Source organism: Halosimplex halobium (assembly GCF_051414055.1).
Classification (GTDB): Archaea; Halobacteriota; Halobacteria; order Halobacteriales; family Haloarculaceae; genus Halosimplex; species Halosimplex halobium.
Window position 1 is genome coordinate 107,348 of record NZ_JBLKNX010000014.1, and the last position, 55,455, is coordinate 162,802.

Here is a 55,455-nt window from a genome sequence, read left to right on the forward strand (position 1 = left end):
AGCCCTGACGTAATAGTCGCATTAGGGAAGATGGCTTTCCGAGAAACTATCAAAGTACTAGATTATGATATTCGTATAACTGGGGCATTCAAAAATATAATTTCACCCGAAGAATCTGATGTTTTCGAGAGCTATGGCAAGTTACTACCGGTGATTCCATCTTATCATTTCCGTACCGTGTATCGTAGCTATTCTCAAGTCGGTGATTTCGATAGTCGTTATGAGTATTGGGAAGAATTAGCTCAAAAAGTGAGAGTTGTTCAAGAGAGTCATTCAAACTGAGGGCACAACAGATAGACCGTATAGACCTACACGATTCGTTCACAGTGGTTGATGTGTGTAGAAAGTCGTCACAGAACAAGATGCAGAGGGGCGCTATTGGAGACTACAAGGAGTAATCTGAGGCTGTTCTCAACTCTTTCCCCCAGATGGACGAGGCAAACACGAAGAACGCAGTGAGATTTTATCACACCCCCGGAGTATCATAGGGGTATGGCGACTGGTGAAGAGTTGACAGACCGATTTCGGGAACTCCGGACCTCGCTCGAAGCCCTACCGGAGGTGACGGAACCGCCGAAACCGATGCTCCGGATACTCGGTTCCGCAAGGGCCGAACAGAAGTGGAATACATTGCTAGCGTACTTTCTCGACCCGTCCCAGCCACACGGGTTCGGTGCTGACCTGCTCAAAGCATTCCTCGACAAAGCGGGACAGATGACGGATGACGAGATTAAATACTACCACCGCGACATTGAGCGGGTTTCGGTCGAAACGGAAGTCACCTCACCACAGAGTAACCGACTCGATATTCTGATTCGCGCTCCTGATGAGTGGTTTGTCTGTATCGAATCGAAGGTAGACGCTTCCGAAGGTGACCAGCAAACACAGCGATACGTTGAAGATACGCACATCGGCAACGAGGAGAAAGACGAGTACCCTAAGGACGGGCGATACTACCTGTTCCTCTCAAAAGAATATGCGCCTGACTCGTCTGCCTGTGGATTTGAGGACCTTCCGTGGCGAGATGTGGTTGAGGCGTTCCAGAGTGAACTGAATCTTTCTCATGGCCGATATCCCGAACGAAGCGTCAGCCAGCTCGAAGATTTTCTGTCCACGATAATCACGGTGACCAATATGGAAGAAGACGACTTCGAACAGATACAGAAAGAGAAGGTCCAGCTTCTCAACGAGTACAGAGATGACATCGACGAGTTGTACAACGCCGCAGAAGCACTCCGTCAGCGGGCGGTTGAGGACTGGCCCGAGCTGTTCATAGCTCACATAGATGGTGATGTGTGGACAGACGAGTGGACGCTCCGAGATAATCCCAAGCGGTTCGGTTGCATTTTCAAACACGGCTGGTATCTGGATAGCGAGAATCTCGAACCGACAACCAACGCCCAGGAAACACAGGGCAGTACAGGCCTTCGTCTCCATTTCAATCACCTCATACGCAACGAGGAGTCATTCGCCCGGGGACAACTGACCTACAGACTTCGGTCCCCGACGAGCGTCGAACTACGGGAAGAGTTCCACCGCCTCTACAACGGGAAATACCAAGAGAAGCTGGAACCGGTCTTAGATGAGCGTGGGATAACCAACGTTGGAAACAAGCGCGATTATATGCGGAAAACATACGACGTAGACCAGGCGAATCTTCCCGAGAGCTATTTCGAGACCCTTGCTGTTGCGTTCGAGGAGCACCTTCCAGTCGCTGAAGTCGTAGGTGAGATACTCGATGAAGCGGTGGCGAACGTCAAAGACGAACGTATTGATTCTTAGAACAGGCTACCGATGCTTATCAGTCTTACAGACCCAACTGTAGAGCCCGCACTCTTAGCTAACGTGATTGTCGCAGTTTTGGCAGCATATCTTCTCATCATAGTGTTTCTAAAGCTCTTTGAGTCTCTGTCTGGTTTTGGGAAACGGACGACGATAACAGGGACTGTCCTTTTCAGCGGTGTCATGCTATCTATTGGTGTCACCCCACTCGGAGCGCTAGCTACAGAGTTAGCGCGAGGCTTCGAACAGATTCCTTCGGCATATCGAACTTTTATCAAAACATTGCTGACCGTGGAAACGGCTTTCAGCTTACTATTCGCTCTCAAAAAAGCGGTAGATACTAACGAGCCGTTAGCAGTTATTTCGTATCTCTCTGCTCTTTTTGGAGGACTATTATTGCCAGTTCAACCAACAATAGGAATCGGAGCGACTATCGTTGCATGGTTGTCAATGGAACTGGCCGCAGTGAACCTCTGGTAAATCGGAGCAAAACTGTTTGTTAGAACCATTCAGCCATATTAAGTTAACCTCACAAAGGTACTGTCCTCCAGCAAAGCGTTGTCTGACCTTCTATGAGGGGATTATTGAGGGTAAACTATGAACCGAAATCACAACCCGTAGAGTTCGCCTCGCTCTTCGATGGCCCGTCGAATCGTTGCTCGGGATGAGTTGAGTTCGTCGGCTGCTTTTCGCTTGCTCATCTCCTCTTTAGCGACCATATCCAATACTGCGCACGCTCGGTCGTAGTCGTCGCCCTCATAGAGTTTCCCGTCTTCCTTTGAGAATCCCAGTGGGGCAGGCCCGTGTGAGTATTCGTCTGACTTCATCCTAGCTGCGAGACCTTCCCGGGTATTCTGCTGTCGGATGTTTGCCTCGAATTCTGCAACAGCGCCCAATAGCTGCATCATCAGACGCTGCATGGCATCATCTTCTGCCTCACCTCGGAACTGCATTCCCTCATCGATGAAGTGAACTTCTGCCCCATCCTCTGTAATTTGGTCAACCGTGGACTCAAGGTCCTGAAGAGACCGAGCAAGACGAGAGAAGTCTTTACAGACTACGTAGTCCACGTGTCCAGCTTCCACGTCGTCGAGGAGGTTTCGGTAGGCTCCTCGGTCCGTGTTGGTCCCGGTGGACTTGTCTCTGTAGAACTGGAGGTCGGCCAGGTCAATCCCGAGCCGATTCCGAGCGTAGTCTTCGGTTGCATCTACTTGCCGTTCAAGAGATTGTTCCTCTGTGCTAACTCGGCAGTAAAGTGCAGCGTTTTCGGCCATACTAATGACCACGCCGGGTCACTTTTAAAGTATTGGGGTAATGACCAGCCTGGTCAAGAACGTTCGTTTTCGCCCGGCATCATACTCCTGACCCGCTCAAAGAGTTGATGACTACTCCTTGAGACGGTTAAATACTAAGAGGAGCAGGTATGTTTGTCGTATAGTAGCTCATTCTACGACAATCTCAACTCCGCTTCTGTCTACACAAACCTGAAATAAAAATAGTATCCATATTGAGATTTTTTGAGAACACAGATAGGGTATCAAGAAACAAATCATTTTTTGGATTATCAGTATAGCCACCAGAAATGCCTAAAGGCAAGCGATTAATGCCTTCCAATGGATTAATGAGATATTCTGGTAAGTTGATTTGAGCCTGCTGTTGTAATTTTTCTAATCGGTGGTAAAACGGATTATCGACCACCATAATATCTGGTGCGTCAGGATGAGAACTAATATTGACTACCTCAGGATTATTGAGGTACTGAGAGTCTCCAGATATTGTTAGCAATTGTAGTCCTCGACGCTGTTCATAGACATTTGGCTGTCTACCGAGCTCAGCAAAGAATGATTGATATCCACTTCCATCAAAAGGAATGTCTGTAAAGACGAATCCACATTTAGTCCTTGAAAATTGGTCACCTTGCCATTCAGTTTCAAGCCAAAAAATTCCGGGGGGACAACTTGCATAGGCCACTGCTATAGGACGAGAATCGTCGGATATCTCCCTTGAAATTGGATTTTCGTTTTGAGACTCTTCTAATAATTCAATAGTAGAATCAATTTTTTCCAAGTCCTCAATGAACCATCTATCCCCGCGACCTACAACTTGACAGTCACCTAGTTTAATTGTATAACCTAATCTTGAGGGGAATAAGTCTGTTCCAGTACAATTCTCAAGTAGGTCCAGAACCTCAGATATCTCTTCAGCTGATGATGCATGAATTTGCTCTTCTACGTGATAGAGGACTGATTTCCCAAAATCATGAGCGAAACCCGGGTCTCCGAAAACAAACATCGAGGGCCCTTCAGAGGTTGTTAGTAGCCAATTCTCTGGAGACTCAATAGAAGGTACGTCTTCTTGAGAGCCAACATCAATTTCCACATCGACGCGATGTTCAATTTCAGAGGAGAACAAACTGTATTCCTCCCGTTCACGGGATTGAAAAAAGGATAACAGCTGGTCATTGCTCATCTTATCTATACCATCCCCGACACGTATCCAAGGAACAAAGTCACCGTCTTCCTTGTACTGAACTGGTTTTTCATTGGCCTCATCTACGTCAATTCGAAGCAAACGTTTTCCTGAATATTCGATGAAGTTTGTCTCTAAGAAATCAATAATAGGTGGTGTGGTGTATTCAAGAGCGACATGTGTGATATGTTGGATTACCTCAGATTCAACCGGGAACCCTTGAATTAGGAGGCTATCGTTGGATTCTTTCCGGACTCCTATTATCACGGTCCCTCCATTTTGGTTTGCCATCGCAGAAAGAACCTTTACAAGCTTTTTACGCCCCTCAGTACTTTCAACTATTTCCTTTGATTTACAATCAAATTCTTCCGACTCAACCCCTGGTTGGGAAGCGAATTGTTCAATCAACTTTTCAGTCTCTTGCTGTAGACGCATTACCTGACCCTGAAACGCTCCGTTCTTAACAACTTACCTCACCAAGAGGGTTCCCACCAACGAAGAACTCAGAATCCGTATAGAGCGCAGGTTTCGAGAGGAATTGCAGGTCTCCTCATCGATTATGTACGACTGATTAGATGCAGTCCAAAACGCCAGAATTGAACAGACAATAGCGCAGGAATGGACTGGAAAACTGAATAGCGATTCGTCGATACTACTTTCAGTACGGTCCCCCGAATATTAACCCCAACAGCGTTCTACCTCTATCTATGCCGCTTTGCCCCAAATGCAGAAACGATTCGGACTCATCAGTGGCTCAGAAGGAGAAACAAAAATGCAGCCGTTGTGGAAGAACATTCTAACTATGCCACTTTGTCCAGAGTGCGAAGAGATGGCAGAATCATCAATCACGGCCAGAATGCCGGATTCGTACGGCGACTCCGGAAAATGTAGTCGATGTGGGAAGGTGTTCAACTGATGCCGCTCTGTGCTAAATGCATTAAAGAAGCTGATACAGTGTCCCTTTCAGGTGGGAAGAGTACTAAGGAAAGTTCTTCCAAGAAGTGTAGCCGATGTGGACGGAACCTTAGCTAATGGCGCTCTGCAAGGACTGTATTCAGGAGGCTGAATCAACATGGGCAGCTCTTGCTGAAGACCCTAATCCGAACGAATGTAGCCGATGTGGGGAGCAAATTAGCTGATGCCTCTTTGTTCCCAGTGTCGAGAAAAAGCGGAGTTTAGCGTGAGAGCAAATCATGACCAAAAGGAGTCTGACAAAACCTGTAGTCGGTGTGGGAGAGCAATCGGATAGATGTCCGATAAAAGTAAGACGGCTGAAGTGGAGACGAACGAGAGTGAGTCAGAGGTCAACGAAGAAGCTGAATCTGAACAGGAGGATGATGAACGTGATATCGTCAATCCAGAAGACTTCTCAACGCTGAAGCTGACGTTAGAGGAAGCTCGAAGACAGTACGACGATGAAGAACGGCGTCGGACCGCTGTTGAAAACAAAATTGGTATCGTTGTCACCGTAGACACACTCCTAATTTCATTTGCTGCACTCTTCAGCCAAGACCTCCATCTAATTCTCCTTGTCACAGTGATGGTTCCAGCCCTTGCCTCTGCTGGATTAGGACTCTATGCAATACGCTCGCGTGACTATGAACGTCCTGGAAAAGATATCTGGGACTTTCATGATTACTCAGGGTTCGATGACGAGGACACCCAACGCGAGCAGCTCCTCTTAGATTATGAGACAACCACAGGAGGGAATCAGGAGAAGAACGACCCCAAATTCACGTATTTCAACTGGTGCATCGCCCTTACATTCACATCGCTCGTACTTGTCCTCTTGACACCCATTGCTCAGCATTTCGGAATTGATGTTTGGCTCATAGAGCAAGGGAAGAACGTTGCGAGCTATTTGCCTGTTTGAATTTTAGCTTCTCAGAAACGTCGCCTTCGCAGAGGTGAGCGAGTACCTGGATTTTTACGACTGACTGCCTCATAAATACTTTTTCAGGCAAACAAGGGTATCAAACCGTTCCAGCTATTCACAGACAACATTTTCGCTCACGGATTTTCCTTCAACTCTTCCGAATTTCTCGATGTTGCAAGATATTGTGATACAATTTTGTAGGCGTTTCTGACCACACTTCAAATTATGGCTGGAAACATCGTTTGAATGGGAGAAAGCTTAAATATACTAATTAAAGACATACACCCATGGGAAAATCAAATAAAGAATCCTATCTCATTGAGGAAGTTGTATCGACGGCAAAGAGGTTTGAAAATATAGACTCTAAAGACGAACTAGAGCCAGTAGACGTACAGTTTGTTGTTGGACTCAATGGCACGGTGAATGAAGTAATCGCGGTTACCCATTGTGGTGGTCCACGTATTGAAGCGAATTTAACAACGGGTAATATACACGGCTATGGTTTTTCTGAGCGTCATAGTACTCATTTTGAGAGAACCGATACTGTAGACCGCATTGAGGAATTCTATCGCAATCTCTTCCAAAGTACTGCCGTTTAATAAGCTCACAAGCGGATTCCTTGTTCTTAGAGATTCCAGAATTGAATCTCAATAGCCTATTCCCCAGTGTAATCCCAGTACTTCTGAGTAGGGCTTTTTCCTTTCAGAACTAAAACTGCATACATACCCCAAATGAAGGTGAGGACACCGACACCCCACCAATAGTACTGTAACTTGCCGAGAAGAGAGAGTCCTCCGTAAAGCAACAATATTGCATAAAAGAATCCGAAGACACGGGGCCACCAGACCTCTACAGTTGTATGCTTGATATAGACATTCGGCTCGTTCCCTTGTTTGAGACGGTCCCACTCCATTTGGAATGGGTCATACGGAAGGTCTTCCGCTATCTGCCAGAGAACTCGGTACTTCCCGCTGTTCAGTTGTTTGTACGAGAGAATGTGAAAAGTCCAGAGGACGCAGAACGGTAAACCGATTGCACCAATAAAGAGTATCCCAATCGGTGTAATGAACCCAAGTTTACCCCCGATTCCAGCGATTCCAAGTAGAGCGATGAGGAGACGCAAGTAGAAACGATTGTTCTTGAGACGGCGGTTACTCACTTGATGGGTGGATTGCCCATAGAATTTCCATTGTTCGAGAGCAGAATTTTGACCAGCATTTGGTTCAGGTGTCTCGATATTCTTATCCGCGTCCTCACTACTCATGGAGACAAATCACGGATACCTTCGACAACAGAGTCGGTATTCCACCCCACCATACGGTCTGCGTGCCGTTCAACGTAGTTGGAGGTGTTGTCACTTCCCCAAGGTTCAACGCCTAGTATGGGTTTCTCTTCGTCCTCAGCAATCCGAATTTCTCGACCAATCCAGTCGCTATAAGACGAGTACAGGCCAGCAAGGGCGATAACGACGGACGCAGGTTTAATCTGCCCTTCACGGAGTTCCTCCTCTAACTCCTCGTCAGTATCTGCATCTATCTCCTCTTCTTCGGGAACACTATAATTTCTATATTCGAAACGATTTGCCTCATCAAGGAGGTCAATCAAGTTCTCATACTCACTGCTGTAATCCCAAGAGTGTGAGACGAAAATTCTGTATTCTGTTCGTCTTTCCTCGTCGCTAAGTGTGATGGTTTCTACGTTCAACGAATCTCTCGGCATAATCCGTAAAAGATAGTCCACTGGTATAGTAGCTTTCCCCAAGGTCTGAGACGGCGAATGATATCACGTGTCCACGGCTGACACTCAAGGTGCTAGGTCACGAATCCCGTCTACAATCGAATCCGTATTCCAGCTAACCATCTCATCAGCATGCTGTTCTACGTAGTTCGAGGTCCGGTCATTCCCCCACGGTTCCACACCGAGAATCGGTTTCCCTTCTTCCTCAGCGATACGAACTTCTTTTCCAATCCAGTCGCTATGCGTCGAATATAACCCTGCAAGAACGACCACTACTGAGGAAGGCTTGATTTGTTTCTCGCGGAGAACCCGTTCGAGCTCTTCGTCGGTCTCGGTATCGAACTGTTCTTCTTGAGGGACACTATAGTCCCGGAAATCGAAGCGATTAGCCTCTTCCAACAATCGAACTAATCGTGCGTACTCTTGGTCGTAGTCCCAAGAGTGTGAGATAAATACTGCATAGTCTTGTCTCCTATCGAGCGAGGCTTGCTTACCTCCCTCACTATCATCTCCCGGTTTCCGCGTTCCCTCTGTGGGATAACTGCCGCCCTCTTCAGTACTCCGTGGTTTATGCTTATTACCCATTCTCTTTCACCTTTGTTGAATTGTATGAGTTGAGTATTGCTTGACCAGACCCAAGGTCCTGCTCGACATTTACCTTCCAATTCTTGTGTCTCTTCGAATTATGTCTGTTCTCCTCAAGACCGGACTTACGTCTCCAGCGCCCGCCAGCAGCTGCAACGATTTCTGGTGGCGCTTGAGAAAGGAAACGAGTAGATTGTTTGCCGATAATCAGGATTCCAGAGGGGTGTAGCACCGAAATCAGGGCCTCCAAGTCCCTTTTTAGTTCCTCGACTCGTGCTTTGTACCCCGTTGCGTAGAACACGAGAAAATCTGTTCCTAAACGCTCCATCGTTGGTCGGCACAATTCAAAATGCCACGGCAACCATCCCTTAGCTTGCACTAAGACGGCGGTCGAGTGATTCTCTAATCGCTTGTCGAACCATTCGGTTCCGTCCATACAGTCGGATATCGCATTTTCCTGTACTTCTGGCGACATCGGCGACTGATAGACTGAATACTCCGTGGGGATATGATAGTCAGGCCCAAATCTACGTACTATATCCAACTCATCAAGCCAGCCCAACTCTTTGAGAGTATCATCGTGTACCGTAGTCGTCGTAATTACAGTTTGGTCCTCTCGGAAATACGTGTTTGCGGTTTCACGGTGTATGTCTACCAGCTTTCGAGCGGACTCAATTGACAACATTACAGTGTCAATTGATGGGTCGTTCACCACTGCCCTTCGCTCGTTTATATCCGGGACCTTTACTCGGTTCACTATACCAGATACTGGATAGTCTCCTGTCGGTCCCGAGTTATGCTGGCCCTCTGGCTTACTGGCGGTGCTACAGGTATCTCCTGATGGGTCTCGAAAACTCATTCATCTCCTCCGGTCTCCGCGTATTTTTCATGGGAGACATATCCATATCAGATATCCAGGCAAATAAAATTTATTGAGAACCTGGATATCTCAGCGGCAATTTGTATTTGGGAGACAATCCGATTATCGTTTCCCCAAACCGGCCGCAGCTAATTTTATACTTCTCAGAAGAATTTATGGTCACGTGAATTAACACCTCCTGACAAAAGTAGTGCCCTGATTTCTACCAAAGGTTTCTGCTGAAATAGATTTAGCAGTTTCCTTGGTAACAAGTATGAAGTGGGTTGGGCGGACAGAATGGTGTATCCATGAGTACCATCTCGGAGATTCCCTCCCTCTTTGAAACGTGTACCCCGCACGATGACGTTCTCGAAGGAACGCTCTCAGAAAATAAGTTCGCAGCAAAACTCTCTGAAGTAGTTTTCAACCCCGAAGCAGCACCCGATATCTATTCCGACCCAGATTCATTCTTCGAAAAAACCTACCCGACAGAGGGGCTCCAAGACCTTCTGACTATACTTGCAAAACGGTACGTCGGGCAGTACAAAGGGGAATTCAGCGGAGAAGACGGATTGCTTTCATTGGACACTGTCTTTGGAGGGGGAAAGACACATTCGCAGATAGCGGCATACCACTTCTCACAGCACCCGGACTCGGTTGAAGACCTCGGGAAGTATGTCACTGACGACGATATACGGGCAGAATTCGAAGAAATAAAAGATAACATCTCAGTCCGAACTGCTGTCTTCGAGGGCGGTTACGTTAGTGGAAAAAGTGCGAAATGCAACAAAGAGGATGACAACGCGCCCGACACACAGACGATGTGGGGCGAATTGGCCTACCAATTAGCGGGGGCAGAAGGCTACGCTCAGTTCAGCGATTACGATAATGACCTCTCGGCCCCTGGAGAAGCTGAAATCGCTACGCTCTTCGAATCTCTTGACCAACCAGGTCTCGTTCTTATCGACGAGGTAGCGCAATACTTCGAGCAGGCTGCTGCTATCGGTGTTGAGGGCTCAACTTTGGCCAAACAGACGAACTCATTTCTCTGGTCACTCATGCGAGCGTCCCAGAATTCGGATGCAGTGACAGTCGTTCTCAGCGTTTCGTCCACAGCGTTTGAGGAACGGGCAGAAGAAGTTCAGGACCTCATCGATGACCTCGATGATATATCTGAACGAACCGACCACGACGTTACGCCAACAACTGACGATGAAGTGGCTGCTGTCCTCCGAAATCGGCTCTTCAAATCTGTAGATGACGGTTCTGCCAGAAAAACTGCCGAAGCGTACCAAAGCTTCTACCGGGAGATAGAGGGTGACCTTCCGGATAGAGTTACAAAAGCAGACTATCGAGACCGTCTCGAACGTACTTATCCCTTCCATCCCACACTTATTGACTTACTTAGCAAGGAAATCGACACGTTACCAAACTTCCAGCGTACACGTGGTGCGCTGAAGTTAGTTTCCCGTGCAGTCTATCGAATCTGGAATGACCAAGACACCAATGCGGGGAGGAATTACGTGCGTGCCTTCGATATGCATCCCTCTGATAGCTATGTCTGGTCCACATTGCTCGACCTCTTTGAACACATCGAACAAGACTTGCGTGCCGCTTCGAAGTCTGACATCCACAGTGACGACGGCAAAGCGGCGTGTGAGTACGAGGACGAGACTTGGACACCGATGGGGCATCCTCCGATAGCGACCCAGCTCGGGACAAGTATTCTCTGGAAGAGTATTGTCTCTGGCGGGAATCGAGGGCGTGGAGTGACACGCCGGAAACTCTGGGAGATGATTTTAGAACCTGGTACTGAGCTTGACCACTACCGAGATGCACTTAAGAGCCTCAATGAAACCGGGTCGAATCCTGATACAGAGGCCTTCTTCCTCTACGAAACAGAGAACGGTCTCCTTCGATTCAAGGGCGAACCAAAGATTTCCCAGCTCATCACTAACGAGGCCAGTCAAATCGAAACCGGTGTTGCCCGAAATCGTCTCGAACAGACGATTCAGGGTGCGCTGGGAGGCGGAGTATTCGAAACCATATACGACGCTCAAGCCCCATACGAAATTCCCGATGACTACGATACAGTTCGCCTATGCGTGATGGGATTCGATGCAGTGACAGTTACGAACGACGCGGAGGGGGCTCCAGACCTGATACAAACCCTAGCAAACAAGACGGGAAATTCACCCGGCTCTGAAAAGAAACGAGTCTACCGAAACAACGTCGTGTTCCTCGTGGCTGGAGAACAGGAGATTAGTGGCGCTCTCGACCATGCTCGGCGGGTGAAAGCAATGGAACGCGTCTTGAACGGAGAGGCATGGGAAGACGAACTCAATAGTGCCCAGCGTGACGACCTTGACGAGCGACTTCAGCAAGAGTCTGCTTTACTCGGTGAGTCAGTGCGTCAGTCCTACAGGCATCTATATTACCCAGATTCTGAAGAGTTAGCGCACGAGACTCTCGATTCTGTCAACGACAGTAACGACCTTCATGATATTGTTTTCGAGAGTCTCGAAAGTATAGATAAACTCATCACACAGGACGAAGGGGCACTCGGAACGACTTGGTTCCGAGACCGTATCTGGGAGTCGGAACCGGACTCGATGACAACGCTGGAAATTAGAAAACTCGTCGCGAAGCGCACTGATATCGATATCCTCCTTGACCCCAAGCCGCTCCGTGCGACTATACGTGAGATTGTGGTTACTGCTGACGAAGAAACCATCACCAAGTCCACCTTCGTGTTCTGGGATGACACTACGGGCGAAGGGTATTGCTCCGAGACTCTGACTGTAACTACACCAGACGGGGAGAAGACACTATCTGAAGCCGAGGAGATGTCTACGGATTTCCCGATGTCAAGCGTAGTGATTAGCGATGACCATCACGTCTACGGAGATGGTGAGAAACTCCTCGAAGGACGAGACGTTACATTCCCCGAGCCAACCGAAGAGGAGGATGAAGACGAAGAGGACGATGAAAAGACTACGAAGACGACGATTGTTAACCCGCCAGGAGAGACCGACAGCGGACCCTCGGAAATCTCATTCAATGTCGGGACAGATACTCCCAGAGCTATCCAGGGTGCGTTCTCGGACGTGAACTCGGCTATCGACCAGAAGAAAATGCGCCTGCGAGATAACTATGATGTCTCCAGTAACGATATTGAGGTCGTCATTGGTAGCATTGAAATCGAACTGGAAGGCGACCAAGTTTGGGAGCGGGCGTGGTTCATCTCGAACAAGCTCAAAGATTTAGATGGGATTGGGCAAGCAACGTCTATCGTGTTCGAATTCGTTGCGGAAGGTACTGACAGGTCGAGCAGTGTCTTTGAGGCTGGTTTCGAGGGGTCAGCAGCCGAGTTTGCGAACCACTTTGGGACGAATCATATCCCAGAGAGCTTCATCAGTGCTGGCGGGGACTCAGAAGGGGAAGCCGTTCTGACGATAGACTCGGGGTCCATGGAGGATGACAGCCGCGAGGCCACGCTGGATGTGCTACAGGAGGCTCTCGAAAACCTCGGTGGGATTAACAACGTCGAACTTGACGTCTCCGGTATCGTGAAAGAAGCGTCGGAGCAGAGTGAAGAGGTGTCCGCATGAGTATCGAGACGGAATCATTCGCCTATGGGAGTAGCATGTATGGCGGTCGGCCGACGTTCGCCCTGACGCGCCGACTGGGCGATGATGCTGGTCTCACTCTGTACGAGCTAGTCCCCGAAGACCTTGCTGATGGACGCCAGAAGCGCTTCAAAAAGGCGAACAGCGACCGTACACTCTCGCGGGTATCAGTCTCGGCCGCTGTGCCAGACGTATCGGAAGACCCCAACGGCAGTCTCGACTTTTCTAAAGTTGGAGCTTCGTCCACCCGCAAACTAAAAGATTGGCGTTGGAACAATTGGTGTGCCCTGAAAATTGCCGCCCTCTCGAACAGTCGTCAGCAGGCGATTCAAAGACTCGTTCGTGATGTCTTGGATGACTGTGGGATTGACTCCGACTTCGTAACCCGCGGTGAGGGGTCAGCGGTACTGTCTGAGGGTGCGGGAATTCGGCTGACTATTGCATTTCTAGCGATGAAACGACTTCAGAAGTATGAGAAATTAACCACCGTTGCTGATAGCATATCACGGATGAGTTTAGAAGAGTGCTATTATTGGCATGCAAAGTGTCGGTCCCCAACCAATCCGAATGGAGTGAAAGCACTTCGAATGCTCCTTGCAGGACACATTCAATAGAGTATACAAATGTCTAACAATAATAACACATCATCGGAAGGGCGGTCATTAAAAATCGAAGAGCTACTACCTGTTACAGCGGTGGGTATTGAAAGTTTGAAAGAAGCCAATCCAGAGGTAATGTCTCCTCATAGAAAAATCTATAAATGGTTTGCTCGTCGCCCCACAGCAGCTACCCGGCTTGCTATTCTTGCATCCATTCTCCCAGATGATGTTTCAGACGACCAACTCCTTCGCTGGATGTGTATCGGGCCGAAAGAGGGAGTTGATGGGGCTATTGAAGATTATGTAGTTAACAAACAGGCGACAAAGGACAATAATAATCAGCCTGTTACATCTCACTTCGGATATGATTATCCTCTACAAAATATTCCTCCAAAGAATGAAATGCAGGAATTCCACGAAATAGTGAGAGAGCATTGGGATGGGTCACTACCTACGGTACTAGACCCAACGGCTGGGGGTGGAACAATTCCACTAGAATCTCTTCGATATGGGTTACCAACTATCTCAAATGAGTTGAATCCTGTAGCTTGGTTACTCAACAAGGTTATGTTAGACTACGCGCCCTCTCAAGGTTCGTTAGATGGGGACATTAGACCGTGGATGGATGAAATTTTAGAATTTGCAGATGCCGAACTTGAGGAATATTTCCCCCGACGAGACGGTGTTGCCCCATCCCATTACTTCCGTGCATACAGTATTGAATGTCCTTCCTGTGGGCAAATACTCCCGCTAACTAACCGCTGGTGGTTCAATCGTCGGCTCAACATGGCGGTCCGACCACTTTTCGAAGGAGATGCCCTCAGATATGAGTGCATCAATACAGAGGAGACAAACATCGATTTTGACCCTAATGAGGGAACAGTAAGTGGTGGAGATGCAGAGTGCCCGCACTGTGGTGTTGTTACAGAACGGGATGAACTCGTTGAGATGTTCCAGTCAGAGGACTTCAAATACGAAGTGCTCGCAGTTAGGTATGAAGAGAAAATATCAGGAAGCAAGTATCATTCTCCATTGGAACAGGATTACGAGGCAATTCAAAAAGCACGAGAAAAGGTCAAGAATGACTTACATTTGGCGACGCTCCTTGCGTCAGAACGTTTCGAGGGACACTGGGACCGGGCATACCCCTATGGAGTGACTCAATGGAGGGATGTATATAGCCCTCGTCAGTTACTCAGTCACGCAAAATTGCTTGAGGGATTCAAGAAGGTTGAAGAAGAAATCCGTGAGGAGTATAATCCTGAGCGTGCGGAGAGCATCCTTGTACTTCTATCGTTGATGAGTACAAAGCTGATTGAGCGGAATTCACGTCTTGAACCGATTGATGTGACCTATGGTTCGCCTGCAAATATGTTGGGGAATAACAACTTTTCGTTCCAATGGAGTTTCGGCGAGAGCAACCTGACAACAGGTACATATAGCCTGAAAACCGCAGCGGATAATGTTCTAGATAACTATGAAAACGTGGTACAATTTCTATCCCACGTAGATGGAGGTAGTGTTACAGTAAATCAGGGAGATGCGGCAAACTTGCCACTGGAGGATGACTCGGTAGATGCTGCGGTAATGGACCCGCCGTATGGAGATAATGTGATATACTCTGAAGTAGCAGATGCTTTCTACGTGTGGCTGAAAGAATATCTCGGGGATATTTTCCCCCAGACATTCAGTGGTTCTGCGACAAATAAGGAAGACGAGGCGGTGGAAAATCCAGCGATGGTCTCGGATGCGGAAGAGGCTACCGCTCGTGAACAATATGAGAACAAGATGAGTGACATCTTTTCCGAGGTCTACCGCGTTTTAGATTCCAAAGGTGCTCTCACAGTATATTTCACTGACAAAGAGGCCTCAGCTTGGGACTCACTCACAATGGGACTCATTAATTCTGGCTTTTCTGTAACCGCAACTCACACTATTACGAGCGAGATGCCTCAACGGGTTGGAGTTCAAGGGAGTGCGTCTGCAGATAGCACTTTACTCCTCACTTGTAGAAAACCTGGAACTAGTGAGGAAATACGAAATCGGCAGCCAACACTGTGGAGTGATATACGGGAAAAAACCAGGGAAGCAGCCAGGAATAAAGCCAATGAGCTTCTGGATTCAGATTTGAATTTAACTAAGACAGATACCATAATCAGTGCATTTGGACCGACACTCAGAGTCTTTACTGAAAACTATCCAGTAGTTGATAACCATGATGAGGTCGTAAGACCCAAACAAGCACTGGAAGAAGCTAGGACAGCAGTTGTAGAAGTTCTCGTTGATAGGGAGCTTGAAGATAGTCTCGATGATGTCGATAACCTCAGTACATGGTATATTTTATCCTGGCTTGTTTATGGTCGAGAAACAATCCCGTATGACGATGCGCGACAACTGGGGCTCGGCGTAGGTGTTGATGTAGCTGACATTAAGTCAGATACTAAGATATGGAGTAAGAGTGGAGATAAGCTAACACTCAAAGGACAGTCGTATCGAGTGAGAGATTATACCGCACTTGAGGCGGGTGAGAAGCGGAGAAAGAGAGCATATCCGATTGACCCACGTGAGGACTCATTCAACTACGCGATTGATGCTGTCCATGCAGCTCTGAATGTACTCGAAACCAAAGGGTCTGACTTCACATGGAATTGGTTGAATGACCGTGGACTTGCAGACCAGTCTCAGTTCCGGCGAACAATTAAGAGCCTAATTCAGGTACTTCCAGAATCGCATGAGGACTATGACTCTATAGTAAACCTCGTATCTGGAGAGACTGGAGAGCTACTCGACATCGAAATAAGTTCAATAAATCGTAATAACGGAGATGATGACCAAAGCCGAGCGACATTAAGTGACTTCTGATAATGGGATTCCCCAAAAGGTCGTGGAGGCGTATATACGAAAGTAACTTCCGTGGGGACGAAACCCTCGTTAGTTCATTCTATCAGCCGATGCTTTCAGAGGCGATTCAATACGACCGCTTAGCTGGCTATCTGAGTCTCCAGAATCTTGCCGACGCATTGCAAGGAATAGAATCTGCATTCGAATCTGATGGCGAAATTCGCATCATCGCCTCAAAACGTCTGAGCCGAGAGAACAAGCCAGTCCTGACCGACGACGCACCGCTCTCTGAGGAAGGCGAATCACGTCTTGCCCTCATTGCCCAGATGATGGAGGAAGGACGCCTTCAGCTCAAAATCGGTGAGCCTCGAAACAATTCCGACTCGGGCATCTTCCATCCCAAACTTGGCATCGCAACTGATGCCGACGAGAACAGAATCACGTTCGAGGGGAGCATTAACGAGACCTACAACGCGTGGTATCGTAACTACGAGCGATTCAAAGTCCACCGTTCATGGGATGAAGTCGAGAACGAGTACGTCGAGGAGGACGTGAAGACCTTCGAGCGGCTCTGGAACGAGGAACATCAGGATGTCGAAGTCACAGCTATTGACGAGGCCATCGAGCAAGATATTCTCGACTGGCAGCCCGAATCTGAGGAGGAGGTCGAGGAGCACGTAGAACGGCTGAAGCAATCGAGTGAACCCCCTGCTTCCGAAGCGACAGTCAGCCGCATCGCAAACGAACATGAACTCCTTCCTGGCGCGGTTCACATCGCCGAGGATATCAGTTCGATTGAACCGTGGCCACACCAGCGTGTCATCGCTGACACGGCCACGAGCATCTATCCAGAGAGTCTCCTGTTCTGCGATGAGGTCGGACTGGGTAAGACCATCGAAGCTGGGCTCACTATCTCTCGACTCCTCACGATTGGAGAAGTGAGCGATGCTCTTCTGCTAGTTCCGGCTACGGTCCAGCCACAGTGGCAAGAAGAACTTCTGGAGAAATTCAACGTCAACGCTTACTCCTACGAGTACAGCGGTGCTCAGCGAGTCCTGCGTGACGCATACGGTATCGAACACTCACTCTCCGACTACGAGACCCTCGACAGATGGGAAGACTCACACATCGGTGAATTCGTCTCCGACCGTGACGAACCGACGGTCGTCCTCGCCTCATGGCATACGGCTCGGCGGACCCAGAATATGGGGATGTTCTCCCCGACAACTCACTGGGAGAAGGAACATCCAAGAGATGCACCTGACGACCGCTTCGAATGGGACCTCACGCTCGTTGACGAAGCGCATCACGGTCGTGAGGGGACGAACCTATACAACCTGCTCACCGACCTCCAGGATGACACCGCCTGCACGTACGTCCTGACAGCGACACCGATGCAGCTCGAAATCACCGAGCTGTTCGATTTGCTACGGCTGTGTGACCTGCCCGATGGGTGGAACGACAGAGAGGCATTTGATACCTACTTCGAGGTCCAGCAGAAGCTCACCGAGACACTCGATGAAATCGAGGCTGACGAGTCAAGAACTGTCGAGGAGGTTCTCCCTGATATCGCCTCGAAGTGGAGTTATGAAGACTATGAAGGAATGACCCATCTCCGAACCTGGGCGGGGATGATACAGTCCTTCGTTCAAACGCACGAGGATGTCGCAAAGCGGGTCGAAGAACAGGTGGATGACAGTGATTTCTCTCTCGGTGAGCGTCGTCGGCTCAACCGTGTGCTCGGGACTGGACGACTCGGAACCCGCGACTGGGAGGACAAGTTCTCGAATCTCTCGGTGGAGAGCCTTCGGTTCCTCCTCGACCTCGGTGAAGAGACGACTCCCGTGAAGTCCCGCGTATTTCGGAATACCCGACAAACGTTGCGAATGTGCCAACAGGCGAATCTCCTCAACGAGAACATCCCACGACGGGACATCGAAACTCGGTCTGTCGAACTTGGGGACGCTCGCCCGCTTTACGACCGCGTAGAAACGTACATCAGTAACGTCTACGACCAGTCCAAGAAGCTCTTGGAAGGCAAGGAGAAGACAGCTATCGGGTTCGTGATGACGACGTATCGACAGCGACTGACCTCCAGCCTCCACGCTGTCGAACAATCGTTGCAGCGTCGTCGTCAGAATCTGAGTTCTGACCTTCGAGATGTATCCGATGTTTCCGATAGCGACCTGACGACCGGAGCGATTGCCGACCGCGAGGAAGTGCTCCAGCGTGAGTACGGCATGACCGTTGACGAAATTGGTGCGAGCGGTTCTGCTGGTGAACGTGTCCGTAAGTACGAACTCAACGAGCTAGAGAATTTTATCGCTCAACTCTACGACGTTCCGGAGGACCCGAAACTGGAACAACTGATGCAAGACCTCAACGAGCTCAGCGCACGAGCTCGGGATACAGTCATCATCTTCACGCAGTATTCGGATACGCTCGATGCCATCAAAGAGAAGGTCTCCCTCAGCCACCATGACGTTGGGACTTACTCTGGACGAGGTGGAGAAATCTATGACTCGGGCAAGGGCGAGTGGAACGGTGTGAGCAAGGAGCGAGTCAAACGGGAGTTCACCGACCCTGACGGTGACCTTTCTATTCTCGTCTGCACGGATTCGGCTAGTGAAGGGCTGAACCTCCAGACGTGTGATGCTCTGATTAACTACGACCTCCCGTGGAACCCGATGAAAGTAGAACAGCGGATTGGCCGCATCGACCGCATCGGTCAGAAGAATGAGGAAGTGCTCGTCTGGAACTACGTTTATGACGAAACCGTTGAGGAGGACATCTACGAACGTCTGGGTGAGCGAATCAACCTCTTTGAACAGGCAGTAGGTCCACTCAGGCCGATTCTGGAGGGACTAGAGGGCGACGTACAGAACGTAGCGATGGGCGAATCAACGAGGTCGGGAGAGGACATTGCCGAAGTTGCGGAAGCTGAGTCAGCACAGGCGGAAGAAAAATCGAAGCAAGTTGGTTTAGCACAGAATCTCGACGAGGTTCAGCCCGCGGATATCATTGAGAAAGCAAAGCTCGATGGGTGGACAGCTTCACATCCAGACATTGGTAGTATCGGATACCCCGACCGTCCGTTCGAACCACTGGTTAATCCTGACGTGGTGAAGCGGCTATTTACGCAGAGTCAGGTGCTTCGAAACAAGGGGTGGAAATTTGAGATGCTTGACCGTCAACTGACTGAGGATGAGGACGCCCCATACCAGAAACTCTACCGACTGAGTTTCCCTGAGGAATCAAATGTACCTGTCGCAACCAATCCTCCAGTAGACACCGTTCAGGCGTTATATACCGACGATGACGAAGTGCTAGTCTCATTTGACCCCGAAGTACTCGAATGGTACCCTTCAGTTGTGATACCACTCCCGCACCAAGAGTTGTTCGAATATTTGGTGGAGGAACTTACCACGGAGTTAGAAGGAGTTTCCGAAGAGGACATTGTTCGTGTTATTGGGGCCTACGATGGAAATAGACCAATAGTACAGGCGGGACTGGAAATCACAAACGACCCGCTCGTCGCTACCTATGCAACAACTGAGGCACGTAGACTTACACTGGACTCTCCAATCCCAAGGCTGGACGAAGCAAAGAAAGAGATTCGTGAGTGGGTAACCGAATACTCTAAATCTTAGCAGAACTTTCATGCTGCCTTTTACATAGAGTGTACACATGGCTATCGTTCGTTGTCAAGACCATCCTCCGCGAACCCACAACTATGAAATCGCTGTAAAACCGGTCGGTTACCCAGATACTGCCCTCATCTGTGGGAGAGATGAGAAATCGCATGACGAAATTGGGTGGGTATACCTCCTTTCAGAGGAATACGAAGAGTATCAGGAGGGTAAGCGAGTGTTCGGTCTGTGGGGCCCTGAATCGTCATCAGGTGCTGCAAAAGTAAGAGTTAGCGACGAACTGGTTGAGGGGCTGGGTAAATGGGCAGAAACTGAGCAAGATGCTACCTCACAGCTCCAATCACAATCAAGCATAGACCGCTACTGAATCAGCGACAAACATTTCTATTTTATGAACTATCATACCAAACACCGTATAGTCGTAACTTGGTTAATCCTATCGGGACTCCAAGTCTTCGAGACGGTCTTCAAGGTCTGAAATACGACTATCTACTTCGTATTCAAGGTCATCAATTTTATCCCGGAGTTCGTCCGCGAGTGTTCGGTTCAAGAGTTCTGTCTCAAGTTTACTGACGCGTTGACTCAAATCTCTCAAATCAGCCGGGACAGCGAGGTCATCAATGTGGTTGTGGATAAAATCTTCACCGCTGTCTGTCAGCCCATAATAATCAATAGTCCCACCATCGAATGTCTGACTTCTGCTGGTGATTTCAACGAATCCTGCAGCGTCTGGTCCCAGATAGCTTTCAATTCTATCTATCACTTCCCCTTGGCTTTCTGCACCAACTGGTCCGACAGAATCTTCTAAACTGGTTTCTCCTCTAATAGCGAAATGGACTAGGAGGCGTTGGGACAGCTCATCAATTTTGAATTCTCCTCCATCCGAGGTCACATAGATGATGACGGCCATTGGAACTACTCATCTAAAATAAGCCCAGATACTAACTAATATCGATGGTACTCGTGCTCATGGAGAAACGCTTGGTCACCGTCTTCCTCTATCTCATCTAGAAAAGTTGCAGCTAACGTGGTATTGAAGCCAAACTCATCATTAATTCCCCTGGCGGTCTGAACCATCTCTTCGTAATGTGCTTCTGCAATCCAGTCCGATATCCAGAATATGTAGCGAAGCGTTCTCATTTCGTCAAAATCGACCATTTCTGCTGCGGTATGTTGTCTAACCATCTCCTCTGGAATGAGGCAAGTGGGTTGTCCGTAGTCACGTAGTCATCACCCTCGTAGTCCATTGCAGGGATATACACATCAACAATTGAGGCAATAATCTCAGACATCTCGTCTTGCTCAGTCGCCTAGACTAAATCAATGAAATTTTCGTAGCTGAACCAAACTTCGATGTCCTCCCGAGAAGCGAGTCGCTCAAATTCCACACGCTTCTTTGGGTTCTCTGTCAGAGCTATCCAATAGCAGGTATCTAATATCACCCGCTGCACTATTCCTTTTTTTACGAACATCTTATAATGGAATTTCGAGTGTACGTGAATTCCTCACAAGGCGGGCAATCTGTTCTATAATGGCCATCCACATCAAATCGTATTTTTTGTTTGATAGATGGTTATGCGAATTGCACCGTGCCAATCGGAAATGAGAGAGATTGAGAGTAAATGACTAATTCGAATTTGCTCAATTCTAGTCGATATTCGGCTTTATAGAGAACCCATATCTTGAGAATATCTGCATAAAATAAGACATTGTAAATCTATACAGGTTACTATTATGAAGATGCAGAAAAAATAATGATGCGTATGTCAGACGATGAAACCGAGGAAGACAGCAAGCAAGAACTGCTCAATATATACGACCGGCAGTATAGTTCCAACCAACATGAGGGTACTGTAGCCTCCCATATCAACCTCTATTTTCCATTTGATGGTGTAACAGGCCATCACTTCCAGTTCTCCAGAGGTGCATTCAATGCTGTAAACTTGAATGGTGAACGGAAAGCAGCATTCCAGCAAATCATTGACTCAGAAGGCTTGAAGTTTGAGACTGAAGGTCCGAGCTGGATGACAGCCAGAGACCCCGACTGGTCGCCGGGTACAGCGGTCAGAATGACTGAGAAAATTCTTGAACAGGTCTACGATATTAACCTCGAAGATGTGACAAAAATTGAAGCAGTAAATTCATAGATGGACAGTGTTTGGCTGACCTGACGCTCTCCCTTGTTGGCTCCTGTCTGCAGCTCTCCACTGTTCTTACATTTCACTCTTCGACCTCGCCATTTAATGCAGCGACAGAAACCGAAAGGGGTAGCTCAGTCCCAATACTGACAATGTGGACGATTCTTCGATTCGTCCTGCCACTCTGTCGTCTGAGAGCGCTCTCTTGGCGGCTACGCCTTGAAATTAAACCACTTTCACTCCGGTTAGCGGACCTTTTAGCCACTACGGGACACATTCACATGCAGAGAGTCTGACCGACTCTCAACGCTACACACGCCCCAGGACAACCCCGAATATCACCCATGTCCACAACCACCAACGACTCGCCGACGCTCGGACAGTGTCCGGACTGCGGGACCGAAATCGCCACTTACAGCGTACTTATCGAGTACGAGACCGCCGATGGGCGACCTGCCCTCTGGGCTGAGTGCCCCGAATGTCAAGAGGTCGTGCATCCTGAGTAGTTCGTACACTCTCACAAGAAATTCATCTCTGGGTGACGAGAGAGATTGCTCTCATGGCTCGGAAAATACCATTCGGTACGGACGGCCTCGTCCATATCTGGGGTTCAGTACCAGAAGATTTCCCTGAACTCTACCAGTACAAGTACACCTGCGGAGTGGTTTCCGTCCATCTGTAACAAATTGCTGAACTGATGAAGTCGTACCAGGTGACTAAGAATGGCTGAGAATGACCCTAACTATTTGTCCGAAATCATCTTTCAGCGCTCTCTAAAGCAACAACTCCGGTTTGAATTTGGATTCGCTCCACTGCTTACGACATTAGTCATCTTGACGGCACCTGGAGGGACTCGGGGTGCAGTCATCATCGTCGCGGTCGTGAGCCTTGTCATTATGGCGTTTCTCCGATGGCTCACATTCACAGGACGTTTTGCGGATGAGAACCGCTTTCTACAGCAGACTGTCCGCCCCGTCGAGCTCTGCGCAATCATCGGTGTGATACAAATTGTTCAGTATGGCGCTACGAAACTCTCGCCGTTAGTCTCGCTCACAGTTGTGAACATAACGACTCTGCTGGCGGTGATTGGGACACTAGCGTTCATCGTCTTTGTGGAATTTGTCTTCCATACCTATCAACTCGGCTGGGGCTCATTGTTCTATCTTCGCTACCGAAAAGCAGTAGAAGAGACGGGAGAGCTAAATTCGATTGAAGATGTAATTGGACAGTTTGAATCTGTGGGCGCACTATTCCGACTACTCGGAATTACGATTCTGGGTCGAATGTACATGGAGGTCGGCTACTACGTCCTGCAAGGTGCGATTCCAGATAGACAAGACAAATACATTGAGGAACTGGCCGAGTTTGTCCAGGAGGTACAAGAGCTGAAGAGTGGTACCCGGAACTGGGGTATCACTGGGACGCTCGTTCTTTCGTTGGTCGTCGTGCTACCCGTTTTCGTAGGCATAGCATGGGGGTTATCACTGGTTTTGGGTACATTTGGGTCACTAGTATTGGCACTCATCACAATGCGTGTCGTAAAGCATATCGTCGGATTCAGCTACATTGCATTCGGAACGCTACGGTTCGACCAATTCATCACGACGAACAAACGCTCCATCGCACTATTGACTGGTTATACTGCGATTGTATATCTCATGTTCTTCGCTCCTCTCTCAACATAATCATGGGCATCAGGGGTGAAAAGGACAAAATTTCAGGGGTATAACGTAACACTTAGCCCATCACCATAATTCCACTTCTCTATACTATGCGGTTTCAAACAAGGTTCTAAAGCCAAGACTCCAGCGGAATTTTCATCAATACGTTCGAAATATAGCTGAGATTTGAGTGAATATAATTTTCCAACTCTAAAATTCGGAATTTTTAATACACGCCAAAAATAACAGAAATATGGAGGTTAAAATGAATAAACTATTGAGCGCTGACTTGATAGGTGAAATAGCAGAGATAGAGAACCAATCACACGGCAGTCTCCGAGGTGAACATCATGAATTCCAGTAAATCAGATAGCAGGAACTTCGAGAAATTGCGGTCGGGCTTGCAGGTAGTGACACAACTTGAAGACCGCGTGGATGATGATGATGACCTCCAACCGCAATTACGCGCTGCCCGCTCCTATCTCGCAGAGGCGAGCCGACAAGTCGAGACCGCCGGGTTAGAAAGAGAGTTTTCGAAAGCGATGGGGTATGCAGCTAGTGTAGCTCTCAATTCGGAACATGACGACCTCGCCGAAGACGCTCTTGACCTCGGTGGTGTAAAAGCCGAGAGCATTGTCGAGACGTAGGTTGTTGGTAGTCGTCTGACCATCAGCTTAGCCCTGGTGGGCTTGTCCGGGTTCGATTCCCGGTTTGAGCATCTGGTGAATCTATGAAACAGCCATCCGATATCGAGAAGACGTGTGAGTCATTGCACAAAATCAACAAGCACGCGAAGAAGTACGCAGAATTAGCAGATGAGAATTATCGACGAGGGAAAAAAGCTACTGCTCGTTTAAATAGTATAAAAAAGAAAGCGCTCTATTCACTCAAGACGAAGGTCCTCAAACGGCTCTATGACTTTGAATATCACGACCGAATCGAGCTACATGATATCAATGGCCGAGAGTACTACTGCTTCAACATAGAGCAGTGGTCGTTCCATGCGCCTGTCGATGACTGGTCTGGGAGCCACCCTGCGAAGAGAGAGATTTCCTGTTCAAAGTCGATAGAGAATTTCTCGAAAGGGACAGAGAGCCACACAGATATGTCACTCAAAGCTGCGTTACTCTACCTCAACAACGAATTTGGATTCAACCCAAATGAGTATCTAGAGGAGGAGAACGTGAGCTACGGCCATCGCTCGTACTTTGCGGGATGGGATTATCTGAACTGAAGAATATAAATTATGACTGAATCAAAAAATATTGAACGCACGTGTGAGGCGCTATCTAGAGTGAATGACTACGCTAAGAACTACGATGCGAAAGCAGAAGACGCCTATCATCGCCAAGAAACAAAAACAGTGAGAGAGAACAAATGGAAAAAAGACCTGTTGTATTCTCTCAAACGAGACGTACTCAAACAACTGTATACTCTTGGCCATTATGACAGAATTGAGTGCCACAATATAGAAGGAATCCAGCACTATTGTTTCTATATTGGTAGCTGGTCGTTCCATGTTCCAATAAATCAGTGGGATGGAGAACAACTCCCAGAAACCGAAATCAAGAGCGGAGAGGCGATTGGCGAATACGGAGGGAGCTCCAAACACCAACCAGATATCTCGTTGGAGAGCGCGATATTACACCTTTGCCGAGAGTTCGAATATGAGCTGAGCGAATTCGTTGGGTTGTGTTCTTCGACCGGAAACTGAGGAGGGATTCTCTATCACTGGTTTCTCTCACGGACCACGCGCATAAGACACTGGAAGCGAAGAAATATTCCATGATATTAACCAATTTTAAATCATCATATTAAAACAGAAAAGAATTTAAATATACATATACCCATGTGATAATTGCAATGAAGGAAATAAGTGAAAAAACTAGAGTTGAAGAGATAATTGAACAGTTACAGCAGAGATTTGAGAATATTGCTGAGATTCACATCCATCACTTCTCAACCGCGACCAATGCGTCAGACTTGCTAATAAAAGTACATACCGGAGATGCTGAATCGTTCGAGCAGTATCTCGACGAGTTTGCGGACGGGAAGAAAGCAATAGTCGATGTCGGTAGGGAGGACCCACTCACACTACCGGTTTCGGTGATGGCGACGTACGATGGACCAGGAAACATGCAGTCCTCAGAAGGAACCACTATCTATATGAGCGAGAATGTCATCGGTGCTGAGCCACGGTCTACTGATGACGGACTGCGGCGTCTCAAAGAAAAGCTGAGTGGAACCTGCCCGTGTTGTCGTGAGTCCGTTGAGAGTTTCAGTGAACACTATCGAGAGAGTCGAGAGTGTTGGGAAGACGAACAGCTGTAAAGGGACTGTTCGCTCCCACACCCAGAGTAGTATCGTCTGTCTTGGACTGGATTCTCTCAACATCGGTCGCGAAATCTGCTCGTCCCTCGGTGGGTTCTACTGGGTTCGATTCCCGGACGGGTACTTAAAGTGAGATATTATGATGAATCATGACTACTTCCGACAGTTGAGCGCAGTAGAGCGAGTGACAACCGCACTCTTTCATTTCGACGGTGAATTCACAAAATGCGTTCTCGCTGAATTCGCTGGAATCAGTGAACATGAAGCTGCCAAAACGCTTCATGCTTTGGAGCACTTGGGCGTCGTCGTCGAAACTGGTGGCACTCGATACTCTAAGTATCGATGTGCAGACCAGGTGTCGGAATCCACAGACATCAACGGGTGTGTCTGGTGTGGGACTATGGATGACAACGTGCTCGTGGAGTCGGGAACTCCAGCTGGGGAGTATCTGGGACTCGTTGATGACGAGACAGTTGAGTTGTGTGATGATTGCTTGTACGAGGTCTCTGAGACCATCGTCGGAACTACAGATGGACCCACTTCAGAAGAAAGGGTGGGGGTAGTTCCCATCCACCCAGTCTGTCAAGCGGACGGATGTGAGTATCTCGCCGCACGAGGAATTGCAAGCAAGCGAGGCCATCCACACGATGAATGGAAGCTCTGCTCAGAACACTACAACGAGGTCAAGGGCCAAGACCCGTGGTATCCGCTAGGGCATCACTGGAATCTCCAAAAACTCCACTATAGATGCCCTGAAACCGGCAGTATCTCTCACAATATCATACTTCGAGAGCAAGACGATGGTGGATATCTTTGCTCCTGTGAGTACAAGCACGTCCCCGTCGGTCGAGATGATGAGGAGTTCTCTGTTTGAGCAGAGATTCAGAATTGAACTAACAGGACTTGATGCTAACCACATAGGAGCGGTTGCAACCGGGGCAATCCGCGATGTAGTCAATAGCGGTCTCAACCATCTCACCACATTCGCACTCTACGATGACCTTCCGGTCAAGTCCCATCTCCATCACCAGAATCATCTGAATATAGTTTTTGTATCAGATTTTTATGTGCCTCTCTTCGGGTCTCACCACTTGCTGCTATGATTCTATTTTTCTCTATGGCTGACCAAGAGAACCCGATATGCAGTAGCTCAATATCATACTTTTCACCCATATCCTAACATATTATACCAAATATTAAATATTTTTTCCGCGCTAGAACGGGTACCCGCATGCGGGTTTGTCGGCAAGCCCCATCTCCCCCACTTCCCCCTACTGGTTTCCCACTGAAAATCAGTGCCACTTCAAGTGGGTGGAACCGGGGTAAGTCCTTTAGTGTTAATATTATTATATTTAACCATGGGTGTGACAAAGAAAAGGAAGAAAGAATTCCTCGAAGCAATCGTCCGGAATGGAGACCGAGCCAACGTCACAGAGATTCGTTTAGAAACTGGATTCTCACGCAATCAGATAGACTACTGGTTTCCACGGTTAGCGAAAGATGGACTTATTGAAAAGCGGTATGACGGGAGAAACCGGCGAGTAGCAGTACTCACAGATTCTGGGAGAACAGCAATTGAGCAAGGAGAGTTTGGAAAAGAACTTCTGGAAACTGAGGACCAGGGGAACGATGAAATCATTCTCTCCAAATCAGAGTTCCAGAATCTCACTGAAAGAATCGAGACACTAGAAAATAAATACCAAGCTCAAAGAGAGCAACTCCGAAACCTCCGGCAGAAACAAAATCATCTCTTGGAAATTGTTGGACTACTACGAATGTGGATAAAAGTTTTCCAACAAATTCTCGCAGACCACTTCAATGTATTAGAGATAATGGAGACTGTAGAACGGGAAGCGATGGACAAAGACGACCTCGACGCCAGTTTTGCAGTATACAAAAACGAGCGGTACGAGAATTAATCTATAAATCCTTCAAATATCGTCGATACTCATATTCTCATATACAGTATACGCTAGACTGTACTCTTCATCAGGGAGGTCTGCTACTTCAATCACTTCAGAAATCGCTCTTGCTGGCGGGCTTGTATCCTCTGAGACAAGACTATATTTGTCTCGTGCAAGGAGACAAAGCTCCAAGAATTCTCTATCAGAGAGGTCGGGGAGATTGTGCGTTTTCTCATCTCCAACAACATCACATGCAGTACTACCACTACCAAACTCTTCTACAGCAAGGAGTTCAAGACCGTGACCTCCTGTATCACAACGGAAACAATACCAATCAGTATCAGCATGGAAATTCTTCTTGTCCTTCCCAGAAGAACTTGAGTCGTGTACTGGATGACCTCCCCAAATTTCTCCGTTCTTCTCCCTATCTGACTTCACAGACGGGAATGAACCACAGCGTAGAACATCTCTAGCTGAAATCTGCCAATATACACTGTAGTCTCCAGATGAACTGGTTTTGACTTTCTTATGTTTTTCATCTAGGATTGAACCAGAAGAACGAGTATCCTGATGTTCATCATCACCGTACTCTTCGAGTATCCAATCTATGTTTTCTTGTCCATCAGCAACACGGTTTGGACACCCGTCAACGAGGTCTGCCACCATTGCTATCACGTGTGAGTGGTCGTATATCTCAATTTTAGGTAGTTCATCTCCTACCCATATTTCATCATCAATTTCCTTCTTAAATTCTCCCAGATGGTCTGGCAGCGACCCTTCTACTATGATGTGTATTCCTTCTCCACTTTGGGACAATTCCGCGTAGCTGTTACAGCGTTCTAATACTTCCAGTGCTACAGGATGTACTTCACCAGTTTCCGATTTTCGAACGTCGTCAAGGTCAATAAGTGATAGTTGTTCACGCCCGTTTGGAATTCCATCTTCATCGTTCAGAATAAAACACAAACCCAGACGGTCTACATCACTACCCAGTGCCTGGAAAGTTGTCTTGTCCTTATCAGCCCATGATTTGGCTTCATTGAACGTAGACCATAGTTCCACATCACCCCATGTTGCATTGTATTCCAAGCTTCTCCAGGGCGCTAACGGTACCTTATCATCCCATGTTCGACACAGCCAATTCTCACGTTCCTTTAGCTCATCTGGATAGACAACACGAGACGATTCCACAACTTCGGACAGCTCACCAACGACTTCTTCACCACTGTCAGAGTCAGCTTTATCCTCGTCAGTTGCGTTCTGCTGCACTTCTATCGCAGTAGGATTGAAACTATACCCATCGTCTTTTTTCCGTAATATAGTACCTTCAGCGCTTTCTATGTAGCCGCCAGCAAGCCCTACGTCATCGTGTGTATCTTCCAGCGCTGTGGCTAGCTCCTCGTAAGAGAGAGGAGACAGAACATCTTCAGTGATTTCTTTTGCTCTGTCACGGACAGATACCCAATCAATTTCGCTCATTGTCCATCACCCGCTAAGAGCGGTTTTCTATGCTCACTAGCAAGATGTGCTGGTAGGTATGAATCAAGGAAATCAAACGCATCTCTTACTATAACCAGATTCTCACTTGCACGAGTGAGTGCTACATACCATGTCCGAGCTTCATTTTGTCGCATCTCGTAATCTCGTGAAATTGATTCTTGAATTCGTGACGTAATTCCATCGTACAGAATCACGTTATCTGCTTCATATCCCTTGCTTCCGTGGATTGTGAGGAGTTGAGTTTTAATCTCATCAATATCTATCGTTTCACAGTTGTTTTTCCGAAGTGCTGCACGAATCACATCCTTGTATTGACTCTGAATACCAGTCAGAGAATCAACTGCACGGCCAGCGTTTGGAAATATCTTGAACCACTCGTCAGTAACAAATCCAGCAAAATGTTCTAAATCAATATTCTGTTCCTCAGTCCGAATCCATGATTGTATGTCTTCCTTGTCTTCTCGTGAGTCGAACTGTGTATATTCAATTTTAGTGGCTTCAAGTAAACGACGAGCTTCACCTGGAGAGAGAGTAACGTTATCTGGACTTTCGTCTCTGTCAGCCCATGAATTCCAAGAGAGGACATTCTCATTCCAACCCCGTTCTTCTATTTTAACCCCATTAATTTTACAAATTGAATTATATAGGTCCACACGCTTGTCTGACTGATTCCAACCACCAGCCCCTTGCTGAGATTTGAAGAAGATACCAGCCTTCTGTAGCGACCGGCCAAGTGCTGTTGCTTGGTCTCGTGTCCTAGTCAGGATTAGATTTGTCCCTTCGTCAAATTGGTTTATCAGAGTGTCTACTGAGGCCTTCTTCTCTACTGGAGCATCCCAATCACCGCTAAAACTGTCTTTTGAATACGTAGGTGAACAAACTTCAAACACATAACCATCTGACTCTGATTCAATTGTAACATCAGATGGGGGAACGTGCTGTTTTGATAGAACTGAGGTTGCCAGATTCCAATGTGTCTGAGGGACTCTATACGTCGTATTCAGTGGAACGTGCTGGAGGTCTACCCGCTCAAAAAACTCTGGTGTAGCCCCTTCGTGCTTATTGACTACTTGGAGTGAGTCACCCAGTACAATAGCAATTTCTGCATTATCAATCCATAACTGAGCCACTTCGTCCAAGAGTGGAAATGCATCGTGATATTCGTCAATAACTACAATATCGCAGTCGGGAGTTCTCTTTTCCTTTACTACGATTTCTAGCATCTCATGGAAATCGTAGAGTTTCTGTTCCTCTTTGTACTCTTCCCATGCATCATCTACTTCAGAAATTCGGGGGTGGCTAGGCCAGACCGAGACTAAATCACTATATTTAGGACACTCTTTTGCTCTGTGTGCTGAGATTCGGTTATTTCGAAGCCATTTCAGTATATCAATCAACAACTGCCCCTTTCCGTGTGACTGAGAATTTGTAGGGTCACCAGAGTACTGGACACCATACTGAGATTTGCAGAAGTCCCTGTAATCAGAATACCCAGCTACGTCCATATTTCGTGTATCAATCAGACGATTAGCTATTGCGTGGACTGTTCCAATGTACTTTGTTCGACCAGTCCAAGTCTGTTCCATATCCCAGTCTTCCAGAATACCCCAGTCATACAACCGGTCTAGTATATCTTGGGCGAGTGACTTCCGGTAAGTCACCCAGCAAACATCATCTACTCCATACTCGTGTTCTTTTACCAATTTACCAACTCTGGCGGCTCCTGAGGTGGTTTTTCCACCACCAGGAACACCTTCCAACTTGCATGATTCTGTAACAGGAGGGCCTTTGATTTCTACGTCTTCAAGGTCTATTTCACTCATCAGAATCACCCGCCATATCGACGGTCTCTGAAGAAATGAGTCCTGGCGGAACTTCATCAATCTCTATCTCAGAGACAAAATCAGTGGTAAGTTGCCACCACCTCATAGTAACGCCATCAATTTCTTCTTGCCGAGCTTTCCTCTCTAAATATCCCGTTGAACGAAGTTCAGCATGGAGTGCTTGAGGGGTGATGTTGTGCTCATCACAAACTGTATTCGTCAGTTCATTCGGGACCTGAATCGCATCAAATTCTTCATCCTCAACGTATAGAACACCATTTCTTGCTGCTGCTTCTTCGTGTGTGTACGCTACAGTCTTAGAAACTTGATTTTTTAAATCCTGTATTGCAATGGTCCGGGTTCCAGTGGTTTGTTCAACTTTCTGGTTCTGAATGACCCATCTCTTGATGTAATCCGGCCACTCCTTGTCTTGGAAGGAAGGACCGTATACCATCACATCCAGCGCACTGAATAGAATTTCTTTGAAATTCCCAGGGTTCTTCCATTCCTGTTTTGTCTCAACTACGTCAGTAGAGAATTCGTCATCAAAATACCATTGATACGTAGTATCATGGTTTGAATCTGAGGACTTCAGGACAACAAGTTGAGAGACGTGTTGTTCGACTATCTTATCAAGTTCGTAACTGTGTTCCTTCTCATCTCCTTGTTCTTTCTCTAATTCGGTCTTGATACTATCGTACGTGTTTTTTATCGAAGTCTTGTTCGAGGTAGTATTCTGAGCAACTGTCTCAAACCAACCATCCTTGTTACGTACGGATTCACCAGCTAATTCAAGCTGAACAATTTCACTGATGAAGGATTCAATTAGTTCGGCTTCTTGTGTTGGGAGAATATCTCCTCCGAATTCATCCTTAATATCTAGCCAGTATTCCGATAGGTCCGATTCTTCCGATACATTTATAGTGTCAGACTCTGTATTGTTAAGTGTAGTAGACATAATTCAATCACCATTTTAATTTCCTCCGTAGACGTGAGAGACTTGTTCCTCGTACTGTTCTACTGCTTCTTCTAGGAGACTTGTCTTGCTTGGGTTCCCTGGAAGTTCACGCTGCATTTCTTCCAATACTTCCTTTGTCTCATCTGTTATGTTTGTAGTAGTTGTCATATTACTTTACAATAGATATATTGTTTATTAATACTATAAAGGTTTCCCCATTTTAAGAATAATCCGAAGGTGATGCTGTATTTTCAACCCATAGTTAAAAACAAGCTCTATCTATTGGATATTGTGTGTATTTTTTCTATATAACTTCTCAGAGGGGGGTGGTAGAGCGAACAGTCTGGGGAGTACCCCCCTCAAAGAAGTTATAATATATATGGAAGAGATACCACGGTAGAACTCAACACACAATCAGGTCGTTTTTGTGGAGATAATGACATCACCGTTATACCATCACCAATTCAGGACAGAAAGGCGGCTAAGTTGGTCGGAGGTCCATTCAGAATGTTATTTCGTGTCTTGGTTCAGAATTGAGTAGGAACAGTTCTGGTCATGACGATAAGCGTCCATCTCATTCTGTTTTGAAATGTAGATTCTCTCATTACAAACAGGGCACTCAACCCAATTCTTTGAATCTGTTTTCTCTTGCATATATAAATAATATTAATTCCATGCCAAAAGTGTTTCTAGTATGATACTAGGTTAATCAATAATACACGCCGTATTTTTTACTACAGATGTGCGAACAATGTCAAAAACACAAGAACGTTGTCGCTAAAACTTGCATAGATTGTGGAACAGGATTGTGTCTTGACTGTCTCGACCAACGTCCCGAAGACCTAAAAGGGCGTTCTAAGTGTCCTCGCTGCGGAGGTTGGGGGTTCCAGAATGCGTAGGACTGACGATATTGAAGGTCTTGATGATGATGAAGTAAATCGATTATTCAGTGTGGGTCCATTTCATGTACAACTGGTGGTCAAAGGTGGTCATGTGGTGGAGTCTTCTTGTGATTGCGATTATAGTGGAACAGAATTCGTTCGTTCGGAATCCCATCCTATGATTCCAGATTCAACAAGACTTGGAGAAACAGTCACCTCCTGCTGCGAACACGAAGTTGCGGCCCTAATCTCGTATTATAGTCGCTATCAATCTGAAATTGAATTTGAAGTGGAGGAGATATAGCCGTGTTTGGATTGTTTGGTTCAGATGACTCTGAGGGATTTATTCCAGAAGAAGATTTGACGGATTCAGAGCTTGAGGAGTTTGATTTTTGGGGTACGCTAAAACCATATGACCGGCAGGAATTCTTCCGAGCAGATAGTGAATTCTTCGTGGTCTTGTATATCGACGGAGGAACAGTAGTTGATGCTCGTTGTTCGTGTTCTGAATTTCAAAAACCCGGTACTGGAGAGGATTTGACTGAGGAAAAAGCTTGTTCTCACGTGAAGGAAGCCACTCGTATTATTTTGCACCAGTATGAAGTGAACGTCATCCAGACCGACGACAAGGACGAGCTTCCCATTCCTTCTGATTTCGAGACGGTCTTAGAAATGTTGGATTGAATTCTCGCCCCCGGTACACTTACACGATTTCCTGCTGTAATAGAACAGTGTAGCACTGGGTCACAGTCCTCAATTTCTGTGACAACAGTGTTGCAACTCAAAAATGGTGTTCAAGAAGATCACACTGATCGGGACGAGCAGCGAGAGCTTCGACGAGGCGGTCGACGACGCGGTCGACCGCGCGGAGGAGACCCTGCAGAACGTCAAGTGGGTCGAGGTCGACGAGATGGGCGTCGAGGTCGCCAGCGTCGAGGGCCGGGAGTACCAGGCCGAGGTCGAGGTGGCGTTCGAACTCGAAGACTAGGTGCGGAAACTCTCGCCGCAGCCGCACTCGCTGACGACGTTGGGGTTCCGGACGTGGAACCCCTCGCCCTGGAGCCCGCCCTCGAAGTCGAGCACCGAGCCCTCCACGTAGTCGATGCTCGCCGGGTCGACGAACACGCGCAGCCCGTGGTGTTCGTGGACGGTGTCGTCGTCCTCGGGCTCGAACTCGAAGCGCATCCCGTAGGACAGCCCCGCGCAGCCGCCCTGCTGGACGAACAGGCGCAGCCCCGCCACGTCGGTGTCCATGTCCTCGTCCTCGAGGAGCGAGACAGCCTCCTCGGCGGCCGCCTCCGTGACTTCGATGCCCTGCCGGTCCGGGTCTGGATCGGGCTCCGTCGTGGAACTCATACGCTTGAGTTTCGCCCCGAACGTGTTAACCCTGACGGCGACCGCCCGCCGTCGGCCGTGACGCCTCGCCCGAATCCCGCGGGAACCCGTCACGCGACGACGACCGCGCTACAGGCGCTTCTGGAAGATGTACTCGGTCGCGGTGGTGCCCGCGAAGTCGGTCTCCTGCTCGTCGACGCGCTCGAACCCGACCGCCTCGTAGAAGGCGACGCCGCGGTCGTTGCCGGCCAGCACCTCGGCCTCGTAGGCGGTCACGTCGCGGTCGTACAGCGCCTGTTCGACCTCAGCGACGAGGTTGCGGCCGATCCCCTCGCGCCAGTGGTCGGGGTCGACGTACAGGCGATAGACCTGGTGGACCCGCCGCGGCGGGTGCGGGCCGGCGTGGGCGTAGCCGACGACCTCGCCGTCGACGACGGCGACGAAGAAGTCCTGGGCCTCGTGTTCGACGCCGGCCTCGATGGCGTCGTCCTCGTACCACTCGTCGAGCATCGTCTCGACCACGTCCGCGCCGAGGATGTCGTCGTAGGCGGTGTGCCACGCGTCGTCGGCGACCCGCTGGACCCCGGCCACGTCGCCGGCGTTCGCCGGCCGATAGCGCACGTCCTCTGTCATGCTCGACCGAACGACGCTATCGCAGAAAGACCTGACGACCCGCGGCGGGCCACGACCCGCTACCGACCCGGTAACCCCGTGCTACTCGTCGGACTGCTCGGCGTCCGTAGCGGTGTCGTCGGCCCCACCGGTGTCGTCCCCGCCCCTGCAAGTATCGTCCCCGCCCTCACCGGACGCGTCGCCCTCGAAGCGCGCGTCGACGCTGTGGGCGTGGGCCTCCAGCCCTTCGGCGTCCGCCAGGGTTGTGACGGTGTCGCGCAGGTCGCCCAGCGCGTCCTCGGAGAGGCGCTGGACCGTCGTCGACCGGAGGAAGGTGTCGACGGAGAGCCCGCCGGTCACCCGCGCCTTGCCGTTGGTCGGGAGAACGTGGTTCGTGCCGGTCGCGTAGTCGCCGGCGGCGACCGGGCTGTAGGGACCGAGGAAGGCGCTCCCGGCGCTGGGGATGCGGTCCAGCAGCGCCTCCGCGTCGTCGGCCTGGATCGAGAGGTGCTCGGGCGCGTACTCCTCGGCGAACAGCACGGCCTCGGGCATCGACCGGGCGAGGAAGACGCCGCTCGCGTCCCGGTCGAGTGCCGCGCGGATCGTCGCCTCGCGGTCGCGGCCCGCGGCGTGGTCGTCGACGGCCGCGGCGACCGCCTCGGCCGTGTCCTCGTCGTCAGTGACGGCGACGACGGAGCTCGTCTCGCCGTGTTCGGCCTGGGCGACCAGGTCGGCGGCGACCAGCGACGGATCCGCCGTCCCGTCGGCGACGACCAGCACCTCGCTCGGGCCGGCGAGGAAGTCGATCTCCACGTCGCCGCGGACCTCGGCCTTGGCGGCGGTGACCCACTGGTTGCCGGGGCCGACGACCTTCTGGACGGCGTTTATCGTCTCGGTGCCGTAGGCGAGCGCGGCGACCGCCTGCGCGCCGCCGACCTGGTAGACCGCGTCGGCGCCGGCCACCTCGATGGCCGCCAGCGTCACCGGGTTGATCTCCTCGGCCGGCGGGGTCGCGACCGCGACGTGTTCGACGCCCGCGACGACCGCCGGGATCACGCCCATCAGCACGCTGGAGGGGTAGGCGGCCGTCCCGCCCGGGGCGTAGACGCCGACCGTGTCGAGCGGCCGGAAGCGCCGGCCGAGTTCGCGGCCGTCGAAGTCCTCGGTCCAGTCCTCGGGGAGCTGGCGCTCGTGGAACTCGCGGATGTTCGCGGCCGCGTCCTCGATGGCCGCGCGGGTCTCCGCGTCGATCTCCTCGTAGGCGCGCTCGACGCGGTCGGTCACGTCGATGTTGCCGACCTCGACGCCGTCGATCTCCCGCGAGAGGTTCCGCAGGGCCACGTCGCCCTCCGACCGCACGCGGTCGACGATCTCGCGGGCGTCGTCACGGACGGCCTCGACCCCGGCGTCGCGGTCGAACAGCGCCGCCCGCTCGTCGGGGCCCAGCTCGTCCACCCGTCGCACGTTCATGCTGCGTCCTTGCCGCGACTGGCCCATACGACTTGCTATCGCGGCCGGCGAACGGCGGCGGACGGTCGCGAGGGCGGCGGACGGTCGCGAGGGCGGCGGACGGTCGCGAGGGCGGCGGACGGTCGCGAGGGCGGCGACGGTCGTGGAGCCCCCGCGATCACCCCTGGACGTACCACCAGGCGGTGACGACGAGGATCATGAACAGCCCGCCGAGGAAGAAGGCGACCGCCGGGTCGGCCAGCAGGGAGTCGCCGCCGCTGGCGACCTGCCGGGCACCGTCGACCGTCTCGGCCGGGATCTGCGTCCCGGTGTCGAGGGTGGTCCCTCCCGACTCCATGCCCGTCTCGGTCGGCGTCGGCGACGGCGAGTCGGTCGCTGTGGGGGTCGGCCTGGGCGTCGCCGTCTCCGTCGCGGTGGGCGTCGCGGTCGGGGCGGGGGTCGGGGCCTGGGTCTCGGTCGGCGCGGCCGTGGGCGAGGGCGTCGCTGCCGGCGTGGGCGTCCCCGCGGGCGTCGGTGACGGGGTACCGGCCGGGGTCGCCGACGCGGTCTCGGCGGGCGTCGCCGAGGGGGTGCCAGCGGGCGTGGCGGACGGGGCCTCCGTCGCGGTTCCCGGCCCGGGCGTCGGACTCGCGGTGGCCTCGGCGGCCTCCGTCTCCTCCCCGCCGAAGACCCCGACATCGCCGTCGCCGGTGGTCGTGGCCTCCCCCGCGCCGTCGTCCGCTCCCGCGTCGGCACCCCCACCGTCTCCGCCGTCGGCAGCGTCGCCACCGTCTCCACCGTCCCCGGCATCGTCACCGCCGCCGTCGGCGCCGGACTGCGACCCCATCCCGAACGAGACGCCGTAGTCGCCGACCCGTCCGCCGGACTCGCCGAACAGCCGCCGGACGGCGAGGCTGGCGACCGCGAGCAGGCCGACCGACCCCAGCAGGCGCGTCAGCGCCGTCTTCAGGCGCGAGCGGTCGTGTTCCTGGCCGGCGAACAGCACGAGCGCCTCGCTGGCCGGCGCGTAGATGGTCATCTCCGTGCCCTTCTCGGAGTAGCCCTCGCCGGCCGGCTGGATCAGGTCGGCGTCCTCCAGGCGCTCGACGTGGTAGTGGACGTTCTGGAGGGAGGTCCCCACCTCGTCGCGGATCTCCGGCGGCGTCTTCGGCTCCTCGTACAGCGACGCCAGGATCTGCCGCGCGGTGTCCGACGAGAGCGCGGACAGCGCCTCCTCGGTCGCCTCGTCGTCGAGGTCGAGGACCTTCGGCTCGTCGGGCGTCCGCGTCGGCTCCGACTTGAACGGCAGCAGACGACCCATTGCCCTAGCACAGATGGGCGATCATAATGGGCTTTCCCAAAAGACAAAAACGCGTTTGAAGCTCGAACCGGGGCCAGGAGCCGTCAGCGCCCGTTACCGGTAGAGCCGCGAGAGTATGTGCAACGACGACAGAACCACCGCCAGCCCCACCTCGCCGATCAGGACGAACAGCAGCGCGGCCGACCGCTCGGCCGGCGGCAGGACGACCGCGTAGACGTACCAGCCGGTTCCGACCGCCAGCGAGAGGAAGAGGGCGTGGACCAGGATCCACGGCCCGAGCCGGCGGAGCGCGATCAGGGCGCGTCGCGTCGCCGTGTCCGACGGCCGTCCCGCGCCCGACCGGTTCTCGGCGGCCCCCCAGAAACTGGTCGTCGCGTACGATCCGGACGGTCGCCGGGTCCGTCGTCGTGCTCCGCCCGCCGCGTCACCGGTCTCGGACGCCCGGTTCGTCGACCCCGACGACGACGCCGTGCCGTCGGCCGTCGGCGAAGCCGTCGCACCGTCGGCCGTCGCGGCGCTGCCGGTCGTCTCGTCGTCGCCCGGCGCTCCATCGCCGCCGTTCGGCGCTCCACCGCCCGAGACTCCGGTGGCACCGTTCGACGCTCCACCGCTGTTCGACGCCTCCTCGTGACTCGATCCGGTCCAGCCCGGGGAGGCGTCTCCGGATCCCGAGTCCGCCGGTCCCGGGTCCGACGACCCCTCTCTCGCGGTTCCGGTCGTCGGCCCACCGGCGCGGCCGTCGGTATCCGACGGCGTCGCGGCCGACGACCGCGACCGGCCTGCGCCGCTCGGGTCACTCCGGCGGCTCGCCGATTCCTTCGCCCGGTCGGACGACGACCGGCGGTTCCGTGCCGTCCGTCCGGCCCACGTCCCGGTCGTCCGTCCGGTCCCTGTCCCGGTCGACTCGTTCCGGGCGGACCCGTCGGCCGCGCGGTCCGAAACGTCCCGCGGTCGGTCCGACGACCGGTCGGTGGACGGGCCGTCCGACGACGACTCGGTCGTCCAGAGGCTCGGATCGGCGTGCGCCTCGACGTACGCGCGGTGGCCGAGTCGGTCGTACCTGGCGCGCTCGGCCGCGTCGAGCAGCGTCTCCTTCGCGACGGTCAAGCGTCTGAACCGGTCGGCCGCGTCGGGGTCGGCGCTCACGTCCGGGTGGTGCTCCTTGACGCGCTCGCGGTAGGCGGCGCGAATGGCTTCCTCGTCGGCGTCGGGTCCCACCCCGAGGACGCCGTAGAACGTCCCGTTCATACACCCAGCGACCGCTTCGGGCTGTTCTTTCGACTTCACCTACAAGTAATTTGCTACCGGAGAACCGGATCACGACCGAAATTCGTGGATTTGTCCCGGAATTCGCGAGTTCGCTCGGCGACGGAACGGCCGCGGTCGCTACGTCTCGGTCCGTCTCCCCCCGTCCGCGACCGCGCGACTCTCGGTCGCGGCCGTCCGTCCGGTCTCGCCCAGTTCGGGATGGCAGTCCTCACAGACCCAGGCTACCGTCCGGTGGGTCATCGTCTCCGTCCGCTCGCGGCGCCGCCACGCGCGGAACACGTCGTCGCCGCAGTGGTCACATTCTACCATCGTACCCGATCGTGTGCGAGACGTTCACATATAGCTTGCCCTGAAACGGATACCGACGCCCGGGAAGCCGTAAGATCACCTTATACACCGGGTGGACTCCGGCCGCTGGGCGGTCGGTCCAATCGCTCGACGCCGGTCGACAGGAGGGAATCCCTTTTGGCGCGGACGGGTGTATAGACGGGTGAGAATGGCAACGAGTGAACGGTCCCCGCTTCGAACGGTAGTCGCGCTCGTCTCCGCCCTCGGCCTCGGCGGCGGCGGGCTGGCGTTCGGGTTCGTACTCGCCTCCGTCGCTGCCGCCGTGCTGACTCTCGGCCTCGGCGTCGAGATCTCGCCGGCCGCGCTGCTCGTCCTGAGTCTCGTCTTCGTCCAGGGCGTGGGCTGTGCCGGCGTCGCGCTGGCGTACATGAAACTCCGTCCCGTCGTCGGCCCCGAGATCAGGTCGATCCTCGGGTTCGAGGGCGTCCCGGGTCCGTTCGACATCGACGCTGAACTGCCGGACCTGCGCGGCGTCGCCGTCGTCGTCGGCGGCTACGTGCTCGCGATCGGCGCGGCCCTGGCGGGGTCGGTCCTCGTCACGCTCCTCCAGGTCGACACCGGCACCAACCAGGCCGCCGAGATCGGGATGGAGAACCCCGAGACGCTCCTGATCCTGATCCCCGCGGCGATCCTTATCATCGGGCCCGGTGAGGAACTGCTCTTCCGGGGCGTCGTGCAGGGACGGCTCCGGGAGGTGCTCGGCCCGGTCGCCGCCATCTTCCTCGCCAGTTCCTTCTTCGCCGGCCTCCACTGGTTCGCGCTGACCGGCGGGTCGGCCGCCGGAAACGTCGTCGCGCTGGCGGTGCTCGTCGGCCCGTCGCTGGTCTTCGGGGCGGCCTACGAGCTCACCGACAACATCGTCGTGCCGTCGCTGATCCACGGGATCTACAACGCGACGCTGTTCACGCTGCTGTACGTCGTGGTGGCCTTCGGCGACCAGTTGCCCGACCAGCAGAACGTGGCCGCGGCGGCGCTCGCGCTCCTCTGACCCCCCTACAGCGCGGAGAGCGCGAGGAGGACCGGCGGGTACACGCCGAGCACCGTCGCGCTGACGACGCCCATCAGCGCGCTCGCCCGGTCGGCGTCGGCGGCGACCCGGCCGGTGTAAGTCGCCCACGCCGAGTAGAGCCCGACCGGCGACAGCGCAATCGTCGCCGCCTGGCCGAGCGTCCCCCACTCCCGCCCGACCCAGGCGAGGGCGTACCCGACCCCGGCGAACAGCCCCGCGGCCAGCGCGAAGAACACGACCGTCTCGAACACCGGTTCGGGCGGTTCCGCCTCGCCCTCCGGCGGCGGCGGTTCGTAGTGGCGACGCGTGACGGCCGCGACCCCGCCCGCACCCAGCAGCGAGACGACCGCGATGGCCGCGGTCTCCGGGTCGACTGGCATGGGTGCGTCGTTCGAAACGACGTGTCTTAACGGTGGGTCACTCGCGGCGCCGTCGCTGTCCGTTCGGTGGTGTCGCACGGACTACCGACCGGCCGAGTTTCTACTAGTAGGCTCGGTGAAAGTGTTATTCACTTCCAGCGGCTCTCTAACTCGTAGTACCCCGACTTCCGCATTCTGTATGAGGTCTCTCGGGCTATCTTCAACGGCCCAACGAAAACTTGATGAATACCTTCCGGAACCAGCTTGGAAGAGACAGAGGAGACGTTCAGCACTTCAACTCAGAGGTTATTGTTTACGGCCTGTTTCAGAAGGCGGATCGGCGTGTGTTTCTGACGGGCCCTTTTCAATTGAAAGACGACCAAGCGGTAGCAGCTGCGTCGATCACTTCTAACGCGTCTTGACTCCCATTTGCTTCCCCTTTCTCGAAATCGTCCTCAGTCTGTCCCATCTGATTAGTCACATGCGCAAAGCAAACGACTGGTACGTCTCGAACCTCCGCAAACGTGTACAGTGCGGCTGCCTCCATTTCTACGGCAAGGATTTCTTCTGACTTCGCACGTTCAATTGCAGTCTCCGTCTCCCGAAACGGGGCGTCCGTCGTCCACGTTGCCCCAGTATACACAGGTCGAGACACAGTTTTGCACGCCTCTGCGACCGGAGCACTCAGATCTTCATCAAGAGTTGCATAGCGGCTCGTCGAACGGTAGTGATGACTCGTCCCTTCGTCGCGGAGCGCACGCTCGATAAGGACGAAGTACGGTGGATCGTCCTTCACCACGATCTGGCCCGACGAGGTTATACTGACGAGAAACCGACAGCCGGCGGCAACCAGTTGCTCCGCAACAAGAACAGCGAACGATGACCCAACCGCGCACCCAACGATACCGAATTCCACACCGTTTCGCTCGAACCGGTAGAGATCGGTGTGATAGCCGGGCCACGCTTCGTCTCTATACGCTTCTCCGGTGGCCGTCAACTGGCGCACGATGTCTCCATCCGGATCGAGGATACAGATATCCGGAACAGAGCGTTCCGGGAGATTCTTCTGCCGTCGGGCATTCTCCAGCAGTGCTTCCGGCGTAAAGACAGATGATTCCTCAAATTCCTTTGATTCGAGAAGCGGAGATGAATCCGAGTGGGACGAGTCAGTCATATAGCCTGTCTTCACGGAACTCAGACAAGGATATTGTGGTCACTCATACGGTGTCCCGACTACCGCCGAGATCGCGGCAGCCGTCGGATCAGTACTCTCGAAGACGTCCTCGTCTGAGATACCGAGGAAGAACTCTCGATCTCCATCAACGTACTCTCGTATCGTTTCCGTCAACTCCTCAGAGTCCCGGTAGACCATCTGTTGGAAGTAGGAACCTTCTCGCTGGAGATTCGATTGAACGTACTCGGAACGTGTGTTCAATACGAGTGTAACCAAGGTTCCATCGGAAGCGAGGACGCGAGTCGCCTCCGTTAATACCGCGTCAACATCGAAGATGAATTCGAGTGTCGAGACGAACACGACAGCATCTACGGATCCGTTTGCGACGGGGAGTTCGGTCGCATCGCCGAGAACGAATGGTGCAGAAACTCGTTCTCGGGCCGCTTGAATCATCTCCTCCGAGCGGTCCAGTCCGATCATCCTGTGATTGGGAAAGCGGTCTTCGAGCGAACCGATACCGCATCCAACGTCGAGAATCTGGTCGTCAGCGGCGACGTGCCGTTTCACATACGTGGCTTCGCGGTCCATGACTGCTGTCCCGAACTCGCTCTCACAGAATCGAATGAAACTCGCAACGTCACTCATATGATGTGGAACTTGCTGTTTTGATCATCTAACGAATTATCTGGCGACCTGACGACCAACTAGTCGGCAGGCTGTTCAGCCTGCCCTGTCTTCTCTACTTGCAGCGGGTCAGCCGTCGATGTCGCGGTGACCAAGCGCAAGAACTGTCCCGCGTTCGTGAGGAGTTTGTTCTCAGCCTTCCGGAGGTGTTCTTCGTACGTCGAACGAGCGACGGCCGTCTGATCGGCCAGGTCTCGAAGTGAGGTCTTCCGTGGTTGCTCGTAGTACCCGCTTTCCAGTGCTAATTGGAGTGCTGCTAATTGCCGGTCAGTGATGTTCTCGAACAGTTGATTCGCCGGGGCCAGCATACTGTGGGGGATCTGTTTCTCCGAAATCGAGGTTTTCGAGAGCAGCTCGATCTCCCTGTCGGATCGCAGATCACTGAGCAGGTCTCGAATGTCTTCACCGTCGAACGCGACCACCGTGTAGTGCTCCCAGCCCTGGCGGTAGATCGTCGGCGACTGATACAGACAGTTGTGTTCCTCGAAGCGGTCGATGATCGACTGCTCAAGTGAACAGAGGCAGGACTGCGTGACGACGTGATACCCGTCCTCGTCCTCCGATTCGTGTAGAACGGTTCCGAGTTGGTTGATGTCGTCAAGCAACTCGTCAGTCGGTGTTGCCTCTGATGTGATCTCCAGTACTTGGCAGTCGCTCAGCGGCCACTCGCGGATGGTCAAGTCCGGGTACCGCTCTGAAATCACCCGGTATGGACATTCGTGTTTGACCCGGATCGAGGCCTCGTACAGACTCACACGAATGACTTCGAACTGGGCAGAATTAACAGTGCCGGTCATGTCCGGCAGCGCCCATATGCGAGTATATCTGCTATTCAGGAATACCGATGCAGGAGATACCGCCGGAGGAACTCAGCGAACAGTTACAAAACGGCGACGAGGCCCCGGTCGTCCTCGATATTCGCCACGAAGAGGATTTCGAAGAGTGGCACATCCCGGGTAGTATCAACGTCGATATCTACGACGAACTAACCGAAAGCTCTGAACAAGCCAAGGAAGCCCTCTCAGATCTCCCCCGTAACGAACAGATCGTCACTGTCTGTGCTGCCGGTGTCGTCTCGGAGACCGCGACAGAAGTGCTCCAAGATCTGGACTACGACGCAGTGACGCTCACGGACGGGATGAACGGTTGGAGCCGTGTCCACCGGCACGCGGAAGTGACAGCCGACCTCGATGGCACGCTCATTCAGGTCGCACGGCCGGGGAAGGGCTGCCTCTCACACGTCCTCATTTCGGACGGTGAAGCCGCCGTGTTCGATCCGTCACATTACCTCGGCGAATACGAGGCGATTCTCGATGAATACGACGCCGAACTCGTCGGCGTCTTCGACACGCACGCCCACGCTGACCACGTCTCGGGCGCTGCAGAACTCGCCGACCGACACGGCGTTCCCTACTCCCTCCACCCGAAGGACGCGCTCGCCATCGATGCGATGCCGGTTGAGGATGGACAGACCGTGACGGTCGGCAGTCTCGATATCGAGGTCATCCACACACCGGGACACAGCGAGGGGAGTGTCTCGTTCGATATCGACGGCGCTGCGCTGATCACAGGCGATACGCTCTTCCACGAGAGCGTCGGGCGTGTCGAACTCGGCGTCGAAGCGGGAATCGAAGACTCCGATGTCGAGGAGAACGCCGCAACGCTCTACGAGAGCCTCCAGCGATTGCTGAAACGGCCGGACGATGCAGTTGTGTTGCCCGCGCACGATCCCGGCTCGCCTGAACCGCCTGTGACCGCGACGGTTGCGGAGGTCAAGGAACGGAACGACGATCTCGGCCGAGACCGTGAGGACTTCATCGACGAACTCGCTTCCGACATCCCGGATCACCCGCCGAACTTCGAGCGTGTCAAGCGGACGAACGTGGGACAGGAATCTGTCCCGGCCGACGAACTGGCCGAACTGGAACTGGGCCCCAACAACTGCGCAGCGGAGTGACTCATGAGTACTGGAACTGAAATCAAACAGGGCATCCGCGAACACCTCGGACAGTTCTCGCTACACGTCCTGCTGGTGTTCGCCACGGGCCTAACTATCGGATCCGAACGAACCGTCGTCCCCGTTCTGGGAGAAGAGGTGCTCGGCATCGAGTCGTTCCTGGTTATCGGGTCGTTCGTCGTTTCGTTTGGAATCGTGAAGTCGATTCTCAATCTCTACGCTGGCAAATGGGGCGAGGAGTACGGCCGCAAGCCGGTGCTCGTCGCCGGGTGGGCGACGGCACTCCCCCTGCCGCTCATTCTCATCTTCGCCCCCAGCTGGGGGTGGATCACGATCGGAAACGTTCTGCTGGGCATCAACCAGGCCCTGACCTGGAGTATGGCGATCAACGCGAAAATCGACCTCGCGGGGCCCGACCAGCGAGGCCTCGCGGTCGGCATCGACGAGTCGTTCGGTTACACTGGCGTCGCTGTCGGGGCGTGGATCACGGGCGCTATCGCCGGGCAGTGGAGCCTCCGGCCCGAACCGTTCTACTTCCTCGCCGTCGTCGTCGTGCTGGCCTTCCTCATCTCCATCTTCCTGATCAAGGAGACCGTCCAGTACGCTCAGGCCGAAGGTGACGACGACCACCACGACGCGAACCTGCCGTTCAACGAGGTGGTGAAGCGGGCGACCTACGGTGACAGGACGCTGTTCGCTGCGGCTCAGGCCGGCCACATCGAGAACTTCGTGGACACGCTGTTCTGGATTGCCGTCCCGCTGTATCTGGTCAGCCAGGGTCTTGGTATTGCGGCTGTCGGGGTGGTGGTTGCTGTCCACAGCGCGATGTACTTCCTCCAGATCGTCACCGGTGGACTTGCCGACCGTATCGGTCGCCGGCCGCCCGTTGTCTGGGGAATGTTCCTCGCAGGTGCCGGCGTCCTCGGAATGGTACTCGTGGAGGGATATCTCGCGTGGGCTATTCTGGCCGCCGTCTCCGGTCTCGGCATGGCACTACTGTATCCGAACCTGATGACCGTACCGAGCGACGCTGCCCACCCGACGTGGCGGTCGGCCGGGATGGGAGTCTACCGGATGTGGCGTGACTCGGGGTATGCTGTCGGCGCAATCCTGATTGGACTCTCGATGGAGCTCGTGAACGCTGAAGCAGCGTTCTACATGACTGCAATCCTGATGTTCACGTCCGGTGCAGTCGTGTACATCTGGATGGAAGAAACGCATCCCGACTTCGGGACACACGAACCGCCTGCACCTGCGGCAGAGCAACCGGCCAAGACAGTTACCCAAGACTAGTCCAGCGGAATTCTTCTTCGGTAGTGACCGTATCCGATTTCTTGACCTCGATACGAACAGATTACAGACTACTGTCTGCCGAATACGCGCGTTGTATACAGCACGGCCATCCGAAGCTGACGGATGCCAGTACTCCCGGCAGACCTCACTCCGGGCTCGTCATCACCGGCAATTTCCAAAGACGCGGGCAAAAGAGCCGTCATTACGGGAATATCACATTCCCAGAAGGGGTCTGGCTGGAGTGATTTGTATTATTTTCAGATTATTCTAATAGAATAATTGAAATGCACTCCCGGAACACTACCGGGCGAGGATCTACTAGTGGATCCGCACTCAAAGTACGGCAGTACATTCATTACGTAAGCACGCTAATTCCGCAGCATGCCTGTGAGTATTGACGAGTTCGAATCGGGTGACCTTCCCGAGGGACCGAGTGTGCCCGAGCAGGTGATTACGTACCTCCACACACACCGGGACGCGGCGTTCACCCGGTCGGAGATAGCTACTGCCATCGACGAGAACCCGAATACGGTCGGCACCGCACTCACGCGATTGAAAGAGCGTGACCTCGTTCGCCATCGAGGACAGTACTGGGCAATCACGGAGGACGAACAGCGGGTCGCCGCAGCGTACAATCTGCACGACGTGAGCGAACAACTCGACGAAGCCGACGGCGGAATCGAGTCGGAGTACTGGGACGCTGCCGCACCCGACCAGCCGCATCCGAGCGAACAGAATTCGAGCGAGGACGAGTGATCGATGGAGCCGGAACGCGGCGATGTCGTCAGGAGTACCGACCCGTTCAAACTCGGCACTGATCGCCAGCGACCGTGGCTCGTCGTGAACAACAGTTCTCACCCCTTCGCCGACGAGCAACACGTCGCGGTCGCTATCTCGACGAAGGCGTACGACGACTCGCTTCGTCTCGGGGAGGACGTCTGGGAAACGGGCGGTGTTCCCCGAGAGTCGTTCGTCTCGCCGTGGGCGATTCACTCGCCCCGGATCGAAGACCTCGTCGCGTGGCAGGGCCGAGTTACTGACGAATTCGTGGATCGCGTCGTAGACTCACTGGAGACGTATCTGCGGTAGTTCGAAAGGATGTACGCCCGGAACACTATCGAGAGAGTTTCGACTAGTAGACTCGGAGGAACTAAATTCGAGTGTTCTATGGCCAGTGTTCGATGGTCGTCACGGTGAACAGAGACTCCTCCGAAAGGACAGCTTGGACGCGGCCGTGCCAGACTTCTGCGAACAGTTCGCGTTCTTCCTCGCTGGCCGTCCCGTCGATGATCTGCTGGAGATTGCCCAGAGCAGGCCCGCCATCCGGGACATCGCCGACGTGGTAGGTCACCTCGACGGTTTCGCCAGTGTCGCTTCGGCGGAACCGAAACGTCGGGTCAGCACTGTCGGGGTCGAACGCATCGAACGTCAGCATGTTCTGGCGATCACCGTGACCGCCAGCGAGCCCACCGAAGCCGTCTTCCTGGGCTGCGCCGGTCACGTACGAGACGAGACGTCCCATGACGCCGTATGTGGCGTCGTCGTGCGGCCCCGCAGCGAATACCTCGATCTCGCTCCGAACAGGGAGTTTGTCGGGAAATAGCGTGTTGAGGCCCAGCTGGGCGATCCGATAGGCGCCCGACGCGGTCGGACACGAGTGTCCTGCCGCCTTCACCACGTCCTCGTAGGTGACGACGAACGGGTCACCAGGTTCGAGGACAGCGAGTGCTTCCGCGACTGGGTCGCGGATCCGGATCGGTTCGACGTCGTATTCGACGGCCCAGTTCGAGTCGGGGCGGTTCGTGTCGGTCGGAGTCGTGTTCTCTGACATTGGTAGTGAATTCCCGAGAGTCGTTGTGGCACTGTTCTGTTAGTACCGCAGCAGCCGCATTCCGTTGCCGATCACTGCGAGGACGCTGGCCTCGTGGACGAGCATCCCCAGAGCGAGCGTGACATAACTCGTCAGGACGCCCGCCAGCAAGAGCGTCACCGTCAGCACCGCAAGACCGACATTCTCGTAGATGTTCCACCGGGTGGCCTTGCTGAGTTTCACCGCGTACGGGATGCGTTCGAGGTCGTCGGCCATCAGTGCCATATCCGCCGTCTCGATGGCGGTATCCGTGCCGGCGGCACCCATGGCGATGCCCACGTCGGCGGTCGCCAGCGACGGCGCGTCGTTGATGCCGTCCCCGACCATCGCCACGACGTGCCCGTCGTCGCGGAACTCCTCGATGACAGCTTGCTTGTCCTCGGGCAGCAGCTCGGCGCGGTAGTCGTCGATACTGACTTCTTCGGCGACCGCGCGAGCGGTGCGCTCGTTGTCGCCGGTGAGCATCACCGTCTCGATACCTGCGTCTTGTAACTGGGCGACGACGCCGGACGCGGCTTCGCGCAATTCGTCTCGAAGTGCGATAGCACCGATGACGACGCCGTCGCGGACGACGTGGACGGCAGTCTCGCCGCGTTCTTCGCGCTCACGGACATACTCGGCAACTTCGTCCGGAAGCTCGATTCCGCGCTCGGCGAGCAGTGCCCGGTTCCCGACGACGATCTCGTGGCCATCGTAATGGGCGACGACGCCCTTCCCGGCGACCACGTCGAAATCGTCAGGGTCAGGGAGAGATTTTTCGTCCGTGTCTGCCGAGCTGTCGTCTGCCCGGATAGCCGCCGTACCGCCATCGGTCACGGGAGTCTGTCGGTTCTGGGCCGCCTCGAGAACGGCGTTACCGAGGTGGTGCTCGCTTTTCTTTTCAGCGATGGCTGCAAGCTCCAGCACGTCGCTCGCATCGGTATCGAAGCCTGCAACGTCGGCGACAGCCGTTTCTCCTTTCGTAAGTGTCCCGGTCTTGTCGAAGGCAACGAGGCCGATCTTGCCGGCCTGTTCGAGATGCTCGCCGCCTTTCATCAGGACACCGCTCCGAGCTGCATTCCCGATCGCGGAGACGATGCTGACCGGCGGCCCGATAACCAGCGCGCCGGGACAGCCGATGACCAGCAGCGTCAGCGATAGAATTGCGTTCTGCGTGACTGCGTAGGCGCCGATGGACAGCGCGAGTACACCCGGCGTGTAGTACTTCGCGAAGCGGTCGATGAGGCTCTCCGTTGGCGACTGAACCTCCTGGGCTTCCTCGACGCGGCGGATGATCCGCTGGAGCGTCGTGTCCGACCCAGCTCCGGTCGTCCGAACCTCGAGGGCACCCTCCTGGTTGACCGTCCCGGCATACACCTCGTCGCCGTCAGCCTTGTGAACGGGCGCGCTTTCGCCAGTGACCGGCGCCTGATTGACGGCGCTCTCTCCATCGACGACGTCTCCGTCGACGGGAATTTTCTCGCCGGGCTTGACGATCACGATCTCGCCCTCTTCGACCTCGCGGGCGGCCACCTCTTTTTGCTCGCCATCGCGGCGGACAGTGGCGGTGTCTGGCGTCATTTCGAGGAGTTCTTCGAGGGCGTTGCGCGTCTTGCGCATCGTGCGCCCTTCGAGGTACGAGCCGAGCGCGAACAGGAAGACCACCGCGGCGGCCTCCCAGTACGAGCCGATAGCTATCGCGCCGACGGCGGCTAGGGTCACGAGCGTCTTGATGCCGAGCGTCCGGCTTTTCACTTCGTGGTAGGCGGTCTTGGCGATGTCGTAGCCGCCGACGATAGCTGCGAGGATCAAGATCGCGGCGCTCGCCGTGTTGAAGGCCGAGACGTAGCCGAGCGTCCAGCCGCCAGCGTACAGCAGGCCGCTCACTGCGACGATGATAGCTTTCCGGTTTTTGCGATAGTACTGCTTGATTGATTGGGTATCCATGATTTTCCTCGCTATGCGGGCTGGGGCGAGTAGCCCTGATTTTCGATGGTCTGTTCGAACGTATCGGGGTCGGCGACGCTGTCGTCGTAGTCGATCTCGACGCGGCCGGTTGAGTAGTGTACCTCGACGTCTTCGACGCCGTCCTGATTCGACAGGGCACGTTCGACGGTGCTTGCACAGCTCGGACAGTCGAAGTCCATCACGCGGAATTGGGTCGTTTCGCTCATCACAGTTCTACGTAGTACCCGTACCCACTAAAGTATTTTTTAGATGATATGTTTGAATGTGTACACGGGGTGTTTGAACGGACAAACGAGTCGTATAGAGCTTTCACTGGGCCCTCGGAAGAAGGCGTCAAAAAGGGGTCTGTGCAGCGGTCGGTACTACTTAGCGTGTACACGCCGTCGGTTCACATATGAGCACGTCCGATAGCGAGAATGGGCTCGAAGATATCGCCGTTCGAGATACGCGGGTGTCTGATGCCATCGATGAGCCGATGCGGGCGATGATTCTCGATATTCTCGCTGACGAGACGCTAACAGCGAGCGAGGTCCACGAGCGTCTCGCCGACCGGGGAATCGACCGGACTGAAAACACGGTTCGTCACCATATCAACGAGCTTCGAGATGCGGGACTCGTCGACGTCGTCCGGTTCGAAGAGGGACGGGGCGGGACGACAAAATACTACGGAGCGAACACGACCGTCCTCTCCTACTCGCTGCCGGACTCAGCCGACCCGGCGATCGAGGAGATGATCGATGCCGTCCAACCACAACTCGAAGCAGTACTAGACACCCTGACCGACGAGTACGACGACGTGATCGACGATATCACGGCAGAGATGCAACCCTGTGAGCACTGCCGAACCCAGAAATACGAGACGTACGTGTTGTTGACGGTCCTCCGACGGGCCTTCGTCCGAGCACATCAAGACGGAGAGTCGGCATACCCCACGACGGAATGCTAAGACGTATCGTCTTGACCTGAGAAAACAGGACGTTGTGCGTTCGCGCGTTGTATACAGTCATCCGAAGCCGATAGATGCCAGTATTCCCGGCAGACCTCGCTCCAGGATCGTCATTCACTGGGAGTTTCCGAGATCCGGCGAGAACGAGAGGCTGCTAGGGGCAAATCTCGTTCAACGATAGACTCTGACTGAAGTAACTATATTATTTTCAAATAATCCTACTAGCATACTCGAAATGTACACCCGGAACACTAACGACCGACATCATCCCAGGCGGCGTGCCGTGGTCAGCCGGGAAACCCTCGTGCCGGGCGGGGCTCCGTGAGGAGCCCGATCGACGAGGCGGCGTCAGCAGCCACGTCGGGTCGCCCTACTGGGCGACCGAATGCCGAGGCGCTTCGACCCCTCGGCTGGCCGGCGCTTGCGGCGCCACTCGGTGTCGCGTGCCCGGGTTCGCCGCGCGGTCATCGCTCCCGTACGGGTGCGCTCGGGCGGGGACTGAAGGCACGCACTCCGAGTAGTCGGTCGGGACGATTAAACGCTCCGCACCGCCGACCGGGAGAGCGACGAGAGCGACCGGGGACCACAGGACGGCACCGAAACCGGCTCAGAGGATCGTCGGGGAGGCGAGCAGTCCGCCGACGACCAAGAGGGCGGCGGCGACGACCGACGCAGCGAGGAAGAACGGGCGGGCCTCGCGGGCGGGCTCGCGGACCTTCCGCTGGTCGAAGCCGTCGGCGAGCTTGCTCGACCCGACCTCGACGAGGCCGGCGAGGACGAACCACAGCGCGACCATCGAGAGGACGAGGTGGCCGCGGCCGGTCCCGGTCAGCGACTCGACGGTGTAGCGGCCGGTGCCGCCGGCGAGGTGCCCGCCCGTGGCGAGCAGGGCGAGCGCGCTCGCACGCGAGACCCACCGCAGTTTCTCGACGACGGCCCGGAGCGGTTCGGCGTTGGCGGTGCCGTCCTGCGCGGTGGGCAGGACGCCGAGGGTGACGAAGACGACGCTGCCCGTCCACACCCCGCCGAAGACGAGGTGCAACACGTACATCGCCGTGTCCAGCGCTGACATACGCGTCCCGGAGGACGCGACCCCCTTGAAGCTACCCACTTCCGGCGGTTCGCGGCCCTCGCCGCCGATGGGGGCCTCCCGTCACCGGCTCACGCCGTGTGAGCACGCTTAAGATGCGGCCGGCGTTGCCTTCCGGTATGGAACCACGGGACCTCTCCGACCACACCGTCTACCGCGCCGGGAGGGGCATCGAGGAGGTGGCCCGCGACCTCGGGCTCGACCCCGACGACCTCGTCAAGCTCTCCTCCAACGAGAACCCCTTCGGCGCGAGCCCGGAGGCCGTCGAGGCCGTCCGCGAACACGCCGACCGCGTCTCCAGCTACCCCAAGTCCGCCCACACCGACCTCACAGAGAAGATCGCCGACCGCCACGACCTGACGCCGGAGCAGATCTGGCTGACCCCCAGCGGCGACACGGCGCTGGACAACATCGCGCGGGCGTTCATCGAACCGGGCGACCGCGTGCTCGTCCCGAAACCCGGGTTCGCCTACTACCCGATGTCGGCCCGCTACCACCACGGCGAGGTCGACGAGTACCGCCTGGAGAAGACGGACGACTTCGAACAGACGCCCGAGACGGTCCTCGACGCCTACGACGGTCACCGGATCGTCTACGTCACCTCCCCGCACAACCCGACGGGCTCTGAGATGAGCCTGGCCGACGTGCGGACGGTCGCCGAGGAGACCGACGAGGAGACGCTGGTCGTCTACGACGAGGCGTACATCCACTTCACGGACTCCCCGTCGGGGATCGGGCTCGTCGAGGAGCGCGAGGACGTGGCCGTGATCCGTACGTTCTCGAAGGCCTACGGCCTGGCGGGGATGCGCCTGGGCTACGCCGTCGCGCCCGCAGAGTGGGCCGACGCCTACGCCCGCGTGAACACGCCCTTCGGGGTGACCGAGTTGACGTGTCGCGCCGGCCTGGCCGCACTCGACGACGACGACCACGTCGAGAAGACCGTCGAGACGGCGAAGTGGGCCCGCGAGTACATGCACGAGCACCTGGACGCGAAGACCTGGGAGAGCGGCGGGAACTTCGTCCTCGTCGAGGTGGGCGACGCGAGCGCCGTCGCCGACGCCGCCCAGCGCGAGGGCGTCATCGTCCGCGACTGCACCAGTTTCGGCCTCCCGGAGTGTATCCGGATCACCTGCGGGACGGAAGACGAGACCCGCCGCGCCGTCGAGACGATCAACGAGATCGTCGCGGAGGTGTCGGCGTGACGCCCGCGCGGCGGTCGCCCGCGAACCGGGCCGCGGGAGGGGGCGCCTGATGCGCGTCGCGGTCACCGGCACCCCCGGAACGGGGAAGACGACGGCCGTCGAGCGGCTCGCGGACGCCGACGGGCCCGCCGCGGACCTCGACGCCCTCCACCTCAACGACGTGATCCGCGAGGAAGAATTCGTCGTGGAACACGACGAACAGCGGGACTCGGCGGTCGCCGACATCGACGCGCTCGCCGACTACCTCGACGGCCGGGAGAACGTGCTCTTCGAGTCCCACCTCGCCCACCACTTCGACGCCGACCGGGTAGTCGTCCTTCGGTGTCACCCCGAGGAACTGGAGCGGCGGCTGACCGAGCGGGGCGAACCGGCAGCGAAGGCCGAGGAGAACGCCGAGTCGGAGGCGCTGGACGTGATCCTCGCCGAAGCCGTCGAGCGCCACGGCGAGGAGGGCGTCTACGAGGTCGACGCGACCGACATGGGCCCCGACGAGGTGGCCGCCGCCATCGAGGCGGTCGTCGCCGGCGAGCGCGAGCCCCAGGTCGGTACAGTTTCGTTCGTGGACTATCTATGACCGGGCCCGGATGACGCTGGACCGATTCCGCCCCGCCGTGAAAGGCGCCGTCGCGCCGTCGGTCGCCCTCGCGAAGCGCGTCGGCCTGACGCCCAACGGGGTGAGCGTGCTCGCGCTGGCGCTGGCGCTCGTCGGCGGCGCCGCCTTCGCAGTCGCGCCGCGCCGCGACCCCCTCCTCTATCTCGGCGGCGCCGTCGCGGTGGCGCTGAACGGCTGGCTCGACCTGGTCGACGGCGAACTCGCCCGCGAGACGGGCACCGGCAGCGACGCCGGCGACCTGCTCGACCACGTCCTCGACCGCTACGCCGACATCGTCGTCATCTCGGGGCTGGCCGCCGGCCTCGACGCCTACGCGCTGGGCCTGGCCGCCGTCACCGGCGTCCTGATGACCTCCTACCTCGGGACGCAGGCCCAGGCGGTCGGCCTCGACCGCGTCTACGGCGGGCTCGTCGGCCGCGCCGACCGCCTGGCGCTGGTCGTCGCCGTCGGCGCGGCGGCCGCGTTCGTCACGCAGCCGTTCCGGGGGCTGACGGTCGTCGGCTGGCTGCTCGTCTTCTTCGCCGTCGTCGGCCACTTCACCGCGCTCCAGCGGTTCTACTACGCGATGAAGGCACTCTGAGGGGCCCGCGGTCGCCGGCGAGGCCCGACGGTCCCGGTCCGGCCCGTCCACGGCCGCTTCGCCTTCGAGCGACTGCGAGGTGGCTGCGGACAGGCTCCGCTTCGTGGCCGACTACTTTCACGGCCGAAAACGGCCCTTCGTTCGCGGGACGGCGCGGCGATCGGGTCCGGAATTCCGCCTCCACTTTCACCGCGGAGGTGCGGCTAACGGCTTTTGTACCGGCGTCACTGGTCCCGGATATGACGGCGAGTGAGTACGCGAACGACGGCCGGACGGGCGACCGTCAAGCGAGGCCGACGGAGGGACGGGACGACGAGGAGGCGCCGTGGCACCGGCGGCGCTGGACGACGATCGTGCTGGAGGAGTGCGGCGGCGGCTGGCGGGCGACCCAGACCGGCGTCGCCGCCGAGGGGCACGGTGAGACCGCGGCCGACGCCGCCGCGGCGTACTGCCGGCGGATCGCCGGGACCGGCGACCGGCGCGGGAGGAGTGGGGACGGCAACCGCGATCCCGTGGACACGGAAGCCTCGGGGTCGAACCGCCGGGGTGGTCGCGATGGCTGACGCCCGGCGGCCGGGCGCGCGGGTGGTCTACCGGTGTCGCGCCTGCGAGTTCGCGTTCGGCGTCGGGAGCGTGGGCGCGGTGCCGTGCCCCCGCTGTGGCTGTATCGGCGACCACGACCGGACTGGGACGACGGCGGGGGCGACGGATGGTGGCCCCTGAGGACCTGGCCGACCTGCTGGCGGAGCCCTACCGGGTGGCCTGCCCGAACGGCCACACGGCGCTGAAACCGGCAGCGACGACGCCCAGCGCCTACTGCCGGAGCTGCCGGGAGTCCTACCACGCCAGCGAGCTGGTCGACCGACGGTCCGAGCCCGACGCCTGCAAACCGTACCGCAACGCGAAAGACTAAGTGTGCGTGGCAATAACATGCAGGTGGAGCCATACGGGGCTCCCGACGTGAACCAGCGTCGTGAACTCCCGGAATATTGGCACCGTGCACGAACGAGCGGGCGAACCGCGACGGGTCCTGGCCACCCCGTCGCACCTCGAGGTTTTTATCGACGCAACCGGGCGAGAGTGGCAGGTACCGTGTTCTCGGGTAGGTCCGATGCGTGTGTAAGCAGTGGCGAGTCCGCGATCGCGGACGAACGGACGACCGCGACCGCAGACG

The 55,455-nt window shown here is 54.5% G+C and carries 61 protein-coding genes (1 of these 61 running past the window's edge); 34 read left to right on the forward strand and 27 right to left on the reverse strand.

The features are described from left to right. From ACMGFG_RS15480 to ACMGFG_RS15490, 3 genes are all read left to right on the forward strand, one after another. Positions 1–282, forward strand: the end of a protein-coding gene (locus ACMGFG_RS15480; RefSeq protein ID WP_436931226.1) for a uracil-DNA glycosylase family protein. 519 nt of this gene lie to the left of the window's left edge; only the last 282 of its 801 coding nucleotides appear in the window; its start codon lies off the left edge, out of view; the stop codon is at positions 280–282. Positions 283–492: 210 nt separating this feature from the next. Continuing rightward, the gene (locus ACMGFG_RS15485; RefSeq protein WP_436931227.1) at positions 493–1,782 is read left to right on the forward strand and encodes a PD-(D/E)XK nuclease family protein; all 1,290 of its coding nucleotides are present in this window, start codon (positions 493–495) and stop codon (positions 1,780–1,782) included. A 12-nt stretch (positions 1,783–1,794) separates the two neighbouring features. Beyond that, positions 1,795–2,262, forward strand: a complete 468-nt coding sequence (locus ACMGFG_RS15490; RefSeq protein WP_436931228.1) for a hypothetical protein — start codon at positions 1,795–1,797, stop codon at positions 2,260–2,262. 128 nt (positions 2,263–2,390) lie between these two features. Here the strand turns inward: ACMGFG_RS15490 and ACMGFG_RS15495 are convergent, their stop codons facing one another. Both ACMGFG_RS15495 and ACMGFG_RS15500 read right to left on the reverse strand, forming a co-directional pair. After that, positions 2,391–3,056: a recombinase family protein gene (locus ACMGFG_RS15495; protein WP_436931229.1), complete on the reverse strand. Its 666-nt coding sequence runs from the start codon at positions 3,054–3,056 to the stop codon at positions 2,391–2,393. Positions 3,057–3,240: 184 nt separating this feature from the next. Then, positions 3,241–4,686, reverse strand: a complete 1,446-nt coding sequence (locus ACMGFG_RS15500; protein ID WP_436931230.1) for an AlbA family DNA-binding domain-containing protein — start codon at positions 4,684–4,686, stop codon at positions 3,241–3,243. Between the two features lie 814 nt (positions 4,687–5,500). On the opposite strand from ACMGFG_RS15500, the gene ACMGFG_RS15505 reads away from it, so the two are divergent. Both ACMGFG_RS15505 and ACMGFG_RS15510 read left to right on the forward strand, forming a co-directional pair. Continuing rightward, positions 5,501–6,124 (forward strand): hypothetical protein, encoded by a 624-nt coding sequence (locus ACMGFG_RS15505; RefSeq protein ID WP_436931231.1) that lies wholly within the window; start codon positions 5,501–5,503, stop codon positions 6,122–6,124. 290 nt (positions 6,125–6,414) lie between these two features. Further along, positions 6,415–6,726 carry a hypothetical protein gene (locus ACMGFG_RS15510; RefSeq protein ID WP_436931232.1) on the forward strand — a complete coding sequence of 104 codons (312 nt, stop codon included), beginning with the start codon at positions 6,415–6,417 and terminating at the stop codon, positions 6,724–6,726. Positions 6,727–6,782: 56 nt separating this feature from the next. On the opposite strand, the gene ACMGFG_RS15515 is transcribed toward ACMGFG_RS15510, so the two are convergent. The 4 genes from ACMGFG_RS15515 to ACMGFG_RS15530 all read right to left on the reverse strand — a co-directional run bounded on the left by ACMGFG_RS15515 (position 6,783) and on the right by ACMGFG_RS15530 (position 9,308). After that, entirely contained in the window at positions 6,783–7,391 is a 609-nt protein-coding gene (locus tag ACMGFG_RS15515) for a RipA family octameric membrane protein (protein ID WP_436931233.1), read from the reverse strand. Next, positions 7,388–7,846 (reverse strand): TIR domain-containing protein, encoded by a 459-nt coding sequence (locus ACMGFG_RS15520; protein ID WP_436931234.1) that lies wholly within the window; start codon positions 7,844–7,846, stop codon positions 7,388–7,390. The genes ACMGFG_RS15515 and ACMGFG_RS15520 overlap by 4 nt, the downstream gene beginning before the upstream one ends. A gap of 84 nt (positions 7,847–7,930) precedes the next feature. After that, complete coding sequence (locus ACMGFG_RS15525; protein ID WP_436931235.1) at positions 7,931–8,449, reverse strand: TIR domain-containing protein; 519 nt, start codon at positions 8,447–8,449, stop codon at positions 7,931–7,933. Beyond that, entirely contained in the window at positions 8,442–9,308 is an 867-nt protein-coding gene (locus ACMGFG_RS15530; protein ID WP_436931236.1) for a hypothetical protein, read from the reverse strand. The genes ACMGFG_RS15525 and ACMGFG_RS15530 overlap by 8 nt, the downstream gene beginning before the upstream one ends. A gap of 308 nt (positions 9,309–9,616) precedes the next feature. Here ACMGFG_RS15530 and ACMGFG_RS15535 point away from each other — a divergent pair, with 308 nt between their 5' ends. From ACMGFG_RS15535 to ACMGFG_RS15555, 5 genes are read left to right on the forward strand one after another with little or no spacing between them, the layout of a single operon-like run. Beyond that, positions 9,617–12,919, forward strand: coding sequence for an ATP-binding protein (locus ACMGFG_RS15535; RefSeq protein ID WP_436931237.1), 3,303 nt, complete (start codon positions 9,617–9,619; stop codon positions 12,917–12,919). Next, entirely contained in the window at positions 12,916–13,551 is a 636-nt protein-coding gene (locus ACMGFG_RS15540; protein WP_436931238.1) for a DUF7680 family protein, read from the forward strand. The genes ACMGFG_RS15535 and ACMGFG_RS15540 overlap by 4 nt, the downstream gene beginning before the upstream one ends. A gap of 9 nt (positions 13,552–13,560) precedes the next feature. Beyond that, positions 13,561–16,398 carry a DUF1156 domain-containing protein gene (locus tag ACMGFG_RS15545; RefSeq protein ID WP_436931239.1) on the forward strand — a complete coding sequence of 946 codons (2,838 nt, stop codon included), beginning with the start codon at positions 13,561–13,563 and terminating at the stop codon, positions 16,396–16,398. Between the two features lie 2 nt (positions 16,399–16,400). Continuing rightward, on the forward strand, positions 16,401–20,027 hold the full coding sequence (locus ACMGFG_RS15550; RefSeq protein WP_436931240.1) for a DEAD/DEAH box helicase: 3,627 nt from the start codon (positions 16,401–16,403) through the stop codon (positions 20,025–20,027). Positions 20,028–20,064: 37 nt separating this feature from the next. Continuing rightward, positions 20,065–20,394 carry a hypothetical protein gene (locus tag ACMGFG_RS15555; RefSeq protein WP_436931241.1) on the forward strand — a complete coding sequence of 110 codons (330 nt, stop codon included), beginning with the start codon at positions 20,065–20,067 and terminating at the stop codon, positions 20,392–20,394. Between the two features lie 69 nt (positions 20,395–20,463). On the opposite strand, the gene ACMGFG_RS15560 is transcribed toward ACMGFG_RS15555, so the two are convergent. Next, a complete protein-coding gene (locus ACMGFG_RS15560) occupies positions 20,464–20,937 on the reverse strand; it encodes a hypothetical protein (protein ID WP_436931242.1) in 474 nt (157 codons plus the stop codon). A 35-nt stretch (positions 20,938–20,972) separates the two neighbouring features. After that, positions 20,973–21,212, reverse strand: a complete 240-nt coding sequence (locus ACMGFG_RS15565) for a hypothetical protein (protein WP_436931243.1) — start codon at positions 21,210–21,212, stop codon at positions 20,973–20,975. A gap of 578 nt (positions 21,213–21,790) precedes the next feature. On the opposite strand from ACMGFG_RS15565, the gene ACMGFG_RS15570 reads away from it, so the two are divergent. From ACMGFG_RS15570 to ACMGFG_RS15605, 8 genes are all read left to right on the forward strand, one after another. After that, positions 21,791–22,174 (forward strand): hypothetical protein, encoded by a 384-nt coding sequence (locus ACMGFG_RS15570; protein ID WP_436931244.1) that lies wholly within the window; start codon positions 21,791–21,793, stop codon positions 22,172–22,174. A 335-nt stretch (positions 22,175–22,509) separates the two neighbouring features. Further along, positions 22,510–22,671 carry a DUF7837 family putative zinc-binding protein gene (locus tag ACMGFG_RS15575; RefSeq protein ID WP_436931245.1) on the forward strand — a complete coding sequence of 54 codons (162 nt, stop codon included), beginning with the start codon at positions 22,510–22,512 and terminating at the stop codon, positions 22,669–22,671. Positions 22,672–22,887: 216 nt separating this feature from the next. Beyond that, on the forward strand, positions 22,888–23,850 hold the full coding sequence (locus tag ACMGFG_RS15580; protein ID WP_436931246.1) for a hypothetical protein: 963 nt from the start codon (positions 22,888–22,890) through the stop codon (positions 23,848–23,850). A 326-nt stretch (positions 23,851–24,176) separates the two neighbouring features. Further along, positions 24,177–24,473 (forward strand): hypothetical protein, encoded by a 297-nt coding sequence (locus ACMGFG_RS15585; RefSeq protein WP_436931247.1) that lies wholly within the window; start codon positions 24,177–24,179, stop codon positions 24,471–24,473. Between the two features lie 83 nt (positions 24,474–24,556). Further along, positions 24,557–25,060: a hypothetical protein gene (locus tag ACMGFG_RS15590; RefSeq protein ID WP_436931248.1), complete on the forward strand. Its 504-nt coding sequence runs from the start codon at positions 24,557–24,559 to the stop codon at positions 25,058–25,060. A gap of 60 nt (positions 25,061–25,120) precedes the next feature. After that, positions 25,121–25,540, forward strand: coding sequence for a hypothetical protein (locus ACMGFG_RS15595; protein WP_436931249.1), 420 nt, complete (start codon positions 25,121–25,123; stop codon positions 25,538–25,540). Positions 25,541–25,689: 149 nt separating this feature from the next. Beyond that, complete coding sequence (locus ACMGFG_RS15600; protein WP_436931250.1) at positions 25,690–26,157, forward strand: hypothetical protein; 468 nt, start codon at positions 25,690–25,692, stop codon at positions 26,155–26,157. A gap of 400 nt (positions 26,158–26,557) precedes the next feature. Then, positions 26,558–27,031, forward strand: a complete 474-nt coding sequence (locus ACMGFG_RS15605) for a hypothetical protein (RefSeq protein ID WP_436931251.1) — start codon at positions 26,558–26,560, stop codon at positions 27,029–27,031. 134 nt (positions 27,032–27,165) lie between these two features. Here the strand turns inward: ACMGFG_RS15605 and ACMGFG_RS15610 are convergent, their stop codons facing one another. Continuing rightward, positions 27,166–27,330 (reverse strand): hypothetical protein, encoded by a 165-nt coding sequence (locus ACMGFG_RS15610; RefSeq protein WP_436931252.1) that lies wholly within the window; start codon positions 27,328–27,330, stop codon positions 27,166–27,168. Positions 27,331–27,515: 185 nt separating this feature from the next. Here ACMGFG_RS15610 and ACMGFG_RS15615 point away from each other — a divergent pair, with 185 nt between their 5' ends. Next, positions 27,516–28,076: a hypothetical protein gene (locus ACMGFG_RS15615; protein ID WP_436931253.1), complete on the forward strand. Its 561-nt coding sequence runs from the start codon at positions 27,516–27,518 to the stop codon at positions 28,074–28,076. Between the two features lie 12 nt (positions 28,077–28,088). Here ACMGFG_RS15615 and ACMGFG_RS15620 read toward each other — a convergent pair whose 3' ends face one another. From ACMGFG_RS15620 to ACMGFG_RS15635, 4 genes are read right to left on the reverse strand one after another with little or no spacing between them, the layout of a single operon-like run. Then, on the reverse strand, positions 28,089–29,540 hold the full coding sequence (locus ACMGFG_RS15620; RefSeq protein WP_436931254.1) for a hypothetical protein: 1,452 nt from the start codon (positions 29,538–29,540) through the stop codon (positions 28,089–28,091). Then, on the reverse strand, positions 29,537–31,384 hold the full coding sequence (locus ACMGFG_RS15625) for a 3'-5' exonuclease (RefSeq protein ID WP_436931255.1): 1,848 nt from the start codon (positions 31,382–31,384) through the stop codon (positions 29,537–29,539). Before ACMGFG_RS15625 ends, ACMGFG_RS15620 begins: the two co-directional genes overlap by 4 nt. Further along, positions 31,377–32,342, reverse strand: a complete 966-nt coding sequence (locus tag ACMGFG_RS15630; protein WP_436931256.1) for a hypothetical protein — start codon at positions 32,340–32,342, stop codon at positions 31,377–31,379. The genes ACMGFG_RS15625 and ACMGFG_RS15630 overlap by 8 nt, the downstream gene beginning before the upstream one ends. Before the next feature lie 15 nt (positions 32,343–32,357). Continuing rightward, the gene (locus tag ACMGFG_RS15635; RefSeq protein ID WP_436931257.1) at positions 32,358–32,510 is read right to left on the reverse strand and encodes a hypothetical protein; all 153 of its coding nucleotides are present in this window, start codon (positions 32,508–32,510) and stop codon (positions 32,358–32,360) included. A gap of 723 nt (positions 32,511–33,233) precedes the next feature. Here ACMGFG_RS15635 and ACMGFG_RS15640 point away from each other — a divergent pair. The 3 genes from ACMGFG_RS15640 to ACMGFG_RS15650 all read left to right on the forward strand — a co-directional run bounded on the left by ACMGFG_RS15640 (position 33,234) and on the right by ACMGFG_RS15650 (position 34,211). Then, positions 33,234–33,527, forward strand: a complete 294-nt coding sequence (locus tag ACMGFG_RS15640) for a hypothetical protein (RefSeq protein WP_436931258.1) — start codon at positions 33,234–33,236, stop codon at positions 33,525–33,527. A 2-nt stretch (positions 33,528–33,529) separates the two neighbouring features. After that, positions 33,530–33,907, forward strand: a complete 378-nt coding sequence (locus ACMGFG_RS15645; protein ID WP_436931259.1) for a hypothetical protein — start codon at positions 33,530–33,532, stop codon at positions 33,905–33,907. A 103-nt stretch (positions 33,908–34,010) separates the two neighbouring features. Then, positions 34,011–34,211: a dodecin gene (locus ACMGFG_RS15650; RefSeq protein WP_436931260.1), complete on the forward strand. Its 201-nt coding sequence runs from the start codon at positions 34,011–34,013 to the stop codon at positions 34,209–34,211. Here the strand turns inward: ACMGFG_RS15650 and ACMGFG_RS15655 are convergent. From ACMGFG_RS15655 to ACMGFG_RS15680, 6 genes are all read right to left on the reverse strand, one after another. After that, on the reverse strand, positions 34,208–34,579 hold the full coding sequence (locus ACMGFG_RS15655) for a HesB/IscA family protein (RefSeq protein WP_436931261.1): 372 nt from the start codon (positions 34,577–34,579) through the stop codon (positions 34,208–34,210). The genes ACMGFG_RS15650 and ACMGFG_RS15655 overlap by 4 nt on opposite strands. Before the next feature lie 108 nt (positions 34,580–34,687). Continuing rightward, a complete protein-coding gene (locus ACMGFG_RS15660; RefSeq protein WP_436931262.1) occupies positions 34,688–35,191 on the reverse strand; it encodes a GNAT family N-acetyltransferase in 504 nt (167 codons plus the stop codon). Between the two features lie 81 nt (positions 35,192–35,272). Next, positions 35,273–36,640, reverse strand: a complete 1,368-nt coding sequence (hisD, locus tag ACMGFG_RS15665) for a histidinol dehydrogenase (protein ID WP_436931263.1) — start codon at positions 36,638–36,640, stop codon at positions 35,273–35,275. 157 nt (positions 36,641–36,797) lie between these two features. Beyond that, positions 36,798–37,940, reverse strand: a complete 1,143-nt coding sequence (locus tag ACMGFG_RS15670; protein ID WP_436931264.1) for an ArsR/SmtB family transcription factor — start codon at positions 37,938–37,940, stop codon at positions 36,798–36,800. 93 nt (positions 37,941–38,033) lie between these two features. Beyond that, a complete protein-coding gene (locus ACMGFG_RS15675) occupies positions 38,034–39,188 on the reverse strand; it encodes a J domain-containing protein (RefSeq protein ID WP_436931265.1) in 1,155 nt (384 codons plus the stop codon). 138 nt (positions 39,189–39,326) lie between these two features. After that, complete coding sequence (locus tag ACMGFG_RS15680) at positions 39,327–39,518, reverse strand: hypothetical protein (protein WP_436931266.1); 192 nt, start codon at positions 39,516–39,518, stop codon at positions 39,327–39,329. 187 nt (positions 39,519–39,705) lie between these two features. Between ACMGFG_RS15680 and ACMGFG_RS15685 the strand changes: the two genes are divergently transcribed. Further along, a complete protein-coding gene (locus tag ACMGFG_RS15685) occupies positions 39,706–40,545 on the forward strand; it encodes a CPBP family intramembrane glutamic endopeptidase (RefSeq protein ID WP_436931267.1) in 840 nt (279 codons plus the stop codon). A 5-nt stretch (positions 40,546–40,550) separates the two neighbouring features. On the opposite strand, the gene ACMGFG_RS15690 is transcribed toward ACMGFG_RS15685, so the two are convergent. The 4 genes from ACMGFG_RS15690 to ACMGFG_RS15705 form a co-directional block, all read right to left on the reverse strand. Then, on the reverse strand, positions 40,551–40,946 hold the full coding sequence (locus ACMGFG_RS15690) for a hypothetical protein (protein WP_436931268.1): 396 nt from the start codon (positions 40,944–40,946) through the stop codon (positions 40,551–40,553). A 343-nt stretch (positions 40,947–41,289) separates the two neighbouring features. After that, a complete protein-coding gene (locus ACMGFG_RS15695) occupies positions 41,290–42,099 on the reverse strand; it encodes a nucleoside phosphorylase (protein WP_436931269.1) in 810 nt (269 codons plus the stop codon). A 39-nt stretch (positions 42,100–42,138) separates the two neighbouring features. Then, positions 42,139–42,744: a class I SAM-dependent methyltransferase gene (locus tag ACMGFG_RS15700; RefSeq protein WP_436931270.1), complete on the reverse strand. Its 606-nt coding sequence runs from the start codon at positions 42,742–42,744 to the stop codon at positions 42,139–42,141. 59 nt (positions 42,745–42,803) lie between these two features. After that, a complete protein-coding gene (locus tag ACMGFG_RS15705) occupies positions 42,804–43,538 on the reverse strand; it encodes a helix-turn-helix domain-containing protein (RefSeq protein ID WP_436931271.1) in 735 nt (244 codons plus the stop codon). Between the two features lie 89 nt (positions 43,539–43,627). Between ACMGFG_RS15705 and ACMGFG_RS15710 the strand changes: the two genes are divergently transcribed. The 4 genes from ACMGFG_RS15710 to ACMGFG_RS15725 all read left to right on the forward strand — a co-directional run bounded on the left by ACMGFG_RS15710 (position 43,628) and on the right by ACMGFG_RS15725 (position 47,122). Continuing rightward, positions 43,628–44,740: an MBL fold metallo-hydrolase gene (locus tag ACMGFG_RS15710; RefSeq protein WP_436931272.1), complete on the forward strand. Its 1,113-nt coding sequence runs from the start codon at positions 43,628–43,630 to the stop codon at positions 44,738–44,740. Positions 44,741–44,743: 3 nt separating this feature from the next. Further along, positions 44,744–46,033 (forward strand): MFS transporter, encoded by a 1,290-nt coding sequence (locus ACMGFG_RS15715; protein ID WP_436931273.1) that lies wholly within the window; start codon positions 44,744–44,746, stop codon positions 46,031–46,033. Between the two features lie 381 nt (positions 46,034–46,414). Next, positions 46,415–46,789 (forward strand): hypothetical protein, encoded by a 375-nt coding sequence (locus ACMGFG_RS15720; RefSeq protein WP_436931274.1) that lies wholly within the window; start codon positions 46,415–46,417, stop codon positions 46,787–46,789. A 3-nt stretch (positions 46,790–46,792) separates the two neighbouring features. Beyond that, a complete protein-coding gene (locus ACMGFG_RS15725; RefSeq protein WP_436931275.1) occupies positions 46,793–47,122 on the forward strand; it encodes a hypothetical protein in 330 nt (109 codons plus the stop codon). A gap of 76 nt (positions 47,123–47,198) precedes the next feature. Here ACMGFG_RS15725 and ACMGFG_RS15730 read toward each other — a convergent pair whose 3' ends face one another. Genes ACMGFG_RS15730 through ACMGFG_RS15740 form a run of 3 tightly spaced genes read right to left on the reverse strand, consistent with a single transcriptional unit; the run spans position 47,199 to position 50,056 of the window. Beyond that, on the reverse strand, positions 47,199–47,864 hold the full coding sequence (locus tag ACMGFG_RS15730) for a hypothetical protein (RefSeq protein WP_436931276.1): 666 nt from the start codon (positions 47,862–47,864) through the stop codon (positions 47,199–47,201). Positions 47,865–47,903: 39 nt separating this feature from the next. Next, entirely contained in the window at positions 47,904–49,829 is a 1,926-nt protein-coding gene (locus ACMGFG_RS15735) for a heavy metal translocating P-type ATPase (protein WP_436931277.1), read from the reverse strand. A gap of 11 nt (positions 49,830–49,840) precedes the next feature. Further along, positions 49,841–50,056: a heavy-metal-associated domain-containing protein gene (locus ACMGFG_RS15740; RefSeq protein WP_338740754.1), complete on the reverse strand. Its 216-nt coding sequence runs from the start codon at positions 50,054–50,056 to the stop codon at positions 49,841–49,843. Positions 50,057–50,244: 188 nt separating this feature from the next. Between ACMGFG_RS15740 and ACMGFG_RS15745 the strand changes: the two genes are divergently transcribed. After that, complete coding sequence (locus tag ACMGFG_RS15745) at positions 50,245–50,796, forward strand: ArsR/SmtB family transcription factor (protein WP_436931278.1); 552 nt, start codon at positions 50,245–50,247, stop codon at positions 50,794–50,796. Between the two features lie 607 nt (positions 50,797–51,403). On the opposite strand, the gene ACMGFG_RS15750 is transcribed toward ACMGFG_RS15745, so the two are convergent. Further along, the gene (locus ACMGFG_RS15750) at positions 51,404–51,868 is read right to left on the reverse strand and encodes a transporter (protein WP_436931279.1); all 465 of its coding nucleotides are present in this window, start codon (positions 51,866–51,868) and stop codon (positions 51,404–51,406) included. Positions 51,869–52,005: 137 nt separating this feature from the next. Between ACMGFG_RS15750 and hisC the strand changes: the two genes are divergently transcribed. The 6 genes from hisC (at position 52,006) to ACMGFG_RS15780 (ending at position 55,194) form a co-directional block, all read left to right on the forward strand. Continuing rightward, positions 52,006–53,088, forward strand: a complete 1,083-nt coding sequence (gene hisC / locus ACMGFG_RS15755; protein WP_436931280.1) for a histidinol-phosphate transaminase — start codon at positions 52,006–52,008, stop codon at positions 53,086–53,088. Positions 53,089–53,137: 49 nt separating this feature from the next. Then, complete coding sequence (locus ACMGFG_RS15760) at positions 53,138–53,662, forward strand: adenylate kinase family protein (protein WP_436931281.1); 525 nt, start codon at positions 53,138–53,140, stop codon at positions 53,660–53,662. 10 nt (positions 53,663–53,672) lie between these two features. Further along, positions 53,673–54,281: a CDP-alcohol phosphatidyltransferase family protein gene (locus tag ACMGFG_RS15765; RefSeq protein WP_436931282.1), complete on the forward strand. Its 609-nt coding sequence runs from the start codon at positions 53,673–53,675 to the stop codon at positions 54,279–54,281. 239 nt (positions 54,282–54,520) lie between these two features. Further along, complete coding sequence (locus tag ACMGFG_RS15770) at positions 54,521–54,844, forward strand: hypothetical protein (RefSeq protein ID WP_436931283.1); 324 nt, start codon at positions 54,521–54,523, stop codon at positions 54,842–54,844. Continuing rightward, a complete protein-coding gene (locus tag ACMGFG_RS15775) occupies positions 54,837–55,004 on the forward strand; it encodes a hypothetical protein (RefSeq protein WP_436931284.1) in 168 nt (55 codons plus the stop codon). The genes ACMGFG_RS15770 and ACMGFG_RS15775 overlap by 8 nt, the downstream gene beginning before the upstream one ends. Then, positions 54,991–55,194 (forward strand): hypothetical protein, encoded by a 204-nt coding sequence (locus ACMGFG_RS15780; protein ID WP_436931285.1) that lies wholly within the window; start codon positions 54,991–54,993, stop codon positions 55,192–55,194. The genes ACMGFG_RS15775 and ACMGFG_RS15780 overlap by 14 nt, the downstream gene beginning before the upstream one ends. The last annotated feature ends 261 nt before the right edge of the window (positions 55,195–55,455 follow it).

Bases quoted from the DNA above. Each gene is read 5' to 3' on its own strand.
- ACMGFG_RS15485 (WP_436931227.1), top strand. From the start codon at position 493: ATGGCGACTGGTGAAGAGTTGACAGACCGATTTCGGGAACTCCGGACC.
- ACMGFG_RS15490 (WP_436931228.1), top strand. From the start codon at position 1,795: ATGCTTATCAGTCTTACAGACCCAACTGTAGAGCCCGCACTCTTAGCT.
- ACMGFG_RS15495 (WP_436931229.1), bottom strand. From the start codon at position 3,056: ATGGCCGAAAACGCTGCACTTTACTGCCGAGTTAGCACAGAGGAACAA.
- ACMGFG_RS15500 (WP_436931230.1), bottom strand. From the start codon at position 4,686: ATGCGTCTACAGCAAGAGACTGAAAAGTTGATTGAACAATTCGCTTCC.
- ACMGFG_RS15505 (WP_436931231.1), top strand. From the start codon at position 5,501: ATGTCCGATAAAAGTAAGACGGCTGAAGTGGAGACGAACGAGAGTGAG.
- ACMGFG_RS15510 (WP_436931232.1), top strand. From the start codon at position 6,415: ATGGGAAAATCAAATAAAGAATCCTATCTCATTGAGGAAGTTGTATCG.
- ACMGFG_RS15515 (WP_436931233.1), bottom strand. From the start codon at position 7,391: ATGAGTAGTGAGGACGCGGATAAGAATATCGAGACACCTGAACCAAAT.
- ACMGFG_RS15520 (WP_436931234.1), bottom strand. From the start codon at position 7,846: ATGCCGAGAGATTCGTTGAACGTAGAAACCATCACACTTAGCGACGAG.
- ACMGFG_RS15525 (WP_436931235.1), bottom strand. From the start codon at position 8,449: ATGGGTAATAAGCATAAACCACGGAGTACTGAAGAGGGCGGCAGTTAT.
- ACMGFG_RS15530 (WP_436931236.1), bottom strand. From the start codon at position 9,308: ATGAGTTTTCGAGACCCATCAGGAGATACCTGTAGCACCGCCAGTAAG.
- ACMGFG_RS15535 (WP_436931237.1), top strand. From the start codon at position 9,617: ATGAGTACCATCTCGGAGATTCCCTCCCTCTTTGAAACGTGTACCCCG.
- ACMGFG_RS15540 (WP_436931238.1), top strand. From the start codon at position 12,916: ATGAGTATCGAGACGGAATCATTCGCCTATGGGAGTAGCATGTATGGC.
- ACMGFG_RS15545 (WP_436931239.1), top strand. From the start codon at position 13,561: ATGTCTAACAATAATAACACATCATCGGAAGGGCGGTCATTAAAAATC.
- ACMGFG_RS15550 (WP_436931240.1), top strand. From the start codon at position 16,401: ATGGGATTCCCCAAAAGGTCGTGGAGGCGTATATACGAAAGTAACTTC.
- ACMGFG_RS15555 (WP_436931241.1), top strand. From the start codon at position 20,065: ATGGCTATCGTTCGTTGTCAAGACCATCCTCCGCGAACCCACAACTAT.
- ACMGFG_RS15560 (WP_436931242.1), bottom strand. From the start codon at position 20,937: ATGGCCGTCATCATCTATGTGACCTCGGATGGAGGAGAATTCAAAATT.
- ACMGFG_RS15565 (WP_436931243.1), bottom strand. From the start codon at position 21,212: ATGGTTAGACAACATACCGCAGCAGAAATGGTCGATTTTGACGAAATG.
- ACMGFG_RS15570 (WP_436931244.1), top strand. From the start codon at position 21,791: ATGTCAGACGATGAAACCGAGGAAGACAGCAAGCAAGAACTGCTCAAT.
- ACMGFG_RS15575 (WP_436931245.1), top strand. From the start codon at position 22,510: ATGTCCACAACCACCAACGACTCGCCGACGCTCGGACAGTGTCCGGAC.
- ACMGFG_RS15580 (WP_436931246.1), top strand. From the start codon at position 22,888: ATGGCTGAGAATGACCCTAACTATTTGTCCGAAATCATCTTTCAGCGC.
- ACMGFG_RS15585 (WP_436931247.1), top strand. From the start codon at position 24,177: ATGAATTCCAGTAAATCAGATAGCAGGAACTTCGAGAAATTGCGGTCG.
- ACMGFG_RS15590 (WP_436931248.1), top strand. From the start codon at position 24,557: ATGAAACAGCCATCCGATATCGAGAAGACGTGTGAGTCATTGCACAAA.
- ACMGFG_RS15600 (WP_436931250.1), top strand. From the start codon at position 25,690: ATGAAGGAAATAAGTGAAAAAACTAGAGTTGAAGAGATAATTGAACAG.
- ACMGFG_RS15605 (WP_436931251.1), top strand. From the start codon at position 26,558: ATGGATGACAACGTGCTCGTGGAGTCGGGAACTCCAGCTGGGGAGTAT.
- ACMGFG_RS15610 (WP_436931252.1), bottom strand. From the start codon at position 27,330: ATGGGTGAAAAGTATGATATTGAGCTACTGCATATCGGGTTCTCTTGG.
- ACMGFG_RS15615 (WP_436931253.1), top strand. From the start codon at position 27,516: ATGGGTGTGACAAAGAAAAGGAAGAAAGAATTCCTCGAAGCAATCGTC.
- ACMGFG_RS15620 (WP_436931254.1), bottom strand. From the start codon at position 29,540: ATGAGCGAAATTGATTGGGTATCTGTCCGTGACAGAGCAAAAGAAATC.
- ACMGFG_RS15625 (WP_436931255.1), bottom strand. From the start codon at position 31,384: ATGAGTGAAATAGACCTTGAAGACGTAGAAATCAAAGGCCCTCCTGTT.
- ACMGFG_RS15630 (WP_436931256.1), bottom strand. From the start codon at position 32,342: ATGTCTACTACACTTAACAATACAGAGTCTGACACTATAAATGTATCG.
- ACMGFG_RS15635 (WP_436931257.1), bottom strand. From the start codon at position 32,510: ATGACAACTACTACAAACATAACAGATGAGACAAAGGAAGTATTGGAA.
- ACMGFG_RS15640 (WP_436931258.1), top strand. From the start codon at position 33,234: ATGCGTAGGACTGACGATATTGAAGGTCTTGATGATGATGAAGTAAAT.
- ACMGFG_RS15650 (WP_436931260.1), top strand. From the start codon at position 34,011: ATGGTGTTCAAGAAGATCACACTGATCGGGACGAGCAGCGAGAGCTTC.
- ACMGFG_RS15655 (WP_436931261.1), bottom strand. From the start codon at position 34,579: ATGAGTTCCACGACGGAGCCCGATCCAGACCCGGACCGGCAGGGCATC.
- ACMGFG_RS15660 (WP_436931262.1), bottom strand. From the start codon at position 35,191: ATGACAGAGGACGTGCGCTATCGGCCGGCGAACGCCGGCGACGTGGCC.
- hisD (WP_436931263.1), bottom strand. From the start codon at position 36,640: ATGAACGTGCGACGGGTGGACGAGCTGGGCCCCGACGAGCGGGCGGCG.
- ACMGFG_RS15670 (WP_436931264.1), bottom strand. From the start codon at position 37,940: ATGGGTCGTCTGCTGCCGTTCAAGTCGGAGCCGACGCGGACGCCCGAC.
- ACMGFG_RS15675 (WP_436931265.1), bottom strand. From the start codon at position 39,188: ATGAACGGGACGTTCTACGGCGTCCTCGGGGTGGGACCCGACGCCGAC.
- ACMGFG_RS15680 (WP_436931266.1), bottom strand. From the start codon at position 39,518: ATGGTAGAATGTGACCACTGCGGCGACGACGTGTTCCGCGCGTGGCGG.
- ACMGFG_RS15685 (WP_436931267.1), top strand. From the start codon at position 39,706: ATGGCAACGAGTGAACGGTCCCCGCTTCGAACGGTAGTCGCGCTCGTC.
- ACMGFG_RS15690 (WP_436931268.1), bottom strand. From the start codon at position 40,946: ATGCCAGTCGACCCGGAGACCGCGGCCATCGCGGTCGTCTCGCTGCTG.
- ACMGFG_RS15695 (WP_436931269.1), bottom strand. From the start codon at position 42,099: ATGACTGACTCGTCCCACTCGGATTCATCTCCGCTTCTCGAATCAAAG.
- ACMGFG_RS15700 (WP_436931270.1), bottom strand. From the start codon at position 42,744: ATGAGTGACGTTGCGAGTTTCATTCGATTCTGTGAGAGCGAGTTCGGG.
- ACMGFG_RS15710 (WP_436931272.1), top strand. From the start codon at position 43,628: ATGCAGGAGATACCGCCGGAGGAACTCAGCGAACAGTTACAAAACGGC.
- ACMGFG_RS15715 (WP_436931273.1), top strand. From the start codon at position 44,744: ATGAGTACTGGAACTGAAATCAAACAGGGCATCCGCGAACACCTCGGA.
- ACMGFG_RS15720 (WP_436931274.1), top strand. From the start codon at position 46,415: ATGCCTGTGAGTATTGACGAGTTCGAATCGGGTGACCTTCCCGAGGGA.
- ACMGFG_RS15725 (WP_436931275.1), top strand. From the start codon at position 46,793: ATGGAGCCGGAACGCGGCGATGTCGTCAGGAGTACCGACCCGTTCAAA.
- ACMGFG_RS15730 (WP_436931276.1), bottom strand. From the start codon at position 47,864: ATGTCAGAGAACACGACTCCGACCGACACGAACCGCCCCGACTCGAAC.
- ACMGFG_RS15735 (WP_436931277.1), bottom strand. From the start codon at position 49,829: ATGGATACCCAATCAATCAAGCAGTACTATCGCAAAAACCGGAAAGCT.
- ACMGFG_RS15740 (WP_338740754.1), bottom strand. From the start codon at position 50,056: ATGAGCGAAACGACCCAATTCCGCGTGATGGACTTCGACTGTCCGAGC.
- ACMGFG_RS15745 (WP_436931278.1), top strand. From the start codon at position 50,245: ATGAGCACGTCCGATAGCGAGAATGGGCTCGAAGATATCGCCGTTCGA.
- ACMGFG_RS15750 (WP_436931279.1), bottom strand. From the start codon at position 51,868: ATGTCAGCGCTGGACACGGCGATGTACGTGTTGCACCTCGTCTTCGGC.
- hisC (WP_436931280.1), top strand. From the start codon at position 52,006: ATGGAACCACGGGACCTCTCCGACCACACCGTCTACCGCGCCGGGAGG.
- ACMGFG_RS15760 (WP_436931281.1), top strand. From the start codon at position 53,138: ATGCGCGTCGCGGTCACCGGCACCCCCGGAACGGGGAAGACGACGGCC.
- ACMGFG_RS15765 (WP_436931282.1), top strand. From the start codon at position 53,673: ATGACGCTGGACCGATTCCGCCCCGCCGTGAAAGGCGCCGTCGCGCCG.
- ACMGFG_RS15770 (WP_436931283.1), top strand. From the start codon at position 54,521: ATGACGGCGAGTGAGTACGCGAACGACGGCCGGACGGGCGACCGTCAA.
- ACMGFG_RS15775 (WP_436931284.1), top strand. From the start codon at position 54,837: ATGGCTGACGCCCGGCGGCCGGGCGCGCGGGTGGTCTACCGGTGTCGC.
- ACMGFG_RS15780 (WP_436931285.1), top strand. From the start codon at position 54,991: ATGGTGGCCCCTGAGGACCTGGCCGACCTGCTGGCGGAGCCCTACCGG.